This is a genomic window from Leifsonia sp. 2TAF2 (genome assembly GCF_052115085.1).
GTDB lineage: Bacteria > Actinomycetota > Actinomycetes > Actinomycetales > Microbacteriaceae > Leifsonia.
This window is the reverse complement of sequence record NZ_JBFRFY010000001.1, coordinates 2,023,796-2,079,668: the sequence shown is the minus strand read 5'-3', so window position 1 is coordinate 2,079,668 and position 55,873 is coordinate 2,023,796. Positions and strand designations below refer to the sequence as shown.

Annotated in this window: 55 protein-coding genes (2 of these 55 cut by a window edge); 43 read left to right on the top strand and 12 right to left on the bottom strand. The window is 69.1% G+C overall.

Annotated elements, in window-relative coordinates:
• The 6 genes in view from AB4Z18_RS10035 to mutM are tightly spaced (at most 22 nt apart) and all read left to right on the top strand, a layout consistent with a single transcriptional unit that may run on beyond the window.
• Positions 1-103, top strand: the 3' end of a protein-coding gene (locus AB4Z18_RS10035) for a DUF58 domain-containing protein (RefSeq protein WP_441782533.1). Its footprint begins 1,229 nt before the window's first position; only the last 103 of its 1,332 coding nucleotides appear in the window; its start codon lies beyond the left edge, outside the window; its stop codon occupies positions 101-103.
• A complete protein-coding gene (locus AB4Z18_RS10030) occupies positions 93-2,360 on the top strand; it encodes a transglutaminase family protein (RefSeq protein ID WP_441782532.1) in 2,268 nt (755 codons plus the stop codon). Before AB4Z18_RS10035 ends, AB4Z18_RS10030 begins: the two co-directional genes overlap by 11 nt.
• Before the next feature lie 11 nt (positions 2,361-2,371).
• A complete protein-coding gene (locus tag AB4Z18_RS10025; RefSeq protein WP_441782531.1) occupies positions 2,372-2,968 on the top strand; it encodes a YceD family protein in 597 nt (198 codons plus the stop codon).
• 2 nt (positions 2,969-2,970) lie between these two features.
• Positions 2,971-3,174, top strand: coding sequence for a 50S ribosomal protein L32 (gene rpmF / locus AB4Z18_RS10020; RefSeq protein WP_018190667.1), 204 nt, complete (start codon positions 2,971-2,973; stop codon positions 3,172-3,174).
• A gap of 22 nt (positions 3,175-3,196) precedes the next feature.
• Complete coding sequence (rnc, locus tag AB4Z18_RS10015; RefSeq protein WP_441783006.1) at positions 3,197-3,910, top strand: ribonuclease III; 714 nt, start codon at positions 3,197-3,199, stop codon at positions 3,908-3,910.
• Positions 3,888-4,799, top strand: a complete 912-nt coding sequence (gene mutM, locus AB4Z18_RS10010; protein ID WP_441782530.1) for a bifunctional DNA-formamidopyrimidine glycosylase/DNA-(apurinic or apyrimidinic site) lyase — start codon at positions 3,888-3,890, stop codon at positions 4,797-4,799. Before rnc ends, mutM begins: the two co-directional genes overlap by 23 nt.
• Positions 4,800-4,984: 185 nt before the next feature.
• On the opposite strand, the gene AB4Z18_RS10005 is transcribed toward mutM, so the two are convergent.
• The gene (locus AB4Z18_RS10005; RefSeq protein ID WP_441782529.1) at positions 4,985-6,046 is read right to left on the bottom strand and encodes a GNAT family N-acetyltransferase; all 1,062 of its coding nucleotides are present in this window, start codon (positions 6,044-6,046) and stop codon (positions 4,985-4,987) included.
• Between the two features lie 217 nt (positions 6,047-6,263).
• Here AB4Z18_RS10005 and AB4Z18_RS10000 point away from each other — a divergent pair, with 217 nt between their 5' ends.
• The 8 genes from AB4Z18_RS10000 (at position 6,264) to smc (ending at position 16,412) form a co-directional block, all read left to right on the top strand.
• A complete protein-coding gene (locus tag AB4Z18_RS10000; RefSeq protein ID WP_441782528.1) occupies positions 6,264-7,487 on the top strand; it encodes a branched-chain amino acid ABC transporter substrate-binding protein in 1,224 nt (407 codons plus the stop codon).
• Between the two features lie 118 nt (positions 7,488-7,605).
• A complete protein-coding gene (locus AB4Z18_RS09995) occupies positions 7,606-8,619 on the top strand; it encodes a branched-chain amino acid ABC transporter permease (protein ID WP_441782527.1) in 1,014 nt (337 codons plus the stop codon).
• Positions 8,616-9,848, top strand: a complete 1,233-nt coding sequence (locus AB4Z18_RS09990) for a branched-chain amino acid ABC transporter permease (RefSeq protein WP_441782526.1) — start codon at positions 8,616-8,618, stop codon at positions 9,846-9,848. Before AB4Z18_RS09995 ends, AB4Z18_RS09990 begins: the two co-directional genes overlap by 4 nt.
• Complete coding sequence (locus tag AB4Z18_RS09985) at positions 9,845-10,756, top strand: ABC transporter ATP-binding protein (RefSeq protein WP_441782525.1); 912 nt, start codon at positions 9,845-9,847, stop codon at positions 10,754-10,756. Before AB4Z18_RS09990 ends, AB4Z18_RS09985 begins: the two co-directional genes overlap by 4 nt.
• Positions 10,743-11,456: an ABC transporter ATP-binding protein gene (locus tag AB4Z18_RS09980; protein ID WP_441782524.1), complete on the top strand. Its 714-nt coding sequence runs from the start codon at positions 10,743-10,745 to the stop codon at positions 11,454-11,456. Before AB4Z18_RS09985 ends, AB4Z18_RS09980 begins: the two co-directional genes overlap by 14 nt.
• A 128-nt stretch (positions 11,457-11,584) precedes the next feature.
• The gene (locus AB4Z18_RS09975) at positions 11,585-12,157 is read left to right on the top strand and encodes a helix-turn-helix domain-containing protein (protein WP_441782523.1); all 573 of its coding nucleotides are present in this window, start codon (positions 11,585-11,587) and stop codon (positions 12,155-12,157) included.
• 35 nt (positions 12,158-12,192) lie between these two features.
• Positions 12,193-12,534, top strand: a complete 342-nt coding sequence (locus tag AB4Z18_RS09970; protein WP_441782522.1) for a hypothetical protein — start codon at positions 12,193-12,195, stop codon at positions 12,532-12,534.
• A gap of 293 nt (positions 12,535-12,827) precedes the next feature.
• Complete coding sequence (gene smc, locus AB4Z18_RS09965; RefSeq protein ID WP_441782521.1) at positions 12,828-16,412, top strand: chromosome segregation protein SMC; 3,585 nt, start codon at positions 12,828-12,830, stop codon at positions 16,410-16,412.
• 54 nt (positions 16,413-16,466) lie between these two features.
• Here smc and AB4Z18_RS09960 read toward each other — a convergent pair whose 3' ends face one another.
• Entirely contained in the window at positions 16,467-17,273 is an 807-nt protein-coding gene (locus tag AB4Z18_RS09960; RefSeq protein WP_441782520.1) for a CHAD domain-containing protein, read from the bottom strand.
• A gap of 35 nt (positions 17,274-17,308) precedes the next feature.
• Here AB4Z18_RS09960 and ftsY point away from each other — a divergent pair, with 35 nt between their 5' ends.
• Genes ftsY through ffh form a run of 3 tightly spaced genes read left to right on the top strand, consistent with a single transcriptional unit; the run spans position 17,309 to position 20,335 of the window.
• Positions 17,309-18,184, top strand: coding sequence for a signal recognition particle-docking protein FtsY (gene ftsY, locus AB4Z18_RS09955; protein ID WP_441782519.1), 876 nt, complete (start codon positions 17,309-17,311; stop codon positions 18,182-18,184).
• A 9-nt stretch (positions 18,185-18,193) separates the two neighbouring features.
• Positions 18,194-18,694 (top strand): DUF2004 domain-containing protein, encoded by a 501-nt coding sequence (locus AB4Z18_RS09950; protein WP_441782518.1) that lies wholly within the window; start codon positions 18,194-18,196, stop codon positions 18,692-18,694.
• Between the two features lie 60 nt (positions 18,695-18,754).
• Positions 18,755-20,335, top strand: coding sequence for a signal recognition particle protein (gene ffh / locus AB4Z18_RS09945; protein ID WP_441782517.1), 1,581 nt, complete (start codon positions 18,755-18,757; stop codon positions 20,333-20,335).
• Between the two features lie 24 nt (positions 20,336-20,359).
• On the opposite strand, the gene AB4Z18_RS09940 is transcribed toward ffh, so the two are convergent.
• The 3 genes from AB4Z18_RS09940 to AB4Z18_RS09930 form a co-directional block, all read right to left on the bottom strand.
• Positions 20,360-21,103, bottom strand: coding sequence for an SGNH/GDSL hydrolase family protein (locus tag AB4Z18_RS09940; protein ID WP_441782516.1), 744 nt, complete (start codon positions 21,101-21,103; stop codon positions 20,360-20,362).
• Between the two features lie 139 nt (positions 21,104-21,242).
• The gene (locus AB4Z18_RS09935) at positions 21,243-21,914 is read right to left on the bottom strand and encodes an SGNH/GDSL hydrolase family protein (protein ID WP_441782515.1); all 672 of its coding nucleotides are present in this window, start codon (positions 21,912-21,914) and stop codon (positions 21,243-21,245) included.
• 50 nt (positions 21,915-21,964) lie between these two features.
• Entirely contained in the window at positions 21,965-23,101 is a 1,137-nt protein-coding gene (locus tag AB4Z18_RS09930) for a glutamate--cysteine ligase (RefSeq protein ID WP_441782514.1), read from the bottom strand.
• 181 nt (positions 23,102-23,282) lie between these two features.
• Between AB4Z18_RS09930 and rpsP the strand changes: the two genes are divergently transcribed.
• The 3 genes from rpsP to rimM are packed head-to-tail and all read left to right on the top strand — an operon-like array spanning position 23,283 to position 24,676.
• Positions 23,283-23,753 carry a 30S ribosomal protein S16 gene (gene rpsP / locus AB4Z18_RS09925; RefSeq protein ID WP_441782513.1) on the top strand — a complete coding sequence of 157 codons (471 nt, stop codon included), beginning with the start codon at positions 23,283-23,285 and terminating at the stop codon, positions 23,751-23,753.
• Positions 23,754-23,757: 4 nt separating this feature from the next.
• Positions 23,758-23,988 (top strand): RNA-binding protein, encoded by a 231-nt coding sequence (locus AB4Z18_RS09920; RefSeq protein WP_441782512.1) that lies wholly within the window; start codon positions 23,758-23,760, stop codon positions 23,986-23,988.
• A gap of 1 nt (position 23,989) precedes the next feature.
• Positions 23,990-24,676, top strand: a complete 687-nt coding sequence (gene rimM / locus AB4Z18_RS09915) for a ribosome maturation factor RimM (protein WP_441782511.1) — start codon at positions 23,990-23,992, stop codon at positions 24,674-24,676.
• A gap of 7 nt (positions 24,677-24,683) precedes the next feature.
• On the opposite strand, the gene AB4Z18_RS09910 is transcribed toward rimM, so the two are convergent.
• Entirely contained in the window at positions 24,684-25,352 is a 669-nt protein-coding gene (locus tag AB4Z18_RS09910) for a GntR family transcriptional regulator (RefSeq protein ID WP_441782510.1), read from the bottom strand.
• Positions 25,353-25,398: 46 nt separating this feature from the next.
• Here AB4Z18_RS09910 and AB4Z18_RS09905 point away from each other — a divergent pair, with 46 nt between their 5' ends.
• Together AB4Z18_RS09905 and trmD are read left to right on the top strand one after the other, a co-directional pair.
• Complete coding sequence (locus AB4Z18_RS09905) at positions 25,399-26,610, top strand: MFS transporter (protein WP_441782509.1); 1,212 nt, start codon at positions 25,399-25,401, stop codon at positions 26,608-26,610.
• A gap of 49 nt (positions 26,611-26,659) precedes the next feature.
• Complete coding sequence (gene trmD / locus AB4Z18_RS09900) at positions 26,660-27,343, top strand: tRNA (guanosine(37)-N1)-methyltransferase TrmD (RefSeq protein WP_441782508.1); 684 nt, start codon at positions 26,660-26,662, stop codon at positions 27,341-27,343.
• A gap of 34 nt (positions 27,344-27,377) precedes the next feature.
• On the opposite strand, the gene map is transcribed toward trmD, so the two are convergent.
• Complete coding sequence (map, locus tag AB4Z18_RS09895; RefSeq protein WP_441782507.1) at positions 27,378-28,142, bottom strand: type I methionyl aminopeptidase; 765 nt, start codon at positions 28,140-28,142, stop codon at positions 27,378-27,380.
• A gap of 96 nt (positions 28,143-28,238) precedes the next feature.
• On the opposite strand from map, the gene AB4Z18_RS09890 reads away from it, so the two are divergent.
• From AB4Z18_RS09890 to AB4Z18_RS09855, 8 genes are all read left to right on the top strand, one after another.
• Positions 28,239-28,736, top strand: coding sequence for a hypothetical protein (locus AB4Z18_RS09890; RefSeq protein ID WP_441782506.1), 498 nt, complete (start codon positions 28,239-28,241; stop codon positions 28,734-28,736).
• A gap of 199 nt (positions 28,737-28,935) precedes the next feature.
• On the top strand, positions 28,936-29,283 hold the full coding sequence (gene rplS / locus AB4Z18_RS09885) for a 50S ribosomal protein L19 (protein ID WP_441782505.1): 348 nt from the start codon (positions 28,936-28,938) through the stop codon (positions 29,281-29,283).
• A gap of 166 nt (positions 29,284-29,449) precedes the next feature.
• A complete protein-coding gene (locus tag AB4Z18_RS09880; RefSeq protein WP_441782504.1) occupies positions 29,450-30,112 on the top strand; it encodes a ribonuclease HII in 663 nt (220 codons plus the stop codon).
• Between the two features lie 76 nt (positions 30,113-30,188).
• Positions 30,189-30,512, top strand: a complete 324-nt coding sequence (locus AB4Z18_RS09875) for a DUF2469 family protein (RefSeq protein WP_018190696.1) — start codon at positions 30,189-30,191, stop codon at positions 30,510-30,512.
• Positions 30,513-30,682: 170 nt separating this feature from the next.
• Positions 30,683-31,039: a YraN family protein gene (locus AB4Z18_RS09870; RefSeq protein ID WP_441782503.1), complete on the top strand. Its 357-nt coding sequence runs from the start codon at positions 30,683-30,685 to the stop codon at positions 31,037-31,039.
• On the top strand, positions 31,039-32,580 hold the full coding sequence (locus tag AB4Z18_RS09865; protein WP_441782502.1) for a YifB family Mg chelatase-like AAA ATPase: 1,542 nt from the start codon (positions 31,039-31,041) through the stop codon (positions 32,578-32,580). The genes AB4Z18_RS09870 and AB4Z18_RS09865 overlap by 1 nt, the downstream gene beginning before the upstream one ends.
• The gene (gene dprA / locus AB4Z18_RS09860; protein ID WP_441782501.1) at positions 32,577-34,028 is read left to right on the top strand and encodes a DNA-processing protein DprA; all 1,452 of its coding nucleotides are present in this window, start codon (positions 32,577-32,579) and stop codon (positions 34,026-34,028) included. The genes AB4Z18_RS09865 and dprA overlap by 4 nt, the downstream gene beginning before the upstream one ends.
• 48 nt (positions 34,029-34,076) lie before the next feature.
• Positions 34,077-35,015, top strand: a complete 939-nt coding sequence (locus AB4Z18_RS09855) for a tyrosine recombinase XerC (protein ID WP_441783005.1) — start codon at positions 34,077-34,079, stop codon at positions 35,013-35,015.
• Between the two features lie 49 nt (positions 35,016-35,064).
• Here AB4Z18_RS09855 and AB4Z18_RS09850 read toward each other — a convergent pair whose 3' ends face one another.
• On the bottom strand, positions 35,065-35,631 hold the full coding sequence (locus AB4Z18_RS09850; RefSeq protein ID WP_441782500.1) for a murein hydrolase activator EnvC family protein: 567 nt from the start codon (positions 35,629-35,631) through the stop codon (positions 35,065-35,067).
• Positions 35,632-35,852: 221 nt separating this feature from the next.
• Here AB4Z18_RS09850 and AB4Z18_RS09845 point away from each other — a divergent pair, with 221 nt between their 5' ends.
• The 10 genes from AB4Z18_RS09845 to AB4Z18_RS09800 all read left to right on the top strand — a co-directional run bounded on the left by AB4Z18_RS09845 (position 35,853) and on the right by AB4Z18_RS09800 (position 44,339).
• A complete protein-coding gene (locus AB4Z18_RS09845) occupies positions 35,853-37,355 on the top strand; it encodes a sugar porter family MFS transporter (protein ID WP_441782499.1) in 1,503 nt (500 codons plus the stop codon).
• 213 nt (positions 37,356-37,568) lie between these two features.
• Positions 37,569-38,546 carry a 30S ribosomal protein S2 gene (gene rpsB / locus AB4Z18_RS09840; protein WP_441782498.1) on the top strand — a complete coding sequence of 326 codons (978 nt, stop codon included), beginning with the start codon at positions 37,569-37,571 and terminating at the stop codon, positions 38,544-38,546.
• 48 nt (positions 38,547-38,594) lie between these two features.
• Entirely contained in the window at positions 38,595-39,425 is an 831-nt protein-coding gene (gene tsf, locus AB4Z18_RS09835; RefSeq protein WP_441782497.1) for a translation elongation factor Ts, read from the top strand.
• Positions 39,426-39,551: 126 nt separating this feature from the next.
• On the top strand, positions 39,552-40,280 hold the full coding sequence (pyrH, locus tag AB4Z18_RS09830; protein ID WP_441782496.1) for a UMP kinase: 729 nt from the start codon (positions 39,552-39,554) through the stop codon (positions 40,278-40,280).
• 49 nt (positions 40,281-40,329) lie between these two features.
• On the top strand, positions 40,330-40,884 hold the full coding sequence (gene frr, locus AB4Z18_RS09825; protein ID WP_441782495.1) for a ribosome recycling factor: 555 nt from the start codon (positions 40,330-40,332) through the stop codon (positions 40,882-40,884).
• Positions 40,885-40,887: 3 nt separating this feature from the next.
• The gene (locus AB4Z18_RS09820; protein WP_441782494.1) at positions 40,888-41,880 is read left to right on the top strand and encodes a phosphatidate cytidylyltransferase; all 993 of its coding nucleotides are present in this window, start codon (positions 40,888-40,890) and stop codon (positions 41,878-41,880) included.
• A gap of 12 nt (positions 41,881-41,892) precedes the next feature.
• The gene (locus tag AB4Z18_RS09815) at positions 41,893-42,438 is read left to right on the top strand and encodes a DivIVA domain-containing protein (protein WP_441782493.1); all 546 of its coding nucleotides are present in this window, start codon (positions 41,893-41,895) and stop codon (positions 42,436-42,438) included.
• Positions 42,439-42,492: 54 nt separating this feature from the next.
• Positions 42,493-43,200: a lytic transglycosylase domain-containing protein gene (locus AB4Z18_RS09810; RefSeq protein ID WP_441782492.1), complete on the top strand. Its 708-nt coding sequence runs from the start codon at positions 42,493-42,495 to the stop codon at positions 43,198-43,200.
• 39 nt (positions 43,201-43,239) lie between these two features.
• The gene (locus AB4Z18_RS09805; protein ID WP_441782491.1) at positions 43,240-43,539 is read left to right on the top strand and encodes a hypothetical protein; all 300 of its coding nucleotides are present in this window, start codon (positions 43,240-43,242) and stop codon (positions 43,537-43,539) included.
• A gap of 56 nt (positions 43,540-43,595) precedes the next feature.
• Positions 43,596-44,339, top strand: coding sequence for an alpha/beta hydrolase (locus AB4Z18_RS09800; RefSeq protein ID WP_441783004.1), 744 nt, complete (start codon positions 43,596-43,598; stop codon positions 44,337-44,339).
• Positions 44,340-44,367: 28 nt separating this feature from the next.
• Here the strand turns inward: AB4Z18_RS09800 and AB4Z18_RS09795 are convergent, their stop codons facing one another.
• Together AB4Z18_RS09795 and AB4Z18_RS09790 are read right to left on the bottom strand one after the other, a co-directional pair.
• Positions 44,368-45,405, bottom strand: a complete 1,038-nt coding sequence (locus AB4Z18_RS09795; protein WP_441782490.1) for an AI-2E family transporter — start codon at positions 45,403-45,405, stop codon at positions 44,368-44,370.
• Between the two features lie 14 nt (positions 45,406-45,419).
• Positions 45,420-48,260 carry a hypothetical protein gene (locus tag AB4Z18_RS09790; RefSeq protein ID WP_441782489.1) on the bottom strand — a complete coding sequence of 947 codons (2,841 nt, stop codon included), beginning with the start codon at positions 48,258-48,260 and terminating at the stop codon, positions 45,420-45,422.
• Positions 48,261-48,444: 184 nt separating this feature from the next.
• Here AB4Z18_RS09790 and AB4Z18_RS09785 point away from each other — a divergent pair, with 184 nt between their 5' ends.
• The 3 genes from AB4Z18_RS09785 (at position 48,445) to AB4Z18_RS09775 (ending at position 52,277) form a co-directional block, all read left to right on the top strand.
• The gene (locus AB4Z18_RS09785) at positions 48,445-50,334 is read left to right on the top strand and encodes a hypothetical protein (RefSeq protein WP_441782488.1); all 1,890 of its coding nucleotides are present in this window, start codon (positions 48,445-48,447) and stop codon (positions 50,332-50,334) included.
• Between the two features lie 92 nt (positions 50,335-50,426).
• Positions 50,427-51,395, top strand: coding sequence for a tetratricopeptide repeat protein (locus tag AB4Z18_RS09780; protein WP_441782487.1), 969 nt, complete (start codon positions 50,427-50,429; stop codon positions 51,393-51,395).
• A gap of 87 nt (positions 51,396-51,482) precedes the next feature.
• On the top strand, positions 51,483-52,277 hold the full coding sequence (locus AB4Z18_RS09775) for an SDR family oxidoreductase (protein ID WP_441782486.1): 795 nt from the start codon (positions 51,483-51,485) through the stop codon (positions 52,275-52,277).
• A 27-nt stretch (positions 52,278-52,304) separates the two neighbouring features.
• Here AB4Z18_RS09775 and glgB read toward each other — a convergent pair whose 3' ends face one another.
• Together glgB and AB4Z18_RS09765 are read right to left on the bottom strand one after the other, a co-directional pair.
• The gene (gene glgB, locus AB4Z18_RS09770; RefSeq protein WP_441782485.1) at positions 52,305-54,512 is read right to left on the bottom strand and encodes a 1,4-alpha-glucan branching protein GlgB; all 2,208 of its coding nucleotides are present in this window, start codon (positions 54,510-54,512) and stop codon (positions 52,305-52,307) included.
• A 31-nt stretch (positions 54,513-54,543) separates the two neighbouring features.
• Positions 54,544-55,873 carry the 3' portion of an alpha-1,4-glucan--maltose-1-phosphate maltosyltransferase gene (locus tag AB4Z18_RS09765; RefSeq protein ID WP_441783003.1) on the bottom strand. 653 nt of this gene lie beyond the right edge of the window, so 1,330 of the gene's 1,983 nt are visible here — the last part of the coding sequence; the start codon falls outside the window, past its right edge — the gene reads right to left on this strand; it ends in the stop codon at positions 54,544-54,546.

Below are 55,873 nucleotides of genomic sequence, written 5' to 3'. Positions count from 1 at the left end.
AGGCTGGCTCACCGTGACATTCGCGGCGGGCGAGAACCCGGCCGAGTGCTGGCAGCGCGCCCTGCGCCGGCAGCGGGCGGGGGTGGTGTCCGGTGGCGACTGAGTCGCTCGCCCTCGCGGTTCCCCGCCTCGCCTCGCGGCGACGGGTGGGCTACTGGCGTCTCACCGGGGCGATGCTCCTGCAGGTGCTGGCGGTGAGCTATGCGCTCTCCGGTCTCGTCCAGGGCGTCGGGTGGTGGTTCGCCCTGGTCTCGACGGCCGCGCTGGTGCTCGTCACAGGTGCGGGCCTCCGCAGCCTCGGAGTGCCGCGCGGCGTCGTGCCGGTGCTCCTGCTGGTCGAGTCCGCCGCGATCATGACGGCCGCCTTCGGCAGAGGCAGCGGTCTCCTCGGCCTCATCCCCACCCCGGCCACGGTGTCCGGCTGGGGGCAGTACCTCCAGCAGGCCATGCTGTCGATCTATCAGCAGGGGACGCCGGCAGAGCCGCTGCCCGAGTTTCTCTTCCTGGTGGTCGGCGGCGGCTGCCTGCTTGCTCTGATCCTCGACACGCTGGCCGTCGCCATCCGCACCCCTGCCTTCACCGCGCTCGGCATCGCGGCGGTGCTCATCGTGCCGGCGGCACTGCTCGGCGACGGCCTCGACCCGATCGCCCTGGCGGCGTCGGCCGCCGCGTACCTGTGGTTGCTGCGGAGCGACATCCGCACCCGCCGTCCGGGGACGCCGCGCCCGGCCGCAGCGCTCTCCGTCGGGGCTTCCGCGGTGACGGTCGCCGTCCTGCTCGCGGGCACAGCCCCCGGATTCGACCAGGGCGGTGCCACGTCGTTCACCGCAGGGGGGATCTCGATCGGCGGCACGGTGACCCCGCTCGTCGACCTCGGCAAGGACCTCCGGCGACCAGCCGCTGTGCGCGCCCTGACGTATACGACCACGGCTGCCAACGGTCAGTACCTCAAACTCGCGTCGCTCGACCAGTTCACGGGTTCGGTCTGGAAGCACCGCGAGCGCGACACGAAACGTTTGAGCGACGGCGGGAAGATCGGCCCGGTGGCCGGCCTCTCCGACACCGTCAAGACGACCAAGATCACCACGACGGTGGACATCGACAACATGACGAGTCGTTGGCTGCCGTCGCCGGCACCCGTGCAGTCGGTCAAAGGGCTGAACGGTACCTGGTCGTGGGATCCCGACGACCTCACGATCGGCGGCATCAACGCCACCACGCAGGGGCAGCGATACACCGCCACGAGCCTCCTCCTCCAGCCCACCGCCGATCAGCTGAAGGCGGCGGGCGGGTTCGTCCCCGTAGATGTGCAGCGCGACCTGTTCCTGCCGCCGAACCTGCCCTCGGTCATCGAGGAGACCGCGCTCACGGCCACCAAGGACGCCTTCACCGAGTACGACAAGGCGGTCGCCCTCCAGGACTACTTCCGGGACAACGGCTTCGTGTACTCCACGCAGACGCCGCTCAAGCAGGGCTACGACGGCGACGGCACCCGCGTCATCGCGCGGTTCCTGGAGGTGAAGAGCGGATACTGCGTCCACTACGCCTCCGCCATGGCGCTGATGGCGCGGACGCTCGGCATCCCGTCGCGTGTCGCCGAGGGGTACCTGCCGGGCGCCACCAGCGGCGGGACGGCTACCAACCCCGGCGAGTACACGGTCACGAGCGACGACCTGCATGCCTGGCCGGAGCTGTACTTCGCGGGCGTCGGCTGGGTTCAGTTCGAGCCGACGGTCGGCCGCGGAACGGTTCCGGACTACACCCGCCCGCAGACGGACGCTGCTGCTCCGCCGCCGACCTCGGCCTCCACGTCGGGCGCCGCGCCGCGTGCGTTGGTTCCGACCGATCCGGCGAACCCGGCGGGATCGGCGACTCCGACGCTCACCTCGGCTGCGCAACCGCTCGCGACCGGGATCGGCGTGGCGATCCTCGTGATCGCCGTGCTGCTCGTGCCGGCGGTGTGGCGCCGGATGCGCCGCAGACGGCGGCTGCGCGAGCTGACCGACGAGTGGGGAGGCGCATCCCTGGTCTGGGATGAACTCCGCGACACGGTGCGCGACTTCGGCTGGAGCGCGCCACCGACGGAGACGCCGCGCGTCTTCGCGGGACGCGTGGCGGCGGCCGTCGCCGGAACGCCCGCGGAGGAGGCCGTCATGCGGCTCCTCGGTGAGCTGGAACGTGTGGCGTACGGACCGCCGACACGCCGGTGGGCGGGCAGCCTGGCGGACGATCTGGGCGTCGTCCTCTCGGCTTTGGAGGCGCAGGCCGGGCCCGCGCTGCGCGTCAAGGCGATGCTCATTCCTGTGTCCTTGCTGCCAGCGGGCTGGCCTTCGGCTGTCCGTGCCCGTACGCCCGCGTAAAATGGTCGATCGTGACCACCAAGAACTCCCCGTACGCCGTGAACGTGTACGACCTCATCCGCCACCCCGGCACCATGCGCGAGCAGCGCATCAGCCTGCCCGTGACGGAGAAGCTGGGCGAGGGTCTGATCAGCGTCCCGGAGGGCGAGACCATCGATCTCGACCTCCGTCTGGAGTCGATGCACGAGGGAATCCTCGTCACCGCCGACGCCGAGACCACCGCCTCCGGCGTCTGCGGCCGCTGCCTGATCGACATCGAGCAGCCCCTCCAAGTCGATTTCCAAGAACTTTTCGCGTATCCTTCTGAGGAAGCTTTCGATCATGAGGTTCACGACGACCACGTGGATCTTGAACCTCTGATCAGGGATGCGGTGGTGCTGTCGCTGCCGTTCCAGCCGGTGTGCCGGCCGGACTGCCCAGGTCTCGACCCCGAGACCGGGGAGAGGCTGGCGGATGTACCGGACCGCGAGCCTGCGCAGATCGTTGATCCGCGCTGGTCTGCGCTTGCGGCGTTCCAGGCTTCCGACACCACCGAATCCGAGAACACTTCGACCGAGGCAGGGCCCACCGGCTCCGCAGAGCCTCGACCGAGCAGAGAAGAGAGATAGTCATGGCCGTTCCGAAGCGGAAGCAGTCGCGAGCCAACACCCACGCCCGTCGTTCGCAGTGGAAGGCCGAGGTCCCCACGCTCGTCAAGACGATCGAGAACGGCAAGGTCACCTACAGCCTGCCGCACCGCGCCAAGGTCGTCGAGGACTCTGCGGGCACCGCCCTCTTCCTCGAGTACAAGGGCCGCAAGGTCGCCGACGTCTGATCGTCACCCAGGTGTGAAGACTGTGGTCGGAGAGAATCCTGACCGCAGCGCACTTCTCGAGAAGCTCGGGGTCGTCATCGGCCCCGAGCTTCTCGAGCTTGCGCTGACGCACCGCTCGTACGCGTACGAGCACGGCGGCATCCCCAACAACGAGCGCCTCGAGTTCCTCGGCGACTCCATCCTGGGGCAGGCTGTCACGGTGAAACTGTTCCGGGAGAACCCGGACCTCGACGAGGGTGAGCTCGCCAAGCGGCGTGCCAGCCTGGTCAGTTCTGTCGCGCTTGCCGAGGTCGCCCGCGGCATCGGCCTGGGGGAGTACCTGCGGCTGGGCCGCGGCGAGAACCAGAGCGGCGGACGCGAGAAGGCGTCCATCCTGGCAGACACCGTGGAGGCGCTGATCGGCGCGACCTACCTCGACCAGGGCGGCGATGCGGCGACCGCACTCGTGCTGCGGTTGGTCGAGCCGCTTCTGGACGATCCGGGCCGCTTCGGCGCTGCGATGGACCCGAAGACGAGCCTTCAGGAGGCCGCCGCCCACCGCGGCGCAGGCCTTCCGGTGTACACCGTGACCAACACGGGCCCGGATCACTCCAAGACCTTCCACGCGACCGTCTCCGTGGGCGACCTGGTGACCGCCTCCGGTGAAGGCACGAGCAAGAAGCAGGCCGAGATGGCCGCGGCGCTCAGCGCCTGGACGGAACTGACGAGACGACGTGCCCGAGCTCCCCGAGGTTGAGGTCGTCCGCGCGGGTCTCGCGCCCGCGGTGACCGGTGCGACCATCCTCGGCGTCGAAGTGTTCGAACCGCGGTCGCTCAAACGGCACGACCCGGTCGCCGGCACCTTCGAGGCGCTCCTGACCGGGCGGACCATGCAGGGCCCGGTGCGGCGGGGCAAGTTCTTGTGGATCCCGCTGGAGGGGTCGCCTCGGCGAGCCATCGTCGCGCACCTCGGGATGAGCGGCCAGATCCTGCTGCGCGAGCCCGGCACCGCCGAGGCGGGTCTTCTGCGCATCCGGCTGCACATCGAACATCCTGAGCATGGCGAACTGTGGGTGCACTTCGTCGACCAGCGCATCTTCGGCTCGATGGCGGTAGATGCTCTGGTGCCGACCGCGGACGGCGCCCACGGCGGCTTCGGGACGGACGAGCCGGTCATCCCGACGCAGGTCGGCCACATCGCGCGCGACCCGCTCGATCCGTCCTTCGACGACGCCGCCTTCGCCGCAGCGCTCGCCCGCAAGAACACCGGCATCAAGCGCGCCCTGCTCGACCAGACCCTGATCAGCGGCATCGGCAACATCTACGCCGACGAGGCGCTGTGGGCGGCGCGCATCCACTACGCCCAGCCCGCGAACTCGCTGAGCCGGCCGAAGGTGCGGTTGCTGCTCGCGGAGGTCCGCCACGTACTGGAGAAGGCGCTGGCCGAGGGCGGAACCAGCTTCGACGCGCAGTACGTCAACGTCAACGGAGCATCGGGCTACTTCTCTCACAGCCTCAACGCCTACGGTCGCCAGGGCGAGCCGTGCCCGCGCTGTGGCACGCCGATCGTGCGCGAACAGTTCATGAACCGGGGCTCGCATTTCTGCCCGCACTGCCAAAAGCTGCGCGCCGTTCCTTCTCGCTGAGTCCTGTTCTCAGGACTTTGGCCCGTATCCGCGACCTGTATTCAGGACTCTTGGGCGCGCGGGTCCAGCCATGCCCTGTATTCAGGACATAGCTTCACCCTTGCTGCCCGAAGTCCTGAAAACAGGAGTCCTGAAAACAGGACCCGCAGAGCAGGCGAGCCCTGAAAACAGGGCCCACGCCGCCCCTACTCCAGCGTCTTCTGCCAGTGCCCGGTCAGCGCGTGCGGACGGAACCCGAACGCGCGGTTGATCGCCAGCATCGGGTCGTTCTCGTCGGCGTTCCAGGTGAGGATGCGGCGGATGTGCGGCGCGCGCCGCCCGAGCTCCTGGATGTTCCGCAGCTTTACCGCCGTCCCGAGCCGGTGACCCCGGTGAGCGCGAGCGACCAGCGTGTCGTACTGCTCCGATTTCGTCCCGTCGGCGGGAACCGCGAGCTCCGTGTAGGCCGCGATCTCGCCCGTCGCCTCGTGCACGGCCGCCGTGACCAGCAACGGTTCGCCGCGCGCCACCAGCGTCCTCTCCTGGGAGCGGACGCGTTCGCCGTCCCAGTCCTCCGGGTCGACGGCGATGCCGCTCTGCGGGATGTCGGTCGCCATCCGCGCCTTCATCGCGGCGAACTTCTCCAGTAGCTCGTCCGGGGCGGCCCCCCACCACGACACCAGCCGGAACCCGTTCAGCGTCATCGTCAGACCCGCCTCGACCTGCGGGGGAAGGGGGAGGTGCAGCTCGCTCGACCGTTCGATCTGCCCGAGCGTGTAGCCATGACGGAGCGCGAACCGCACCTCCCGCGAGGTGGCGGGGAGCCCCGCCTTGCCGGCGGAGGCGCGCACCAATCGGTCGGCGCCCTCCAGCGTGCGGATCGGGTGCTCGGTGTAGGTGGAGATCACTCGGCGACCGCCCTCCGCGGCGAGCTCCTCGCCCTTCGACAGGAGTGCGGAACCGATGCCACGACCGCGCAGCCCGGGCACGACATCCACCAGGAGCGACACCGTCTCGGAGTCCTCCTCGAGCGGGAAGATCGCCTCCACCCGGCCGACGATCGCGTCCTCCTCGATGGCGACGAACACGATGCGCTCGGTGTACTCCTGCTCGCGGTACGCGGCGAGCGCCTGCTCGGCCGTCTCGACGAAATCGTCGTCGCCCCACAGGTCGACCACGATGCCGTTCAGCACCCCGATGAGCTCCTCGAAGGCAGCGGACTCTCGGGTACCGAGCGAGTCGGGGATGGGCAGTCGCGTAACACGCATCGGAAGGCACCTCCTCGAGCCGGTCGCGCAGAGGATCAGCCTACCGATGCGCGTGCGACGGTGTGAACCCGAGGGCGCGTTTGGTTTCGATCGTGTAAATCTGCGATCCGATCGTGGTTGCAAAACGTTGCGAGCCATGTATTCTCAGCACACATATTCGTGGCACGAACCGGTGAAAATAGCGAGTTCGTGACGGATTCACGTCGAGAGGCAAAAGATGCTACGGAAGAAAGTCACCATCGGTGCGGCTGTTGCAGCGTCAGTCGCACTGCTCCTGGCTGGATGTGCGAACCAGCCGTCCACGGGAGGATCCACCAACGGGAACTCGTCGAAGGTCGACATCCCGGCGATCACTTCGGTCGATGTACCGAAGAACGCCGTGCTCCCCGCGGGTGACGGGAAGGCCACGTGTCCGGCCGGCCTGACCATCGGTTACGTCGGCGCCGAGACCGGCCCGAACGCACAGCTCGGTATCAACATCTACAACGGCATCCAGCTGGCCATCGACCAGCACAACGAGTCCAACAAGGGCTGCCAGGTCGCGTTCAAGAAGTTCGACACCGAGGGTGACCCGAACAAGGCGACGGGGCCCGTGACGCAGGCCGTCAACGAGGCCGACATCGTCGGCGTCGTCGGCCTCCCGTTCTCGGGTGAGTCGAAGGCCACTGGCAACATCTTCGAGCAGCAGGGCCTCGTCCACATCACGCCGTCGGCCACCAACCCCGGTCTGACGCAGAACGGCTGGAAGACCTTCTTCCGCGGCCTCGGCAACGACGCCGTCCAGGGTCCTGCCGCAGCCAAGTTCCTCACGGACAAGCTGAAGGCCAAGAAGGTCTACCTGGTCCAGGACGACTCCGACTACGGAATCGGCCTCGGCACCCAGACCTCGAAGGCGCTCGGCGACGCACTCGTCGGCACCGACAAGGTGACCACCGGCCAGAAGGACTTCTCCGCTGTGATCTCCAAGATCAACAACGCGAAGCCGGACGCGGTCTACTACGCGGGCTACTACGCCGAGGGCGCTCCGTTCGACCAGCAGCTGGTCAACAAGGGCTACAAGGGCACGTTCGTCGGCCCGGACGGTGTGAAGGACGACCAGTTCATCAAGCTGGCCGGTGACGCGTCCAACAACGCGTACTTCACCTGCCCCTGCATCCCGGGTGAGCTCATCACCGACTTCGAGTCCGCCTACAAGAAGCTCGCAAGCGCCGAGCCGGGCACCTACTCGATCGAGGGATACGACGCCGCTACGGTTCTGCTGGCCGGCATCGACAAGGGCAAGACCAGCCGCGCCGACCTGCTCTCGTGGGTCAAGGACTACGACGCGGACGGCCTGAGCAAGCACTACAAGTGGGACTCCACCGGTGAGCTGCAGGCGCCCGCCGTCTACGGCTACAAGGTCGAGGGCGGCAAGATCGTCCCGATCGGCACCATCGGCTGAGGCGACCCCCTGAGGGGTGCCGCGGGCCCCGGCGGCCCGCGGCACCCTCCTTTTTCGGATACGCTCGCTTTGCCTGTCGGATCGACGGAGATCCGGCACCGAGACCCTGGATGCTCGAATGCTCGAAACCCTCGTCCTCCATCCCGCCCTCGATAGTTCCTGGATCAACTTCGATGTCAACGCGCTGGTCCAGAATTTCTGGAGCGCCACCTTCGACGGCCTCACCTTCGGTGCGGTCTACGGTCTGATCGCCGTCGGTTACACGCTGGTCTACGGCGTGCTGAACCTGATCAACTTCGCCCACTCCGAGGTCTTCATCGTCGGCGCCTACGGCGTCGTGGTGACCCTCACCACGCTGGGCTTCGGCCCGAGCGCGCCGACCCTCGGCCCAGCCGCTTTGATAGGCGACCTCTTATTGGCGCTCATCGTCGGTATGCTCGCCTCGGCCGTCACCGCCTGGATCCTCGAGCGCGTCGCCTACCGCCCCTTGCGGAAACGGAACGCGCCACGGCTCGTGTTCCTCATCACGGCGATCGGCGCCTCGTTCACGATCCAGTACCTGATCTTCCTGATCCCGGGTGTCGGCGCGAACGCGATGCCGGCAGTGACGATGTTCATCCCGCAGCCGATCTTCGACGTCTTCGGAACCATCGTCACGAGCCAGCAGCTGATCATCGTGATCGCGTCGGTCCTGCTGATGGTCGCGACCGACTGGTTCATCCGGCGCACCCGCACCGGCCGCGGAATCCGCGCGGTCGCGCAGGACCCGGACACGGCCACCCTGATGGGCGTGAACAAGGAGAAGATCATCCAGATCACGTTCATCACCGGCGGTATCCTCGCCGGTGCGGCCGCCCTGTTCTACGTGATGCTGGTGCCCTCCGGCGTCATCTACAACGGCGGCTTCATCCTCGGCGTGAAGGCGTTCGCCGCAGCGGTGCTCGGCGGTATCGGCAACGTCCGCGGCGCCCTCCTCGGCGGCCTGCTGCTGGGCGTGATCGGCAACTACGGCCAGATCCTGCTCGGTGACTCGCAGTGGACCGACGTCGTCGCCTTCGTCGTCCTCGTCCTGGTGCTGCTCATCAAGCCGAGCGGCATTCTCGGCACCTCGCTCGGAAGGAGCCGCGCATGAGCATGACAGAAGGCCCCAGGGTCCTCCCCGACGGTCGCGAGGAGCAGGCGGTCGACGCCCTCGAAGCTGCCCGCGGCAAGCGGAGCAACGGTCCCTTCGCCCAGCTCCGCGACCGCTGGAACAACCTCCCGCGCGTCGTGCAGTGGGCGTGGCTGCTCATCGTGGTCGTCATCGCCTACGCGCTGCCGTACCTGAACTTCTTCCCGCTGAGCACGGCCCCCGGCAACGACTGGGCACTCGCCTGCTTCTCGATGGCCGTGTACGCCCTCATCGCGATCGGCCTGAACGTGGTGGTCGGCTACGCCGGCCTCCTCGACCTCGGCTACGTGGCGTTCTTCGCCGTCGGGTCGTACACCGCAGCCATGCTGACGAGCCCCGACTCGCCGTTCCTGAAGATCCCATACCTGTGGACGATCCCGGTCGCCATCGCGGTGACGATGACGTTCGGCATCATCCTGGGTGTGCCGACGCTGCGACTCCGTGGTGACTACCTGGCGATCGTGACGCTCGGCTTCGGTGAGATCGTCCGAATCCTCGCGACGATCATCCCGGCCATGAAGGGACAGGTCGGCTTCCAGAACGTCGGCCACCCGCCGGGGGAGAACGCCGACGGTATCCCGATCTTCTCCAACTCCAACGGTGTGCCCTGGTACTGGCTGACGTTGACCGTGATCATCGTCATCCTGCTGCTGGTCGGAAACCTGGAGCGCAGCCGCGTCGGCCGCGCGTGGGTCGCCATCCGTGAGGATGAGGACGCCGCCGAGATCATGGGCGTCCCCACCTTCAAGTACAAGGTGTGGGCGTTCGCGATCGGCGCCGGCGTCGGCGGCCTCTCCGGTGCGCTGTTCGCCGGTCAGGTCGGGTTCGTCAACAACCAGAAGTTCGACGTGCAGACCTCGATCCTGTTCCTCGCGGCTGTCGTCCTCGGCGGCGCGGGTAACAAGGTCGGCGCGATGCTCGGAGGCGCGATCGTGGCGTACATCCCGCTGCGGTTCACCGTGATCGCGGACTACAAGTACCTGATCTTCGGTATCGCGCTGGTGCTCATCATGATCTTCCGCTCGCAGGGCCTGTTCCCCGCGCGGCAGAAGCTGCTGGCCTACGGCCGGCACGCCTACAACCGCGTGGCGGAGGCGGCGAAGGGACGGCCGAGGACGACCACGGGGGCGACCCCTGTGGTCGACCCGGGTTCACTCGATGGTGACGGCGCGAAGGGAGGCGCACGATGACGGACGCACAGAACACGGCTCCGGAGGAGGAGCTCGCCCTCGGCGCGAACGAGGACGAACTGGAGGCGGCAGGGATCGACCTGAACGTCGCCGAGGCTGCGGCCCCTGACCGCGAGATCGCGGTCGAGGTCGGGGAGAACATCGTGGAGGTGCGCAACCTGACCGTGAAGTTCGGCGGTCTGACGGCGCTCGACAACGTGACCTTCGACATCCGCCGCGGCGAGATCCTCGGGCTCATCGGCCCGAACGGTGCAGGCAAGACGACCTGCTTCAACGCGATGACCGGCGTCTACAAGCCGACCAGCGGCGACGTGCTGCTGGAGGGCCAGACGATCAAGGGGCGCAAGCAGCACCAGATCACCCGCCTCGGGCTGTCCCGGACGTTCCAGAACATCCGGCTGTTCGGCGAGATGACGGCGCTCGAGAACGTGGTGGTCGGGCTGGACGCTCGGCACCGCACCTCTGTGCCCGGCGCGCTGCTGCGGCTGCCGCGGCACATCCGCGAGGAGAAGTCGGCGATCGAGCGCGGCATGGCCCTGCTCGAGTTCGTCGGCATCGCCGACCACGCCGGCTCGCTGTCGCGGTCGCTCCCGTACGGCTACCAGCGGCGCCTGGAGATCGCACGCGCGTTGGCGACGGACCCCAAGGTGCTCTGCCTGGACGAGCCGGCCGCCGGCTTCAACCCGGCGGAGAAAGAGGACCTGATGGACCTCATCCGCACCATCCGGGCCGACGGGTACACCGTGCTGCTGATCGAACACGACATGAAGCTGGTCATGGGTGTGACTGACCGGATCGTCGTGCTGGAGTTCGGGCGCAAACTCGCCGACGACACTCCTGAGGCCATCCGGAACGACCCGCGCGTGATCGCCGCCTACCTCGGGGAGCCCGAAGATGACGTTGCTTGAGCTGAAGAACATCAGCGTTTCGTACGGCCGCATCGAGGCCATCCACGACATGTCCTTCTCTGTGGAGGAGGGCGAGATCGTGAGCCTGATCGGCGCGAACGGCGCAGGCAAGTCCACGACCATGAAGACGATCTCGGGCATCCTGAACCCGTCGAGGGGGTCGATCCTCTTCGACGGCGAGGACATCACCAAGATGAAGGCGCACATCCGCGTCGTCCGGGGTATCTCCCAGGCGCCGGAAGGCCGCGGGATCTTCCCGGGCATGACGGTGATGGAGAACCTCGACATGGGCGCGTTCGGCCGGAAGGACCGTTCGAAGATGGGCGAGGACTTCGACCGCGTCTTCTCGCTGTTCCCGCGGCTCGCCGAGCGCAAGACGCAGGTCGGCGGCACGATGTCCGGCGGCGAGCAGCAGATGCTCGCCATCGGCCGGGCGCTGATGTCGAACCCGCGCCTGCTGCTGCTGGATGAGCCGTCGATGGGTCTCGCGCCGCAGTTCATCCGCCAGATCTTCAGCATCGTGACGGAGATCAACAAGCAGGGCACGACCGTCCTGCTGGTGGAGCAGAACGCCAACCAGGCGCTGGCCCGCGCACATCGCGGCTTCGTGCTGGAGACGGGCAACATCACCCACGCAGGCACCGGTCGCGAACTCCTGGCCGACCCGGCGATCAAAGAGGCGTACCTCGGCGTCGGCTGACGCTTGCAATGCCTTCATCAAGCGCGCCGGTCCATCATGGGCCGGCGCGCTTCGTCGTCTAAAAAGGTATGACGCTCGCATCTTCCTCGGCTACTATTAGCGAATTCACTAATCGCAAGGTGGCCCTCATGACGCTCAACGCTCAACTCAGAAAGGCCCGAGAGCAGGCGGGCTGGACCCAGAAGGAGATCGCGGCGCGCTCCGGGATCGCACACAGCGCCATCTCGCGCTTCGAGAGCGGTAAGGCCTCGGTCACCACATCGACCCTCGAGACGCTGGCCGAGAGCCTCGGGGTGTCGCTGATCGCGGTCCCAGGCCGCATCAACGCGGCGGCGGACGTGGCGCGGTTCGTCGCGTCGCGGCTGGCCGACGGAAACACGGCCTCCGCGTTCCGTGGCCTGATCCAGTTCTCTGACGATCTGCGGGGCGGTAACTCGTTCACGACCGCCCTCAGTCTCGCCGTCGAGCCGGACAGCACGGGCGATCCGCATTTCGACGCGGCCATCGCGGGGCTCGCCGAACTCCGGCTGAAGGACTTGGGGCTCGAGAGCCCGGCTTGGGTGACGGCAGAGAACCGGTACGTGCAGATCGCCGAGGACTCGCTGGGGTATCACTGGTCGGCCGAGGACTTCGACGACACAGATCCGATTCTGCGATCACATGGAGTCGTGCTGCCGCATGAGACTCTGGCGAGTGTCTGATGGCGACTCAGGGTGCTCTCAGCAGGGATGACCTGGTGTGGGCGATCGACCGGATACGCGACGAACTGAAAGCTCGCGGAGTGACCGGCACGATCAAGATCATCGGCGGCACGGCGATGATCCTGAGCGACCTGGCGGATCGCGAGTCGACGGTCGACATCGATGCTGTCGTCATGATTCCGCCGGACGCGATCGCGCGGATCTCCGCAGAGATCGCGCAGGAGCGCGCCTGGCCGGCGGATTGGCTCAATCTGCAGGCACAGGGGTTGTACCCGGCTTACGCCGGCCATCCGCTCTGGGTCGAATCCGTTCCGTTGTCGGACGAAACCTTGTCGATTCAGCTGGCGACGCGAGAAGCCTTGCTCGCGATGAACTGAACGCCTCGCGCAGGGGACGCGACGAAGACGACATCCGAGCACTGATGAGCGCGTGCGAGGTCACCACCGTCGCCGCGGCGGATGGGCACTTCTCCGAATACTTCCGCGGTGAGTCGATGCCTGATAAGGCCGTAGTCCTGTTGCGGAAGCTGGGGTATCCGGACGGCGACAGAGCCATGTACGCCCACATCCCGGCGGCAAGGCCCCTGTCGGCCCGCACCGCGACAGATTGAGGCAGTACCTCGCGGCGCTCCGGCACGGCTACGGCCTGATCGTCGGGTAAATTCGCCTGCGTGTACTTGAAGAGTCTGACGCTCAAGGGCTTCAAGTCGTTCGCGCAGCCGACGACGTTCGCCTTCGAGCCGGGCGTCACCTGCGTCGTCGGTCCCAACGGGTCCGGCAAGTCGAACGTGGTGGACGCGCTCGCCTGGGTGATGGGCGAGCAGGGCGCCAAGACGCTTCGCGGCGGCAAGATGGAGGACGTCATCTTCGCCGGCACTGCGACCCGCGGACCCCTGGGGCGTGCAGAGGTTCAGCTCACCATCGACAACTCGGACGGCGCGCTGCCGATCGAGTACTCGGAGGTGACGATCTCCCGCACGCTGTTCCGCAACGGCGGCAGCGAGTACGCCATCAACGGACAGTCGTGCCGTCTCCTGGATGTGCAGGAGCTCCTGAGCGATTCCGGCCTCGGCCGCGAGATGCACGTCATCGTCGGCCAGGGCCAGCTCGACGCAGTCCTGCACGCGAGCCCGGAGGACCGGCGCGGGTTCATCGAGGAGGCCGCCGGCATCCTGAAGCACCGCCGCCGCAAGGAGAAGACCCTCCGCAAGCTGGAGGCGATGCAGACCAACCTCACCCGCCTGAGCGACCTCGCCGGGGAGGTGCGGCGCCAGCTGAAACCGCTCGGGCACCAGGCGGAGATCGCACGCGAGGCCCAGACGATCGCGGCCGTCGTCCGCGACGCCCGGGCGCGGCTCCTCGCCGACGAGGTCGTCACCCTGCGCCGCACCCTCGACGACCACGGCCGCACGGAGTCGGAGCGGCACAGCGAGCAGATCGTGCTTCAGGAGCAGCTGGAGCAGAAGCAGCTGCGCCGCACGCGGCTGGAGCAGGCGCAGGTCGGGGATGCGGTGGATGCGGCCCGCAGCACCGCCTTCGCCCTCGAGTCGGTGCAGGAGCGGCTGCGAAGCCTGTTCACCCTCGCCAACCAGCGGGTCGCGCTTCTCGGCGGCCAGGCGGACGCGCCGGACACCGGCCCCAGCGTCACGCCGCAGAACGTGCAGGACGCCCGCGACGAGGTGGAGCGCCTGCGGGGCGTCGTGGTCGACGCCGAGGCGGCCTGGACCGCGGCACAGGCCGCGACGCGAAGCGCCCGCGCCCGGCTGGACGCCGTGGACGAGGAGATCGCCGCGCAGAGCGCGCTCGTCTCACGCCACGACCTGGAGATCTCCAAGCTCAACGGCCAGGCGGAGGCGGCGGCGCAGAGGCTGGCCGCTGTCCGCGGCGAGGTGCTGCGCCAGCAGAACGCGCTCGACGCGGCCACCGAGCGTCGTGAGCGCGCACGCGCCGAGTTCGCCGCCCGCGAGGCCGAGGCGGCGACGGCCGATATCGGCGAGGGCGACCTCGACGAGGCCTACGAGCTGGCCCAGGCGACGGTGTTCGAGGCGGAGGGCGAGATCGAGCGGCTCCGCGAGGAGTTGCACACCCTGGAGCGGGAACGGGACGCCCTCGCCGCCCGCACCAGCGCCCTCTCGCGGGCCCTCGACCAGAAGGACGGCTCCGCCGCCCTGGTCGCGGCGCGCCTGGACGGCGTGCGCGGGCTCGTGGCGGAGCACGTCCGCGTCCACCCCGGCTACGAGGCGGCGATCGCCGCAGCGCTCGGGACGCTGGCCGACGCCGTACTCGCCGACGGTCGCCGGTCGGCGGTGGCCGCCGTGACGCATGCCGCAGACGAAGACCTGGGCCGGGTGGAGGTGGTCATCGGCGGCGCACCGGCCGCATCCGTCGACCTCACCGGGGTCGGGGGAGTCGTAGCCGCGACAAGCGTCGTGGATGCGCCCGACGGCGTGCGCGGCATCCTCGCCTTCACCGCCGTCGCCGACGACCTGGAGGCCGCGCAGCGGGCGTTCGACGCCTTCGGCGCCCGCGGCATCGGCGGACCGGTCACGATCATCACCCGCACCGGGGAGGTCCTCACCGAGCACGTGCTCCGCGGCGGGTCGGGCGCGAAGCAGAGCCGTATCGAGCTGATCGCCGACCGGGATGCCGCCCAGGAACGCCTGACCGAGGTCACCTCGCTGATCGACCGGGCGAAGTTCGCCCTCGCCGAGCAGCGCGGCGTGCTCCAGGTCGCGAAGGAGCAGTCGCAGGCAGCCCTCGCCACCCTGCGGGAGTTCGACGCGAAGCTCGCCGCCCAGACCGAGCAGGTCAATCGTCTGAAGGTCCAGCTGGAGGCCTCCCAGGCGGAGTTCGACCGCCTCAGCCGTGCCCTCGAGCTGGCCGCCGAGCGCGTGGCCGAGGCGGAGCAGGCCGCCGATCGGGCGAAGGCGGAGCTCGAGACCGCGCGCTCGCGTCCGCGCCCCATCCTGGATGTGAGCGCCCGTGACGCGCTGTCGCGCGAACTGGACGCCGCACGCGAGGCCGAGGTGGAGGCGCGACTTGCCGTCGAGACGGCCAAGGAGCGCGTGCGGGCCGAGCAGGCTCGCGGCGAGGCGCTCGCCCGCAGGCTGGACGCCGAGCGCGCAGCGGCCGAGGAAGCTGCCCGCCGTGCCGTCATACGCCGCCGGCAGCTGGATGCGGCGCAGAGCGTCATCGACGCCCTCCCCGCCGTGCTCGACTCCGTCGATCGCTCCGTCGCCCAGGCGCGGCTGGAGCTCGCTACCGCCGAAGCTCAGCGCGCCAGCCAGAACGAGGAGCTGGCGACCTTGCGCCGCGATGAGAACGCGGTCCGCGAGCGGCTGCAGGCGATCACCGAGTCCGTGCACGGCCTTGAGCTGCAGATCTACGAGAAGAAGCTGCACCTCTCCAGCCTTCTGGAGCGGGCGGGCAGCGAGCTCGGACTGGTCGAGGACGTGCTGGTCGCCGAGTACGGGCCGGAGGTGCCCGTCCCGGTGGATGTCGCGCGCGACGACCTGCGGGAGCCGGAGGCCGACACGGAGACCGAGGCAGAACCGGAGGTCGAGACCGTCCCGTTCTCGCGGGAGCAGCAGCAGAAGCGCTTGGCCTCCGCCGAGCGGAAGCTGTCGCAGCTCGGCCGCGTGAATCCGCTCGCGTTGGAGGAGTTCGCCGCGCTGGAGCAGCGTCACAAGTTCCTCACCGAGCAGCTGACCGACCTGACGAACACCCGCAAGGACCTCCTGACGATCATCGAGGACATCGACGAGCGGATGCAGACCATCTTCGAGTCCGCGTTCGCGGATACCGAGGCGGCGTTCGCGCGCGTCTTCCCCATCCTGTTCCCGGGCGGCCAGGGGAGTATCAGCCTGACCAATCCCGACGACCTGCTGACCACCGGCATCGAGGTCTCCGTCAAGCCGGCCGGCAAGAAGATCGAGCGCCTGTCGCTGCTCTCCGGCGGCGAGCGGTCGCTGGCCGCCGTCGCCCTGCTGATCGCGATCTTCAAGGCGCGGCCCAGCCCGTTCTACATCATGGATGAGGTGGAGGCGGCGCTCGACGACGCCAACCTGGGGCGCCTGCTCACCATCTTCGAAGACCTCCGCGAGACCAGCCAGCTGATCGTGATCACGCACCAGAAACGCACGATGGAGATCGCGGACGCCCTCTACGGCGTCTCGATGCGCCAGGACGGCGTCTCCGCGGTGGTCGGGCAGCGCGTGGCGCAGGAGCGGGAGCAGGAGCAGGAGCGGGCGAGCTGAGCCCCGCCGAGTGGTGACATCCTGTCGCCACTCACGAGGGATACCCGCATCCACTCACGTTTCGATGGCGGCGAGCTTCTCTTCCAGGCCGGCGAGGAGTTCCTGAGCGCGCGACTCGCACTCCGTGGCGAGGAGCGCGATTCCGGTCGCGGCGGCGGGGGTGAGCGGGCGGCGCGCCGCGTTGTCGCGCAGGTGGCGCGCCAGCAGCACGAGATCGCGGTGGTCGCCGAGCGCATCCTGGACCGCCTCCGCCGCAGCAGCGACGCGCACCGCTTCGCGGCCGAGGTCGTCGACCACGGCCTCTGCCCCATAGCGGAGCCGCCGCGCCGCCTTCCGGGTCTCGTGGCGCTCGGCCAGCGACGAGCCTGCGGCCCGGTGGACGCGCGCGACGGCTTTCGTCAGCGCCTTGCGGGTCACTCGCCGAGGGTGGCCATGGCCGGCCTTCGTGAGCGGCGGGTCAGCCGCGAACCGCTGCAGGTCCGCCATCAGCTGCCGGTGCGCCCGCCCGCCCAGGTGCCGCAGCAGCGCCTCGTGGGCGCGGTCGTACTCGGCGCGAGCGTCGGCCGCCAATGCCTCGACCGCATCCACGACCTCCGGCGGGGAGTCCGCATGGAGCAGTCCTTCGAGGTCCCGCGCCCGCACCTCGGCGTCTCGCGCGGTCCCGAGCCGCGCGCCGAGGCGCTTCAGCCGGTCGCGCATGCCGCGGCGCGCATCCCGTTCGAACGCCTTGCTGTACACGCTCAGGATGCTGCGCAGCCGGCGCACACGCGTCCGCGCCTGATGCACCGCGTCATCCCCGCCCGTCTCGATTGCGACGAGCTGTTCGGCCAGCTCCGCAGAGACCCCCACCAGCGCGTACATGAGCACACCGTACAACCCCGGCTAGTCTGAATGTCATGGCTGACCGCACCCCCTGGTCTCTGTCGGGCGCCCTCCGCGGGCTGTTCGCGAAGAAGACCATCGACGACGACACCTGGGACGACCTCGAGACGGCGCTGATCACCGCCGACTTCGGCCCGGATGTCACCGAGGCGGTGATCGACGACCTCCGCGCGAAGGTCGACCGGTACCACACCACGGACCCCGCCGATCTGCAGCGGATGCTGCGGGAGACGATGGAGGAGCGGCTCTCGAAGCTCGACACGACCCTCAAGCTGAGCGACCGTCCGGCGATCGTGCTCGTGGTCGGCGTGAACGGCGTCGGCAAGACGACCACGATCGGGAAGTTCGCCAAGTTCCTGCGCACCTACGACCGTTCGGTCGTCGTCGGCGCGGCGGACACGTTCCGTGCCGCGGCAGTGGAGCAGCTCGCCACCTGGGCGGAGCGTGCCGGAGCCGAGATCGTGCGGCCGCAGCAGCAGGGCCAGGACCCGGCGTCCGTCGCGTTCCAGACGGTCGAGAAGGCGAAGCGAGACGGCACCGAGATCGTCATCATCGACACCGCGGGGCGCCTGCAGACCAAGGGCGGCCTGATGGACGAGCTGTCCAAGATCAAGCGCGTCGTCGAGAAGCAGGCTCCAATTGCAGAGGTACTGCTAGTGCTCGACGCGACCACCGGTCAGAACGGTCTCGCCCAGGCGGAGGCGTTCCTTGAGCACGCCGGCGTCACCGGACTCGTGCTCACGAAGCTCGACGGTTCCGCGAAGGGCGGATTCGTGCTCGCCGTGCAGGAGCGCACGGGCATCCCGATCAAGCTGGTCGGCCAGGGCGAGGGGATCAACGACCTCACCGGTTTCACCCCGCACGTCTTCGCCCAGCAGCTGGTGGGATAGGGTCACGCCATGGCGATCGAGCACGACTTCTTCGGCGTCGTCGACGAGACGGCGAGCGGCGGCCTGGCGTGGGACGACACGGTGGAGCTGGGCGACCAGGCCATCGACGTCGAGCTGCTGGCCGACGACGAGAGCGCGGTGCCGGAGTTCGCCCTCGACTCCGCAGCTGCGCTCATCCAGGCGCTGGAGGGGTTCGACGCGCGCGCCAGGGACGCGCTGATCGCGGAGCTCAGCTCGCGGCAGTCGGCGACCGTCACCTACATCGACGAGCACGTGGAGAAACTGGGCGATAGCCTCGTCGACCTGCTGGTCTACAACTCGGGTGACATCGCCATCGACGTGCTGCGGTCGCTGCAGCTGCTCAGCGTCGTCATCCAGGCCGATCACTCGGACGAGGACGAGGTCTTCGCGACCTTCGACTATTCGATCGCGCCGGACGAGACGGATGCCCTGCTGACGGTCGCCTTCGATGTCCGCGGCGACGTGGTCTCGGTCGAGACGCAGCCCTAGTGCGAGGCGCTCGCCGCGCACGGCGGGTGGCCAGTGAAGTCCCGATAGAATAAACAGATCATGGCTACTTTCGGCACGCTGTCCGACCGACTTGCGGACACCTTCAAGAACCTGCGCACCAAGGGCAAGCTGTCGCCGGCCGACGTCGACGGCACCGTGCGCGAGATCCGTCGCGCCCTGCTCGACGCCGATGTCGCCCTCGAGGTGGTCAAGGACTTCACCGGCAAGGTGCGCGAGCGCGCGCTGAGCGACGAGGTCAACAAGGCCCTCAACCCGGCACAGCAGGTCGTCCAGATCGTCAACGAGGAGCTCGTGGCGATCCTCGGCGGCCAGCAGCGCCGCCTGCAGTTCGCGAAGAAGCCCCCGACGGTCATCATGCTCGCTGGCCTCCAGGGCGCTGGTAAGACGACGCTGGCGGGCAAGCTCGGCAAGTGGCTCGTGAAGGACGGCCATACGCCGCTCCTCGTGGCCGCCGACCTCCAGCGGCCGAACGCCGTCCAGCAGCTGCAGATCGTCGGCGAGCAGGCCGGCGTCCCTGTGTTCGCCCCGGAGCCCGGCAACGGCGTCGGCAACCCCGTGCGGGTCGCCAAGGACGCGATGAAGTTCGCCGAGACCAAGCAGTACGACACGGTCGTCATCGACACCGCCGGTCGTCTGGGTGTGGATGCCGAGCTGATGAAGCAGGCCGCCGACATCCGCAAGGCCACCGACCCGGACGAGGTGCTGTTCGTCATCGACGCGATGATCGGTCAGGATGCCGTGGCAACAGCCAAGGCGTTCCAGGACGGCGTCGACTTCACCGGCGTGGTGCTCTCCAAGCTCGACGGCGACGCCCGCGGTGGAGCCGCGCTCTCTGTCGCGTCGGTGACCGGCCGCCCGATCATCTTCGCGTCGACGGGTGAGAACCTGGACGACTTCGAGCCGTTCCACCCGGACCGCATGGCGTCGCGCATCCTCGACCTCGGCGACATCCTCACCCTCATCGAGCAGGCCCAGGAGGCCTTCGACGAGGAGGAGGCGCGCCAGGTCGCCGAGAAGTTCGCGACCGACAGCTTCACGCTCGACGACTTCCTGAAGCAGATGCAGCAGCTGCGCAACATGGGCTCCATCAAGAAGATGATGGGGATGCTGCCCGGCGCCGGCCAGATGAAGCAGCAGCTCGACCAGTTCGACGAGCGTGAGATCGTGCGCACGGAGGCCATCATCCAGTCCATGACGAAGGCCGAGCGCACGAACCCGAAGCTGCTGAACGGCTCCCGCCGGCTCCGCATCGCGAAGGGCTCCGGCTCGACGGTCACCGAGGTGAACCAGCTCGTCAACCGGTTCGAGCAGGCCGCCAAGATGATGAAGACCGTCGCGAAGGGCGGCGTGCCGAACGTTCCCGGCATGGGTCCCATCCCGGGTGCGTCCTACGCCGGTCGCGGCAAGCAGCAGAAGAACAAGAAGAAGGGGTCGCGTTCGGGCAACCCGGCACGTCGCGCGGCGGAGAACGCTGCGCTGGCGGCGGGCGTGAGCCCGGCCGGCGCGTCGACGCCGAGCGGCAGTGGTTTCGGCTTGGGCGGCGGCGCCCCTCAGGCAACGCCGGCAGGCGGGCCGTCGGAGGAAGAGCTGAACGCGCTGCAGAAGTTCCTGGGCCGGTAGGCCGGACCGTCCCGGATCGCCCGGCTAGAGCGCCAGGTTCAGCGGACGCAGCTTCGACTCGATGGTCCGGGCGACGACCTTCTGCCCGGCCGCGTTCGGGTGGATGCCGTCCGGCTGCAGCAGGTCGGGGTGCCCCACGAGCGGGAAGCCGATGTCGAGCCAGGTTCCGTCGACGTCGCGGACCGCATCCCCGACGATCTCGTCCACGTGAGTCATCGTTGCGGGCGGCTGGTCGGAGCCCCAGATGCCGGTGATGCCGATGATCGAGGCGTCCGGGAACGCCTCCCGGAGTTCCCGCAGCATGCGGTCGGCGTTCGCGGTGACGGCGGCGGGATCCTGGTCGCGGTCGTTCCTGGTCGCGGCGAGCAGGATGACCTGCGGGTGCAGGTGGAGTGCAGCATCCACCTGCTGACGGTAGGTCGCGCCGTTCCAGCCGGGCTTGACGAAGCCGGAGCCGGAGACGGCCAGGTCGGTGAGCCGCCAGCCGTGGGAGGCGGAGAGGATGGCGGGCCACGCCTCGGCGGCCGTGACGCCCTTGCCGAACGCGATGGAGTCGCCGATCGCGACCGCGTCGACGGGGTCCGCGTTCTGGCGGGCGGTGCCCGCGACCGGGGCGGCGACCGAGGTCGACTGTGCGGCGACCGGGCGGGCACTCGGCGTAGCGGAGCAGCCCGCGAGGGCCAGGAGGGCGACCGTCAGTGCCGCAGGCGCGAGCAGCGGGAGGCGGGTGGCGTGGGCGCGCGGGCGGCGTCGGGTGAGGGTGCGCACGGGAGCGACGTTAGAGCGTCAAACCTGCGAGAAGCCTGTGTGGCGGTTCCGGGCGTGTCGGCCCGGTGGTAATCGAGCGCGTTCGTCGCCTCCGTCGAAGAACGGAGATCCGTACGGAATCGGGTCGGAGCGGGTCCGGTCAGAGCCCCAGCATGGCCTCCACGGCCGCCGCGATCGCCTGCTGGCCTGGCAGAGTGGGATGCTCGCCGTCGTCCTGGACGAGACCCGCACGGTCGCGATAGGGCTGGCCGAGGTCCAGCCAGGTGCCGCCGACGTCGGCCACCGTCCGGCGGAGTGCCGCGTCCGCGGGGGAGAGGTCGTCGTCGGTCGCCGAACCCGTGAGCGCGCTGAAGCCGACGATCCGGGCATCCGGGAGCGCCGTGCGGAGGCGATCGACGGCCTGGCTCATGGCGGAGGCGACCTGGTCCGGATCCGCGTCGAGGTCGTTGTCGGAGGCCCCGATCAGCACCAGCTCGGGCTTTGCGGCGAGGGCCCTATCCACCTGGGCCGAGAAGGTCTTCCCGTCCGGACCCTGGGCGACGAAACCGGCGCCCGGCTCGCTGAGGTTGTCGAGCCGCCACCCGTGTTCCGCCGCGAGGAGTGCGGGCCAGGCCTCCGACGGATCGAGACCCAGACCGGACTCGATCGAGTCGCCGATCACGGCGACCCGCAGGGCACCCGCAGGGAGGGATGCGGCCGACGGCTCAGACGTGCCGGCGTTCGCCGCGGCGCATCCCGAGAGGACGGCGAGCGCCACCAGCGCCACCGTCATCGTGGCTGCCGCGGTGGCAAGGGGCCGTCGTGCCAGCATGCATTCACCGTACGCGCGGACCCTATGGTTCGGCTTGGTGAAGGTCCGCCTCAGCGCCCGAGTCCGCTGCGCAGTTCGTGCGTCAGCGAGCTGACCACCGCCTGCAGGCTGCCGCCGTTCTGCTCCGCGACGGCGAGCTGCCGCTGGTAGCTCCCTCCCGTTTCCAGGATGGTGAGCACCGTCGCGAGCTCGTCCACGCATCCCAGTCGCTCGGCCTCCGGCTGCAGGTCCTCCACGAGCTCCCGCAGCGAGTCCGAGACCAGCAGCTCGCTGCCGTCCGGCGCCGTGATGATCTCCGCGTCCAAGCCGTAGCGCGCAGCGCGCCACTTGTTCTCGCGCACGAACCACGGCTGCAGCGTGACCGGCTCGACGCCCTCATCCAGTCGTGACGACATGCGGTCGGTCAGGCAGTGGATCAGCGCGGAGACGGCGCCCACCTCATCAGCTGTGGACAGCCCGTCGCACGCCCGCATCTCGACCGTGCCCCACTTGGGCGACGGCCGGATGTCCCAGCGGACCTCCGAGTGATCCTCCACGACGCCGGTGGTGACGAGGTCCTCCACGTAGGCCTCGTAGTTGGCCCACGTGCCGAACTGCCAGGGCAGGCCCGCGGTCGGCAGCTGCTGAAACATGAGCGCGCGGTTGGAGGCATAACCGGTGCGCGCGCCCGCCCAGAACGGGCTGGATGCGCTGAGCGCCTGGAGGTGCGGGTAGTACGTCAGGAGGCCGTTGACGATCGGCAGCGCCTTGTCGACCGAGTCGATGCCCACGTGCACGTGGACGCCCCAGATCATCATCTGGCGCCCCCACCACTGCGTCCGGTCGAGCAGGCGGTCGTAGCGCTCGTTGGGCGTCACCTTCTGGTCGAACCACTGGGCGAACGGATGCGTCCCCGCGCACATGAGCTCGACGCCCAGCGGATCGGTGACGCCGCGGACCAGGCCGATCAGCTCCTGCAGATCGGTGATGGCGGCCGGAACCGTCTTGTGCACTCGGCTGACGAGCTCCACGGTGTTCATCAGGAGCTCGTGCGTGATCTGCGGGTGTTCGCGTCCATCCGGCGTGCCCAGTTCGCGGAGCACATCGTCGGCGATCTGCACCAGGTCGCCGGTTGAGCCATCGACGAGCGCGATCTCCCATTCGATGCCCACCGTGGAGCGCTCGGATTCCGAGAATTCGATCTGCATGCGGTCGTCCCGTCCATCCGATTGTTCAAAGCAGGGCAGTATCTGACAGAATAACTAGTTGAGTTCGCTGTACCCGACCCTCTATCCGGTGCGGCGGACGAACATTAGACCTCCTGCCGAGTGTGCCCCCACGCCCACGGCAGTCAGTTCGACACATCTCATCCACTCACACAGGAGAATCGTGGCTGTCAAAATCCGTCTGAAGCGCCTGGGCAAGATCCGCGCTCCGTACTACCGCATCGTCGTCGCCGACTCGCGCACCAAGCGCGACGGTCGCGTCATCGAGGAGATCGGTCTGTACCACCCGACCGAGGAGCCCTCGCGCATCGAGGTCGACTCCGACCGCGCGCAGTACTGGCTGAGCGTCGGCGCCCAGCCGACCGAGCAGGTCACCGCGCTGCTGAAGCTCACGGGCGACTGGGGCCGCTTCAAGGGCGACAAGAACGCCGTCAGCACCGTCAAGGTCGCCGAGGGCAAGTCGGAGTTCGTCGCCGACGAGAAGAAGAAGCCGGTCCTGAAGCCCAAGGCCGACAAGACCGCCGCGGCTGAGGCTGTCGTCGAGGCCGAGGTCGAGCGCGAGGAGGCCGCCGAGGCCAACGTCGTCGCCGAGGCCGAGGCCATCGCGGACGACGCTTCCGACGAGAAGGCCTGACATCTTGCTCGCACCCGCGCTCACGCACCTGGTCAAGGGGATCGTCGATCACCCTGACGACGTCCACGTCGTGGCCAAGAGCTCCCCGCGTGGCGAGGTCCTCGAGATTCGCGTGAATCCCGAGGACCTCGGCCGGGTGATCGGTCGCTCCGGCCGCACGGCCAAGGCGCTCCGCACGCTGGTGGGCGCCCTGGCCGACGGCCGGCGCGTCCGTGTCGACGTCGTCGACGACTGAGGTGGCGGACCACAAACTGCCCCGCAAGGAGGTCGCCCCCCGGCCCGGTCAGACCGAGCTGCGGGTGGGGCGCCTCACGAAGGCGCACGGCCTCAAGGGCGCACTTAAGATCGAGCTGTACACGGACGAGCCGGAGAAGCGGTTCGTCCCGGGCGCCGTCTTCACGCTGCAGGTGCCCACCGCATCCAAGTGGCACGGCAAGACGCTCGAACTGCGCGAGCTGCGCTTCTACAACAGCCAGCCCGTTGGCTTCTTCGCCGGCGTCGACGACCGCACCGAGGCGGAGACGCTGGTGAAGGCCATCCTCTGGGTGAGCCAGGACGTCAAAGAGCTGCCGGACGAGGATGACGCCTGGTACGACCACCAGCTGGTCGGACTGGATGCGATCCGCGACGGCGTCTCGGTCGGCCGCGTCGCGCGCGTCGACCATCTGCCCGCTCAAGACCTGCTGGCCATCGCCACGGGGCATGGCGAGGTGCTCGTGCCGTTCGTGAAGGCGATCGTTCCCGAAGTGGATGTGACCGCCGGCACCGTGACGCTCACGCCGCCCGCCGGGCTGTTCGAGGAACTGCCGGATGACGACGAGGAGCCCGCGGGCGACGCCGAGCCTGCGGGCGATAGCGACGCTGCCGAATCGGACTCCACAGAATCGGACGCTGCCGAGCCGGACGCCGACGACGCTCGCTGAGCCGCGCTCAGACGACGATCGACAGGCCGCGCCCGCGCAGCATCCGCGCGTCCGCACCCAGGGCCGCCACGAGCCGGTCGTGCGTGCCCACGATGTGGTTGTGGATGAGCGCAGCAGCCTCCTCGGGCCGCCGAGCGGCGACCAGAGCGAGGATCTCACGGTGCTCCTCCCACGCCTCCTCGCTGCGGACCACGAGCCAGCGGGCTCGCGCCAGTCGCGTCATGGCGGAGTCGACCGCGTCGGCGAGGAAGTGGTTGCCGGAGAGCGCGGCGAGCCGCACGTGGAATTCCGTCCCCGCGCGGACCGCGTCGTCGTTGGACCGCCCCTCGTCGAAGCCGTCGAGGTGAGCGGTCAGCGCGGCGATCTCCGCGTCGGTGGCACGCGCGCAGCTGATCCGTGCCGCCGCGCTCTCCACCGCATCCCGGAGCTCGCTGAGCTGTGCGATCTCGCCGAGGTCGATGGGGGAGACCCGCCATCCGCGGCCGTCGCGGGAGACGAGCCCCTCCGCCTCGAGCCGCATCAGGGCGGCCCGGAGCGGGGTGCGCGATGCCCCGAGCTCGGTCTCGAGCTTGCGCTCGGTGAGTCCTGATCCCGGGACGCGGTCGAGGTCGAGGATCTGTGCGCGCAGCCGGTCGTAGACCGTCGGGGGACTGGCGGGAGCAGCGAGCTGGGGCATGGTCCTCCTTTGGTATACCGGCTTGGTATACCGCTAGGGTATACCCATGATGAGCGGAAACGGACGCCGACCACGCCCCTGGCTGATGCTCGCTTTCGGGGTGCTGGCGCAGGCCAGCTCCACCGTCTTCGTCTCGACGCCGGCGTTCCTCATCCCGCTGCTGCACACCGAACGCGGTCTGAGTCTGGCCCAGGCCGGGCTCCTCGCCTCAGCGCCGACGCTCGGGCTCGTGCTGACGCTCATCGCGTGGGGCGCCCTCAGCGACCGGATCGGCGAGCGCTGGGTCATCGCCTCGGGCCTCGCCTTGACGGCGGTCGCCGCTTTCGCTGCGATGTTCGTCGACTCCTACGTCGCGCTGGGCGCACTCTTCTTGGTGGGCGGGATGGCCTCGGCAAGTCCCAACGCGGCCAGCGGTCGCGTGGTGATCGGCTGGTTCCCGAAAGAGCGCCGAGGGCTCGCCATGGGCATCCGGCAGATGTGCCAGCCGCTCGGGGTCGCGATCGCGGCGCTCACCGTGCCCGTGCTCGCAGCGACGGGCGGGATCGCCGCCGCCCTCGTCGTCCCGGCTGTGCTGTGTGCCGTGTCGGCCGTGCTCTGCGCGATCGGCATCGTCGATCCGCCCCGGCCGCCCCGCCAAGCCGTGGCAGGCGAGCAGGCGCACCCCCAGGCGGTGTGGCGGCCGTACCGGGAGACCTCGCTGCTCTGGCGCATCCACTCGGTCTCGATGCTGCTCGTGGTCCCGCAGTTCACCATCTCGACCTTCGGGCTGGTCTGGCTCGTGTCCCAACTGCATTTCGCCTCCCTCGCCGCGGGCATCGTCATTGGCGTGAGCCAGTTCGCGGGCGCGATCGGGCGCATCGGCGTCGGCGTGCTCAGCGACCGGGTCGGCAGCCACCTGAGGCCGCTGCGCTGGGTCTCGCTCGGCGCGGTCGCGGTGATGCTGCTGATGGCGGTCGCATCCTCCCTCGGCTCGGTCGCCGCGGCGGTGATCCTCATCGTGGCCGCCATCGTGACGGTCGCGGACAACGGGCTCGCGTACACATCCGTCGCCGAGATCGCCGGCCCGTTCTGGTCCGGACGGGCGCTGGGCGCCCAGAACACCGGTCAGTTCCTGGCGGCGTCCGTCGTGGGCCCTGTCGTCGGGGCGCTGATCGGCTGGGTCGGGTACCCGATCGCCTTCGCACTCGTCGCGGTCTGCCCCGCGGTGGCCGCACCGCTGGTGCCGCGCGACCGGGAGCTCGTGGCTGTGCCCGCCTGACGGCGCTCTTCGCGCTCTTCTAGACGACTCCCTCTTCTAGACTTCTGGGATGCGCATCGACATCGTCACGATCTTCCCGACCTTCTTCGATGTGCTCGACATCTCGCTTCTCGGGAAGGCGCGGCAGTCCGGGCTGATCGAGCTCGGCGTGCACGACCTCCGCGACTTCGCGCACGACCGCCATCGCACGGTCGACGACACCCCGTACGGCGGGGGAGCCGGGATGGTCATGAAGCCGGAACCCTGGGGTGAGGCGCTCGACGGCATCCTCGATTCCGGCTCGGACCCCGTGGTCATCTTCCCGTCACCTGCCGGCGAGGTCTTCACGCAGGCGACGGCCCGCGAACTGGCCCAGGAGCAGCACCTGGTCTTCGGATGCGGGCGGTACGAGGGCATCGACCAGCGCGTCTTCGACGAGACGGCTTCGCGCGCGCGGGTGCGCCTGATGAGCATCGGCGACTATGTGCTCAACGGCGGCGAGGTCGCGACCATGGCGATGATCGAGGCGTTCGGCCGGCTCATCCCGGGCGTCGTCGGCAACCCGGAGAGCCTGGTGGAGGAGTCGCACGAGGACGGCCTGCTCGAATATCCGAGCTACACGAAGCCCGCGCTCTGGCGCGGTCGCGAGGTGCCGCCCGTGCTGCTGTCGGGCAACCACGGGGCCGTCGACGCCTGGCGTCACGAGCAGCAGCTCGCGCGCACGCGCGCCGTGCGCCCCGACCTCCTGCCCTGATCAATCGATCGCTGCCCAACGGGGGCGGGGAGCGTCAGGGGGCCGAGAGGATGAGGGGGCCGTCGTCCGTGATGGCGATGGTGTGCTCGGAATGGGCCCCGCGGGAGCCGTCGGCGCTGCGGAGCGTCCAGCCGTCGCGGTCGGTGTAGATCTCGTCGGTCGTCTCCAGGAACCACGGCTCGATGGCAATGACGAGGCCGGGACGCAGCGGGTACCCCCGGCCCGGCCGGCCGTCGTTCGAGATGTGCGGATCGCCGTGCATCGTCCGTCCGACGCCGTGGCCGCCGAACTGCGTATTGATCGAGTAGCCCTCGGCGTGCGCCACCGCGGCGATCGCGGCGGAGATGTCGCCGATCCTTCCGCCCGGCTGGGCGGCCTGGATGCCGGCCGCCAGAGCACGACGCGTGGTGTCGATGAGGCGCAGATCTTCGTCCCGCGGCGTTCCGACTACCAGGCTGACCGCCGAGTCGGCGACCCAGCCGTCGACGCTTGCCGCGAAGTCGAGGGTGAGCAGGTCGCCATCCTGGAGGCGGTAGTCGTGCGGGAGGCCGTGCAGCACGGCGTCGTTGACGGAGGTGCAGATGACCTTCCCGAAGGGGCTCGCGCCGAAGGAGGGGTGGTAGTCGAGGTAGCACGACGCGGCGCCACGCTGCCGGATCAGGTCATGCGCGAGCGCATCGAGCTCCAGCAGGTTCACACCGACGTGGGCGGCCGCAGCGGTCTGTTTCAGCACATCCGCAACGAAGCGCCCGGCCGGCCGCATCTGCTCGATCTCCGCGGGTGTCCTCAACTCGATCACGCCGGCTCCTTTCGATGTCGTACGGCTCCAGTGTCTCAGGTGCGCATCCGGGAAACCCGCAGCCGCAGCACAGCCGTCCGCCGCTACGCTTTAAGTGTGTTCATTCGCAAGGCGTTCTACTGGTGGCTCTTCCCGTCCGCCGTGGTGCTCCCGGCCTGGCTGCTGGTCGGTTGGGCCGCCTTCAACCAGGGGAGCGGGTGGTCGTTCCTCGGCCTCCTGCTGCTGTGCCCCATCCTCTTCGTCGCCATGCTCGTCGTTGGCGGCATCGTCATGGCCCGGCGGAGCGTGCGTGAGGCGCGTGCCGTCTCCTGGTACGACGTCGCGCTGTTCGCTCCGTGGCATCTCACCATCATCGGTTTCGGCTTCTTCACACCCGGTCTCAGCGGCTGGTTCGCCGTCCTCGGCATCCTGCTCTTCGTAGCGGTCTTCTGGGTCGCTGTCTGGGAGTTGCTCCGCGAGACGCGAGCGCGCGTGCAGCAGACGTTCGACGCCTACCAGCGGGCCGCCCAGCCGCGGCAGGTGCCGCAACCGGAGGGCGACGTCGTCGACGCCGGCGAGTACATCGTCATCGAGGAGCGCCGCGACCGCGACTGAGCGGCGCCGCACATCCCACCGCTTTGGCAAACCGGGGCCGAGCATGGCAGAATTGACCCTTGTGCCGCGGCCAGGCTCTGCCACAGGGGAGCCAGCACTCATCGCGGACACCACATCGAACCCAGACGGCCGTCCCTCCTGAACGGAGCCGGCCCCTAGTCCGTTCCCGACCTGCGGCGGGCACAGAGAGCGAACAGCCATGCACATCCTCGACCAGCTCGACTCGGCGTCCCTGAAGCAGGACATCCCGGACTTCCGCGCCGGCGACACCGTCAAGGTGCACGTGAACATCATCGAGGGCACCCGCTCTCGTGTCCAGGTCTTCCAGGGCGTCGTCATCGGCCGCTCCGGCGAGAGCGTCCGCGAGACCTTCACGGTCCGCAAGATCAGCTTCCAGGTGGGTGTCGAGCGCACCTTCCCGGTCCACTCCCCGGTCATCGACAAGATCGAGGTCGTCACCCGCGGTGACGTCCGTCGCGCGAAGCTGTACTACCTGCGCGAGCTTCGCGGCAAGAAGGCGAAGATCAAGGAGAAGCGCGAGAGCTGAGCTCCGCGCCCACCAGCATCCCGAGCTCCCGGTCCGTTCGTTCGGACCGGGAGTTCGGTCGTTTAACGGCCGTCGTGTCGTTCGCGGCGCCGCCGGGCATGAGTGAGAATGGACGCGCAAGGCTCGCGCACGCGGACGAAAAGGGCGGAGGGACGAGGAACGCATGATGACCCCGATATCGCCGTCGCTCCGGTTCGAGAAGGCGCTCTATCGTCAGGGCGTGACCTCGATCGTCGCTGTGGACGAGGTCGGTCGCGGGGCCCTTGCCGGCCCCGTCGCCGTCGGCATGGTCGTCATCGACACCACCGTGAAGCGCATCCCTCCGGGTCTGCGCGACTCCAAGCTCCTGCCCGAGCCGGTTCGCGAGTCGCTCGATCCGCTGTGCCGCAAGTGGGCCATGCATCATGCGGTCGGGCTCGCGACCGCAGCGGAGGTCGATTCGCTCGGCATCATGCGCTGCCTGGGGCTTGCGGGTGCCCGGGCGCTCGCGCAATTGGAGCTGCAGGGCGCGCTGGTCCACGAGAGCACGCTGATCCTGGACGGCAACTACGACTACCTGAATCCGGCACTCATGCGCCCGGCGAAAGTGGTGACGAGGATCAAAGCCGATCGCGACTGCGCATCCGTGGCCGCCGCATCCGTCATCGCCAAGGTCCACCGCGACCGGATGATGATCGCGCACGACCAGGAGTACCCCGGGTACGGCTGGGCGAGCAACAAGGGGTACTCGACGCCGGAGCATTTCGCTGCCATCTCCGAGCTCGGCCCGAGCGCGCTGCACCGGCTCACGTGGCTCAAGGAGCCGGCTCTCATCGACATCCCGGAGTGATTCCGCGAGGGTCGTCGTCCACAGGTTCGGCGCCGTCGGAGCGGGCGCGCTCCATCCGGCATAGACTTGGCGGACGATGGATGAAGACGAGTTCGATGACTACGACCGCGAGGTCGAGTTGGCACTGTATCGCGAGTACCGGGACGTCGTCTCGCAGTTCAAGTATGTGATCGAGACGGAACGTCGTTTCTATCTGGCGAACGAGGTGGAGTTCGTGCGCCGCGATACCGAGCACGACTTCTACTTCGAGCTGACGATGAACGACGTCTGGGTGTGGGACGTGTACCGCGCCGACCGCTTCGTGAAGTCCGTGCGCGTCCTCACGTTCAAGGACGTCAACATCGAGGAGCTCTCCTCCAAGGAGTTCGAGCTGCCCAAGGAGCTCGCGCTCGACGAGTGAGCGGGTCCGCTAGCGGGCTGAGTTCGAGCGGTTTCGGGATGCTCGCGCGGTAGGCGCCGTCCTCCGGCGGCGTTCTGTCCACAGTTCGCTGCCCTGGCGCCTTCTCCACAGATCCTCCGTCCCGACGTTCTGCCGCCTCCTGCCAGGCGACGCTGGTCGCGGAGGCAAACATGGCTGAGAAAGACGCACTGGGTAGGCGGGGCGAGCACGTCGCCGCCGACTGGTTGCAGGAACGCGGTTACACATTGGTGGATCGCAACTGGCGGTGTCCCGTCGGCGAGCTCGATCTGATACTGCGGCAGGGCACCACGATGGTGTTCGTGGAGGTGAAGACGCGTTCGTCGCTCGCCTTCGGGCATCCGTTCGAGGCGATCACCCCAGAGAAGGCGGCGCGGCTGCGTCGCCTGGCGGCCGCGTGGTGCCGGGAACGCGAACCAGGATCCGTCGGTGTGCGCATCGACGCTGTCGCGGTGACCGACGCCTGGACGCAGCGGCCCGTGGTCGAGCACCTGACCGGGATCGTCTGATGGCGCTCGCTCGTACCTTCGCCATCGCCCTCGACGGCGTGCGCGGGCATGTCGTCGAGGTGGAGGCCGACATCTCGGCAGGGTTGCCGGCGTTCGTCCTGATCGGGCTGCCGGACACCGCCCTCGGCGAGTCGCGCAAGCGCGTCGGCGCGGCCGCCGTGAATGCCGGGTGCCCGCTCACCCAGAAGAAGCTGACCGTCAATCTGTCGCCGGCCGCCCTGCCGAAGCAGGGGTCGGGGTTCGACCTGGCCATCGCGATCGCGGCGCTCTCGGCGGCGGGTGCTGTGCCTGCCGCTTCCGCGGCACGTTCGGTGCATCTGGGTGAACTCGGACTTGACGGCCGTCTGCGCCCGGTGAGGGGTGTCCTCCCAGCCGTGCTCGCCGCGCGTGAGGCGGGGTTCGATCGTGTGCTCGTCCCCTCCGGCAACGCAGACGAAGCCGGGCTCGTCGACGGCATCGAAGTGGTTGGGGTGACCGGACTGCGCGCGGCAGCCATCGTGCATGGCGCAGAGTTCGACCCGCTGGAGCAGGAGCCGGTCGTGGCGAACGCGACGGAGCATCGTCCGGCGGAAGAACCCGACATGGTCGACGTGACCGGCAACGAGGAGGCGGTGGAGGCGCTGGTCGCGGCTGCGGCGGGTGGGCATCACCTGGCCATGATGGGGCCGCCGGGAGCGGGCAAGACGATGCTGGCACGTCGCTTGCCGACTCTCCTCCCTGACCTCGCCGGTGCCGACGCGCTCGAGGCGACGTGCATCCGCTCACTCACCGGCCTCGGCGTCGGTTCGGAGCTGGTCCGCCGGCCGCCCTTCGAGGCGCCGCACCACACAGCATCAGCGGTGTCGCTGGTGGGAGGTGGAAGTGGGCGGATCACACCGGGCGCCATCGTGCGCGCAACTCACGGCGTGCTGTTCCTGGATGAGGCCGCGGAGTTCCCGCCGTCGGTGCTCGACGCTCTGCGTCAGCCGCTGGAGAACGGGAGCATCACCATCCACCGAGCGAGCGGTGCAGCGACCTTCCCTGCACGGTTCCAGCTCGTCCTCGCCTCGAACCCGTGCCCGTGCGGGCACTACGGATCGAGTGATGCGGAGTGCACCTGCTCGCCGATGGCCCGGAGGCGGTATCTCGCCCGCATGTCCGGCCCGCTGCTCGACCGTGTCGATATCCGGCTGACGGTTCGAAGGCTCGGGCTGGCCGCGCTCCGCTCCGCTGCCGAGTCACATCCCTCTAGGCGTACCAGCCGGCACCTCCGTGCTCGGGTGGAGTCGGCGCGCGCGCGAGCCGTCGAACGATTGCAGGGAACCGGGTGGGTCCGCAACGCCGATGTGGCGGGGAGCTGGCTGCGGGCGGGGGAGCGACGGCTGGGCGCTTCCGCGATCGCACCGCTCGATCGCGCTCTGGAACGTGGAGCCATCACCATGCGCGGTTACGACCGCACCCTTCGGCTGTCGTGGACTCTCGCAGACCTCGATGATGCGTCGTCGCCCGACGTCGACCACGTCGGGCGTGCGCTGTTCCTCCGTCGCGGGATCAGCGCATGACGGGCAGATCAGGGGAGGCGGACCGTCGATCGATCGGGCTGGGATCGTCGGCCTTACCGGGTACCGCGAGCGGCGAACTCCAACGGTTGCTGGATCCGGTGACGCTTCACGCGCCGTCGGCCGAACCGGGCGTCGCCGCAGAACGCTTTGCCCGGGCGGCTCTGACCACCGCCGTCGAGCCGGGGGACCTCGATGCAGGTCGCCTGCTGGGCGGTCTGGGGCCGGTCGGACTGTTGCGCGCTCTCACCGACGGCAGCGACGCTCAGCGGGTGCTGCAGCTCGTACGGGTTGCCAGCGAGGAGCGCTCGCAAGCGGACGAAGGCGAGGAGGTCGAAGCGGTCTCGGAGGGGCCGGTGTCATATCGGCCACCAGAAGCGACCGACGGTCGGAGGAGTACCGGGGCCGCGTCGGACGCTGGCGCTGAGCGCCGTATCGCGGAATGCCTGGCGCGCTGGCGTCCCCGACTGTCGCTGCGCGAGTCGGCGCAGGCGTTGGAGCGCGCTGCACGGATCGGGGCCCTGCTCGTCACCCCACGGGACGACTGCTGGCCCGAAGGCCTGTCCTCGCTCCAAGCAGGCGCTCCGATCGCGCTCTGGGTCCGGGGCGACGCGCAACGGCTGCGGCGCCTGGGGCGATCCGTCGCTCTGGTGGGTGCGCGCGCCTCGACCGACTACGGCGAGCACGTCGCAATGGAGAGTGCAGCAGGTCTCTCGGATCGAGGCTTCGCGATCGTCTCGGGTGGCGCCTACGGGATCGACGCGGCGGCGCATCGCGCGACACTCGTGAGCGGAGGACTCACAGTGGCGTTCCTGGCGGGCGGCGTCGATCGTCTCTACCCGGCGGGGAACAGCGACCTGCTGAGGCGCATCGCAGCGGAGGGCGTACTGGCGGCGGAGCTTCCACCCGGCAACGCGCCGACGCGGTGGCGGTTCCTGATGCGGAACCGGCTCATCGCGGCCGCGGCGGCCGCCACGGTCGTCGTCGAAGCGGGTCACCGCTCCGGCTCGCTCAACACGGCGGGGCATGCGGCCCAGCTGGGCCGTCCGCTGGGAGCTGTGCCTGGCAGCGTCCTCTCGCCGGCGTCAGCAGGATGTCATCGGCTCATCCGCGAGTACGACGCGACGTGCGTGACGACCACCGACGAGATGGCAGAGCTGGCGGATCCGTTCGGGATCGAACCGGAACCGGAACCGGGGCCTGCGACGGCGACGGCGTCGGCGCCAGAGTCGGGAGTTCGAGCCGTGTCAGCCACGGGCGGGGGATCTGAGACCGAACGCACCGTGCTCGCGGCGCTGGTTCCGGGAAAGGGAGCAAGCGCCGACGAGATCGCGGCCCGGGCGGCGCTTCCGTTCACGACGGTGGCGGCCGTGCTCGGGCGTCTGGACCTCGCAGGGCGCGCCCGGGAGAGCGGCGGAGGCTGGACGCTCATCGAAGGAAGGCGCGGGTGAAGCGCGTCGCTGCCGCGAGCGGTCGCGGATCGGGGCGAAGCTGGGATGGTGAACCTGACCGCCGCCATCGAGCAGTACGAGCGCCACCTCCGGGTCGAGCGCGGGTACTCGCCGCAGACGGTTCGGGCCTACCGCGCCGACCTCACGGCGCTCGCCGCATTCGCGGGGGAGCGCGGGGTGGCTTCGCCCGCGGGGCTCACGCTCGACCTCTACCGGGACTGGCTCTGGGAGGGGTCGCAGCGCGGGCTCGCCAAGGCGACCCTCGCGCGGCGGTCCGCCTCCGCTCGCGGGTTCAGCTCGTGGCTGGCACGCAGCGGGGAGGCCGTCGGGAAGGAGGAGGCGGCTCCCGAGGGCGAGCCGGTGGATGCGGCCGCGCGGCTCCGCGCTCCGAAAGCCGACAAGACGCTGCCGCGGGTGATCACCCGCGAGCAGATCGATGGCATCCTGGCGGCGCTGGCGAAACGCGCCGAGGAAGGCGATCCGGGGTCATTGCGGGATGTGGCGGTGATCGAACTGCTGTATGCCGCGGGCATCCGGGTGTCCGAGCTCACGGGGCTCGATGTGGACGACGTCGACGTGGAGCGGCTCACGGTTCGGGTGGTCGGCAAGGGGTCCAAGGAACGGGTCGTCCCCTTCGGTGTGCCCGCGCTGCGCGCCCTGAAGGCGTGGCTCGCGTCGGGGCGACCGCGGTTCGCCGTCCCGGGCTCGGGCGCGGCGCTCTTCCTCGGGTCGCGGGGAGCCCGGCTCGGAAGCCGCGCGGTCTACCAACTCGTGGCCGGACTCCTCGCCGACGTGCCGGGTCGCGGCCCCTCCGGTCCGCACGCACTCCGCCACACAGCGGCGACCCACCTGCTGGACGGCGGAGCAGACCTCCGTGCTGTGCAGGAGCTGCTCGGTCACGCCAGCCTCGGTACCACGCAGATATACACGCACGTCTCCACCGAACGGCTCAGAGAGGCGTACCGCATCGCCCACCCCCGAGCCTGAGATCCGAACGCGAGCCTGAGACCCCACCCGATCGCGGTCCGCCCTGCGCTCACCCACCATCGAGCGGCAGCAGCACCGCTGGCGGCACCCGGCCGAAGAACAGCATCGGCGACACGTAGTCACCGTCGACCCGCACGCCGACGTGCAGGCAACCGGTACCGCAATGTCCTCCCGACCCGACAGCACCGAGAACGGCGCCCCGCGCGACGATCGAACCGACGGGCAACTCGGAAACCAGCGGCTCGAAGCTCGACAGCACGCCGTCCCCGTGGTCGAGGGTCAGCAGCGGTCGATCCACCACCACGCCCGAGAAGCGCACCGTGGCGTCGTCCGGCGCGCGCACCACAGCGCCGGCCGCGGCCGGGAAGTCCACGCCGCGGTGGCCGGCCGCGTACCGCGTCGCCGGCGCCGCATACGGCGCCGCCAGCGTGTGCTCCGGCAACGGCCACTCCCACACGCCGGCGCTTCCAGACGCCGGCCGACCCGCCCATCCCGACGACGCCGGCTCGGTCGCACCCTCCACCGCGGCTACCACACCGCCCGCCGGAGCCGGCGCGCCCGCCACTACGAGCCACCCTGCAGCGAACACCGCCCCGATCACCCCACGAAACCGCATCCGAACTCCTCCTTCTCGCTCCATCCCTCAACCCTGCGTGGGCCCGACCAGGTCGGGCGGCCCAGCCGACGGACCCGTGCACAACCAGTCGCTCGCCTGGCCTGTGGACAGGTCAGGCGGTCAGCGGTTCTCCCGACAACGTTCCGGGCGTAGCGTGTGATTCGCCTCGCGACCCTTCCGGGGTCCCCGACGAGCGGGGCGCACAATCGAAAAGGGATGACATGTCTGAAGAGAGCAGGAAAGCAGCCGCCGCGAGCGACGAAAACGTGCCGCAGCCGACGGCGAAGATGCGCCGGAGGGTCACTGGACTCGCGATAGCGGCTGCGGTCGGTGGCTTTCTGTTCGGTTTCGACTCGTCGGTGATCAACGGCGCCGTCGACTCCGTGCAGAAGAACTTCGGCCTGAACGCCTTCATCACGGGCTTCATCGTCGCCATCGCGCTGCTCGGCTGCGCCGTCGGCGCATTCATCGCCGGCCGTCTCGCCGACCGCTGGGGCCGCCTGAAGGTGATGCTGCTGGGCGCCATCCTCTTCCTGGCGAGCTCGATCGGGGCCGGCCTCGCCTTCTCCGCCTGGGACCTCGGCTTCTGGCGCATCATCGGCGGTCTCGGAATCGGCATCGCCTCCGTCGTCGCGCCGGCCTACATCGCGGAGATCTCGCCGCGGCAATCCCGCGGACGGCTGGCGTCGCTGCAGCAGCTCGCGATCACGATCGGTATCTTCGTGGCCCTGCTCTCGGACGCGCTGCTCGCCGGCGTCGCCGGCTCCGCGTCCGACCAGCTGTGGCTGGGCCTGGAGGCCTGGCGGTGGATGTTCCTGGTCGGCGCCATCCCGTCCATCGTCTACGGTGTGCTCGCGCTCACCATGCCGGAGTCCCCGCGCTTCCTGCTCGCGAACGGCCGGCACGACGAGGCCCGCCAGATCTTCCAGACGCTCGTCCCCGAAGGCGACATCGACCGTCAGATCGGCGACATCGAGCGCGCGATCGAGGAGGACAAGGAGGGCGCCAAGGCGACCCTCGCCGGCAACCGGTTCGGCCTGAAACCGATCGTCTGGATCGGCATCATCCTGTCCGTGTTCCAGCAGTTCGTCGGCATCAACGTGATCTTCTACTACTCGACGACGCTCTGGAAGGCGGTCGGGTTCACCGAGAGCAACTCGCTGCTGATCACGGTCATCACCTCCATCACCAACGTCGTCGTCACGATCGTCGCCATCGTGCTGGTCGACCGCGTCGGTCGCCGACCGATCCTGCTCACAGGCTCCGTCGGCATGGCGCTGTCCCTGGGAGTGATGGCTCTGGCGTTCACCTTCGCGGTCAAGGAGGGCGGCGCCGTCTCGCTCCCCAACCCGTGGGGACCGATCGCGCTGATCGCCGCCAACCTGTTCGTCGTGTGCTTCGGCGCCTCGTGGGGCCCGCTGGTATGGGTGCTCCTCGGCGAGATCTTCCCGACCCGCATCCGCGGAAAGGCGCTGGGCGTTGCGGCGGCCGCGCAGTGGATCGCGAACTTCCTCGTGACCGTCTCCTTCCCGCCCATGGCGGACTTCTCCCTCCCGTTCACGTACGGCATGTACGCGGTGTTCGCCGCGCTCTCGTTCTTCTTCGTGTTCTTCAAGATCCCCGAGACGAACGGCATGGCGCTCGAGCACGCGGAGACGCTGTTCCGGGAGGCGGGTGGCCGCCGTCGTGGCGTCCAGGTGCGCTCCAGCGGCGACTCCGCGTAGGCCTGCATCCCTGCTAAGCTGTCTGAAGCACTCCGCTCGTCGGGGTGACTACGCGTGCCCGGACGCCCTCCATTTGGGCGGGGCGCGCATCCACCGGTCTCCTTCCTCCTCTCACGGTCTTCCGTGCGGCTGGAAGGGTGCGGATGCGCGCGGGGCACCAGGAGTGGCGGCCGCCGGCCGCCGCAGACAACCGCAACCAAAAGGAGAACGGCAATGGCCGTCGTCACCATGCGCCAGCTGCTCGACAGCGGCGTCCACTTCGGACACCAGACCCGCCGCTGGAACCCGAAGATGAAGCGCTTCATCCTCACCGAGCGCTCGGGCAGCTACATCATCGACCTTCAGCAGTCGCTCGCGTACATCGACAAGACGTACGACTTCGTCCGCGAGACCGTCGCCCACGGCGGCACCATCCTCTTCGTCGGCACCAAGAAGCAGGCCCAGCAGGCGATCGCCGAGCAGGCGACCCGCGTCGGCCAGCCGTACGTCAACCAGCGCTGGCTGGGTGGTCTGCTGACCAACTTCACGACCGTGTCCAAGCGCCTTGCGCGCATGAAGGAGCTCGAGGAGCTCGACTTCGAGGGCACCACGAGCGGCTTCACCAAGAAGGAGCTGCTCATCAAGAAGCGCGAGCTGGACAAGCTCCACAAGTCGCTCGGCGGCATCCGCAACCTGGGCAAGACGCCGAGCGCCCTCTGGGTGGTCGACACCAAGAAGGAGCACCTCGCGATCGACGAGGCCAAGAAGCTGGGCATCCCGGTCATCGGCATCCTCGACACGAACTGCGACCCCGACGAGGTGCAGTACCCGATCCCGGGCAACGACGACGCGATCCGCTCCGTCACGCTGCTGACCCGCATCGTCGCCGACGCGGCGGCCGAGGGCCTCATCCAGCGTCACCAGAAGCCGGAAGAGGGCGCCGAGCCCACCGAGCCGCTCGCCGAGTGGGAGCAGGAGCTCCTGCAGACCTCCTCCGAGGAGATCCAGTCGGGCGCCGAGAACACCAAGGCTGCTGACGCCGACCTGGCTTCGGCCAAGGCCGACTCCGCCGAGGTCGTCGCCGAGGGCGAGGCCGACGCCGAGGCTGCTGACGTCGTCGCCGAGGTCGAGGCGGACGCCGTGGCTGCAGAGGCCACCGACGCCGAGGCCACCGACGCCACCGACGCGGCCACGGACGCCGAGTCCAAGTAACCCGCGTCCTTTTAGAAGTCTTCGAGTAAAGAAGGTTCCAGTCAGAACATGGCAAACATCAGCATCGCCGACATCAAGGCTCTCCGTGAGCAGCTCGGCACCGGCATGGTCGACACCAAGAAGGCGCTCGAGGAGGCCGATGGAAACATCGAGAAGGCCACCGAGATCCTGCGCCTGAAGGGTGCCAAGGGCAACGCGAAGCGCGCCGACCGCTCCACGAGCGAAGGCCTCGTCGCCGCCAAGGAGAACGGCAACGGCACCGCCACGATGATCGAGCTCGCGTGCGAGACCGACTTCGTGGCCAAGGGCGACAAGTTCGTCGCGCTGGCCGAGAAGGTCCTCGACGCCGCGGCCGCCGCGGGCGCCACTACGGTCGAGGAGGCCCTCGCGGCCCCCGCCGGCAGCCAGACCGTCGCCGAGCTCATCGGTGACGAGGCCGCCATCCTCGGCGAGAAGGTGGAGCTCCGCCGTATCGCCGTCGTGAACGGCGAGCACTTCGCGATCTACCTGCACAAGACCTCCAAGGACCTGCCGCCGCAGGTCGGTGTCGTCCTCGGCTACGCCGGCGACGACGCGGAGACCGCCCGCAGCATCGCGCAGCACATCTCGTTCGCGAACCCGACCTACCTCACCCGTGAGGACGTCCCGGCCGACGAGGTCGAGAACGAGCGCCGCATCGTCGAGGAGATCTCGCGCAACGAGGGCAAGCCGGAGGCCGCGCTCCCGAAGATCATCGAGGGCCGCCTCGGCGCCTACTTCAAGCAGGTCGCCCTGCTCGAGCAGGAGTACGCCCGCGACAACAAGCAGACCATCAGCCAGGTGGTGAAGGAGGCGGGTCTCACCGTCTCCGGTTTCGCCCGGTTCAAGGTCGGCGCGTAACAGTCGATGAAGGAGTCCGGATCGTCACGACGATCCGGACTCCTTTTCTGTGTGCGGGATGCAGTCCCCCACGGAAGCACCCACTAGCTTTAACCAGAACCACGCACGGAAGGACGCTAAACACGCATGTCGGCAGTCACCCAGAGACATCCTGAACAGCGGCGCAGAGTCCTCCTGAAGCTCTCGGGCGAGGCATTCGGCGGCGGCCAGCTGGGCGTCAACCCGGACATCGTCAGCAGCATCGCCCGCGAGATCGCGCAGGCGGCTCAGGATGTGGAGATCGCGATCGTGGTCGGCGGCGGCAACTTCTTCCGCGGCGCGGAGCTGTCTCAGCGCGGCATGGACCGCGGCCGTGCCGACTACATGGGCATGCTCGGGACCGTGATGAACTCGCTGGCCCTCCAGGACTTCCTGGAGCAGGCCGGAGCCGAGACGCGCGTCCAGTCCGCTATCGCGATGACCCAGGTCGCCGAGCCGTACATCCCTCGCCGTGCCGAGCGGCACCTGGAGAAGGGCCGCGTCGTGATCTTCGGCGCCGGCGCAGGACTGCCGTACTTCTCCACCGACACCGTGGCCGCGCAGCGCGCGCTCGAAATCAACGCGGATGTCGTGCTGGTCGCCAAGAACGGCGTGGACGGCATGTACGACGACGACCCCCGCACCAACCCGGACGCGCGCAAGATCGACCAGATCTCGCATCAGGAGGCGCTGCAGCAGAACCTGAAGGCGGTGGACTCGACCGCGCTCAGCCTGTGCATGGACAACGGGATGCCGATGCGCATCTTCGGGATCGAGCCGGCGGGCAACGTCACGGCCGCGCTGCTCGGGGCCGAGATCGGCACGCTGCTCGGCTGAGCCGCCGGGCAATAGACTAGAGCCGACCCACCGATCTGAAGGAGAAACCGTGATCGCGGATGTGATTTCCGACGCCCGCCAGCGTATGAGCAAGACCGTGGACGCGGCGAGGGACGACTTCGGCACCGTGAGCGCGGGCCGGGCGAACCCGGCACTGTTCCAGAAGGTGCTGGTCGACTACTACGGTTCTCCGACGCCGCTCGCGCAGCTCGCCGGCCTCCAGAACCCCGAGGCCCGTGTCCTGATCGTCACGCCGTACGACAAGTCGGCGCTGAAGGACATCGAGCGCGCGCTCGTGAACATGCCCAACATGTCGGCGAACGTCGGCAATGACGGCGAGATCATCCGTGTCACTCTTCCCGAGCTGACCGAGGATCGCCGCAAGGAGTTCGTGAAGATCGTCCGCAGCAAGGGCGAGGACGCCAAGGTCGCGCTCCGCAACATCCGTCGTCGCTCCAAGGACGATCTGGATGCGCTGAAGGGCGAGGTCGGCGACGACGAGGTCTCGCGCGCCGAGAAGGAGCTCGAGGCGATCACGCGCACGCACGTCGACGCGGTGGACGACGCACTCAAGCGCAAGGAAGCCGAACTTCTCGAGGTCTAGTCGATGAGCGAGGACAGCAGTCCCGGGGGGCCGTCGCCAACGACGCGACGCGGCAAGGCGCGCTCGCGCGAGGAGATCCGCGCGCAAGTGCAGTCGACCCGGGCCGATTTCGAGCGCCAGGTGCAGGCCAGGAAGGCCCAGCTCGACGCCACGAACGAGCGGATCGCCGAGCGCACCGGCCGCAACCTGATCCTGGCCATCGTGATCGGCGTCGCCGTCGGCGCGGTGGTGGTGTTCTCGCTCATCTTCATCAAGGAGCTGTTCCTGCTGTTCGGGATGGCGATGGCGGGCTTCGCGAGCTTCGAGCTGGCTCAGGCGTTCCGCGGCACCGGGCGGCGGGTGCCGCGCGTGCCGACGGTCATCGCGGCTGTCGCCATGGTGCCTGCGACGTTCTTCTTCCACGCGGGCGGCCAGCTCGTGTCGCTCTCGGCCGGCATCGTGCTCGTGATCGTGTGGCGACTCATCGCGGAGGGCGCTGTCCCTGCCGCGAACCGCAGTGCCGGAGCGCTCGGCCGAGACCTGTTGTGGTCGGTCTTCGCCCAGCTGTACGTCACCCTGCTGGCGAGCTTCGTGATCCTGCTTCTCGCCGAACAGGGAGGCGAGTGGTGGGTGCTCGCGTTCCTGATCCTGGTGGTCTCCGTCGACACGGGCGCCTACGTGAGCGGCCTCTCCTGGGGCAAGCACCCGATGGCTCCGACGATCAGCCCGAAGAAGACCTGGGAGGGCTTCGCCGGGGCGGCGGCCGCCGCCATCGTCGCGGGCGTCCTGCTGTCCGTCTTCATGATCGGCGAGCCGTGGTGGTTCGGGGTCGTGTTCGGCGTCGTGATCCTGCTGACGGCGACCGCGGGCGACCTCGCCGAGTCCCTGATCAAACGCGATCTCGGCATCAAGGACATGAGTTCGTGGCTGCCCGGGCACGGGGGCTTCCTCGACCGGCTGGACTCGATCCTCCCGTCTGCAGCGGCCACCTACGTCCTGTTCCTCATCTTCCGATGACAGAATGGGGGAGTGAGCACCTTCCCCCGCAGTTCGAAGTCCGCGCCGGGGTACGACGCCGACGAGGTGGATGCGTTCCTCCAGGCCGCGCGTCGTGCGTACGACGGCGACGATAATGGGCCGCAGCTGACGGCCGCCGACATCCGCCATGTGGCCTTCGCGATGACCAAGGGCGGCTATTCCACCACGCATGTCGATGCGGCGCTGGAGCGCCTCGAAGACGCCTTCGCGGCGCGCGAACGCGAAGCGGTTCGCGTGCACAAGGGCGATGCGACGTGGTTCGAGGAGGCGCGCACGACGGCGCAGGTGGTGCTCAACCGCCTCGACCGCCCGATGGGGCACCGATTCGACCGCGTCAGCTTCCTGACGCTCGGGTACAACCGCAACGATGTGGACCGCTTCGCGAACCGCCTGGTGAAGTATTTCCAGGACGGCCGACCGATGAGCGTCGACGAGGTGCGGACCGTGACGTTCCGCGAGCAGCGCGGTGGTTACCGCGAGGTTCAGGTCGATCTGCTGCTGGACAGCGTGACCGATGTCATGCTGGCGGTTCGCTGAGTGCGGGCGCCGATTCTTGGGTTTCCGTCCAAAGTCCGTTATCGTTCTGTGATCGTGGGTAGACGAGAAACAGCAGCAGAGCTTGTGCCGCTGACTCCGGCCAACCCGGTCGGCGTCGCGTTCAAGCGATCCCGGCGACCGCACATCCGGTCGCGAGCAGCCGTCTGGGGCTTCGCGTTCAGCGCGGCGGTCGGTTTCGCCCTGGTCAATGTCGTAGACCCGTTCTCGGGTACGACGACCACGCCGGCGTACGCCGAGGCGTTGCAGCAGATCCCCACCACAGAGCGCTACGAGGGCGCACCGTCGCAGCAGCTCACCGCTCCGGATGCGGCGGCAGTGACGATCACGCGCGACCCGGTCACGGTCAAGGCGAAGCCGAAGCCCACGCCGACTCCCACTCCCACGCCGGTCGCCAAGAAGGCGGCGTCGAGTGGTGGCGGCAGCAGTGCTCCGTCGGCGCCGATCCCCAGCCCCGGCACAGCCAAGGACATCGCCTACCAGATGCTGCAGCAGCGCGGGTGGGGCGACGACCAGTGGGGCTGCCTCGACCAGCTGTGGAGCCGCGAGTCCGGGTGGCGCGTGAACGCGTCCAACCCGAGTGGTGCGTACGGCATCCCGCAGGCGCTTCCGGGCAGCAAGATGGGCCCGGGCTGGGAGACCGACGCGTCGGTCCAGATCAGTTGGGGCCTCGGCTACATCGCCGGCCGCTACAGCACGCCCTGCGGCGCCTGGGCACATTCCGAGTCCGACGGCTGGTACTGACCGGGCGGTCGCTCGCCGGCTCCGTTCTAGACTTGACGCATGCCGCGCAGCAACCGACCCCGGGGCCGCCAGGGTGGCCGGAGGGACGAGGATCCGGACGGCCTGGAGCGCCTGTTGTCAGGCTGGCGGCGCGTCGAAGTGCGCCGGGGCGTCGAATGGAACGTGCAGCCTGTCTCCACCGTTCAGGCGCAGAAGAGCTACGTCTGCCCCGGCTGCGGCCGTGACATCACGCCCGGCGTCGCACACCTGGTCGCGTGGCGCGCCGACGGCGTGCTGGGCGACACGGCCGACCTCGCGGCACGTCGACATTGGCACGAATCCTGCTGGAGGATCGCATGAGCACCGAGGGAATCAGCACCGAGGGCATGAGCACCGGGGGCATGAACACCGAGGGCATGAACACCGAGGGAACGACCGTCGAGATCCGCGGGGGAGTCGAGCTGCCCGCACGCCGGGAGGACATCGAGCTGCAGACGCGGGATGGGCTCACTCTCGTCGGTGAGCTCGCGCTCCCGCTCGACCGCGAACCGGTGGCGACGCTGGTCACCCTGCACCCGCTTCCCACTGCCGGCGGGTTCATGGACTCGCACATCCTGCGCAAGGCCGCGGGACGTCTGCCTGCGCTGGCCGACATCGCCGTGCTGCGGTTCAACACCCGCGGCACGTCGTCGCCGAGAGGGCGCAGCGCTGGCTCCTTCGACGAGGGCGTCCGCGAGCGCTATGACGTCGAAGCCGCGATGGCGTTCGTCGCCGAACGCGGCCTGCCGCATCCCTGGCTGCTGGGCTGGTCGTTCGGCACGGAGCTCGCCCTGATGTACGGGTGTGATCTGCCGGTTGAGGGCGTCATCCTGCTTTCGCCTCCGCTGCACCGGGCGAAACCCGAGCACCTCGCCGCCTGGGCGGGGGACACACGCCCGATCGTGGCCCTCATTCCGGAGCACGACGATTTCCTCCGCCCGGCCGAGGCGGCGCAGCGGTTCGCTCCGCTGCCGCAGATCGAGCTCGTGGACGTCGAGGGCGGGAAGCACCTGTGGGTGGGGGAGAACCAGACCCGTCGTGTGCTCGCCGAGATTGTTCAGCGCGTGAACCCGTCCGCCCTGCCACTCGCCACGGAGTGGCCGGCGGCTCGAACCGCCTAGCCGGCCCGCTGCGGTGCTTTCACCCGGGTCAGAGCTCGTTCTGGCGCGGGATGACGACCTGCTTGACGATGAGCAGGATGGCCGCGGCGAACGGGATGGCGACCAGGGCGCCCAGGATGCCGAGCAGGGTGCCGCCGGCGAGGGCCGCGACCACGACGAGCGCGCCGGGTACGGAGACCGCGCGGTTCATGATGCGCGGGCTCAGGATGTACGCCTCCACCTGCATGTAGGCCAGGTAGTAGATGGCGGCGGTGATCGCGGTCGGGGTCCCGGACAGGAAGCAGACGGCGACGATGATCACGGAGCCGGTGATCGTACCGACGAGCGGAATCAGGGAGAAGAAGAACGCGATCGAGGCGAGCAGGATCGGGAACTTGGCCCCGATGAAGGTCAAGAAGATCGCGCTGAGCACGCCGTTCACGAGAGCCAGCAGCACCTGGCCCATGACGTACTTGCCGACGGAGTCGGTGATCTGGTCGCCCAGGTCGGCGAAGCGTGCCCGCCGGGATGCCGGTACCAGCTGGTAGGCGGAGCGCTTGATGCTCGGCAGCGACGCCGTGAAGTAGATGGTCAGGATGACGACGATGATCACACCGAAGACGCCCTGGACGATGCCGACTCCGGTCTGCAGCACCTTGGAGGTGATGTCGGGGAGGTTCTTCTGCAGCCATTCGGTGACCGCGTCGATGTTCTGCTGGTTGACGATCCCGGGGAACTGATGTTGCAGGCTGAGGAACCACTTCTCGGCGTCGCCGTTGTTCACCCAGTTGACCGTATTCTGCACCAGCTGCGTTGCCTGGCTGATCGCGATGGGGACGATCGCCCAGATCAGGCCGACGAACGCGCCGATGATGACCACGAGCGCGACGACCAGCGCCAGCCAGCGCGGGAACTTCCGGCGCTCCAGGAACGAGATCAGCGGTTCGATGCCGAGGGCGAGGAACAGCGCGGCCCCGATGTACGTGATGATCGTCGCGAGACTGGTGATCGCGCTGAGGATGAGGATCCCGAGCCCGACGCCGAGTGCACCGATGAGGCCAAGGCGGAACGGGTTCTGGATCTTCATTGTTCCCCCTGGGATCAGTCGCGGTCGGCGGTCGCCTTCTCAGCCTGCTGAAGCACTCCGCGGAGGTTCTCGAAGTATCCGGCCACCGCTTCGCGTTCAATCCTAATCTGGGCGAGCCGGTCTTCCGCGTCGGCCACCAGGCGTTGCGTGCGCTCTTCCGTCTCCGACAGCAGGGCCGCGGCGCGCTCTTCGGCGTCTCGGATGACCTTGGCGGCGGTGTCCTCGGCCTTCTTTCGGGCCTCGGTCACCGTTCGGCGCGCCTCCGTCTCGAACGCTTCCGCCTCGGAGCGCGCCTGCGCGGTCCGCTTGACCGCGTCGGCGAGCTGCTGGTTCGCCTCGTCGAGGTACTTCTGCGTCTGCGCGACGGCCTCCTGGTGCCGGGCCAGGTACTCCTTCTCGGCTTCGTCGCGACGCGCGCGGAGTTCGACGTCGAGATCGATGCGTGCCTGCTCGATCTCGCGGGTGCGGGCGTCGACTTCTTCCAGAGTCGTCGTGCGCAGCTGCGTCAGCTCGGTGTCGAGCGCAGCGCGTGCGTTCGCCGCCTCCTGCTCGAAGCCCGCCGCGCGTTCTGCGAGCTCGGCGTCGAGCGCGGTACGTGCCTCCGCGACCTCTCGTGCGAGCTCGGCGCGAGCCTCGGCGCCCTCCTTCTCCAGGGCGACGCGGGTCTGCTGCGCCTCGTCGGCCAGCGCCACCCGTGTCCGCTCGGCGTCGCGCTCGAGTTCGAGGCGCTGCTGCTCCCGCTGATCGGCGAGCTCGTTGGCGGTCGCCTCCCGGCGGTCGGCGAGTTCGACCGTCGTCCGGCGCACATCCTCAGCCAGTCGGCTCCGGGTCTGCTCCGACTCGGCGGCCAGAGCCGACTTCGTCTGCTCGACCTCGGCGGCGAGGGCCTTCTGGGTCTGCTCCACCTCGGCGGCCAGAGCCGACTTCGTCGTGGTCACCTCGGTCTGGAGGGCGGATGTGGTCTGCTCGACCTCGGCCGACAGTCTGTTTTTGGTCTGCTCCACCTGTGCGGCGAGTTCCGTGCGGGTGCGCTCCACCTCGTCGGCGAGAGCGGCCTTGGTCGTTGTGACCTCGGTGTCCAGGGCGGACTTCGTCTGCTCGACCTCGGCGGCGAGAGCAGCCTTTGTCGTCGCTACCTCGGTCTCGAGGGCGGACTTCGTCTGCTCCACCTCCGTGGCCAGGGCGGAGGTGGTGGACTCCACCTCGGCGGCGAGCCGTGCTCGCTCGGAGGCGAGCTCCGCCTCGACGGCGCTCCGCTGACGGCTGATCTCGTCGGTCAGGGCGGAGCGGGCGGTGTCGACTTCCTCCGCGAGCTGTGCACGGAGTTCGGCCGCCTCGGCGTCGAGTTCGCGGCGCTGGCGGTCGGCCTCCGCCGCCAGGCGTGTGCGGCTCTGCTCCACCTCGGTCGCAAGGTCGCTCGCCGTCTGCTCGCGATCGGCTGTGAGTTGCGCGGCGGTCGCGGCTCGGTCTGCCTCCAGACGGGCGCGGGTCTCGGTCGACTCCTTCTCCAGGGTGGTTCGCGTCTGCAGCGTCTCGTCGGCCAGCCGCTTGGTGGTGCGCTCGACCTCGTCGGCGAGGGCGGACTTCGTGGTGGTGACCTCGTTCTCGAGCGCAGCCCGGGTGGAGGTCACCTCGTTCTCGAGCGCGGAGCGGGTGGTGGTGACCTCGGTCTCAAGCTCCGAGCGGGTGCGCGTGACCTCCTCGGCCAGAGCGGAGCGGGTGCGGGTGACCTCGTCGGCGAGTTCGGCGGTCGTGCGCTCCACCTCGTCGGCGAGCGCGCTGCGGGCGGCCGTCACGTCGGCGTCCAGCGCCGAGCGCGTCTGCTCGACCTCGGCGGCGAGAGCGCTCTTGGTCTGTTGCACCTCGGCTACGAGCGCCTTGGTGGTCTGCTCCACCTCGGTGCGGAGCGCCTGCCGCGCGGTGGTGTCGTCGTTGGCGAGGTCCGCCCGGGTCTGGGCGACCTCGGCCGCCAGTGCCGAGCGCTGCTCCTCGACCTCCGCGGCCAGGTCCGCTCGGGCCTGGGCGGCTTCGGCAGCAAGAGTGTTGCGAGACTCCGCCTCGTCGGCGGCGAGCCGGTCGGCGGTCTCGGCCACGCGCCGGTCCAGCTCCAGCCGGATCTGCGCGGACTCACGCTCGAAGGCGGCCCGGTCGTCGGCGAGGGCGTTCTCGAGTTCCGCCCGCCGGGCGGCGATGGTGCGATCGAGTTCTGCGGCCTCGGCGCGCGCTGCCTCCGCCTCACGGGAGGCGACCGCCTTCAGCTCTGCGGCCTCGCGGTCCGCCTCGGCGCGGACCGCCGCGGCCTCCCGCTTGCTCGTCGATCGCAGCTCTGCAGCCTCGGTCGCGACGGCGCCGCGGATCGCTGCGGCTTCGCGCATGGCGTCGTTGAGCAGGGTCTCCTTGTCGGAGCGGGTCTTGGCGAGCAGTTCGCCCGACTCGATCTGCGCATCCTCAAGAAGGGTCGTCGCACGTGCCTGCGCGTCGGCGAGCACACGCTCTGCCTGCGCGGCAGCAGCCTTCTTCACCTTGTCGATCTCGGCGGACACGCCCGCCCGCAGCTTCTCGGCGTCGATGTCGGCCTGAGCGATGAGCCGCGTGGACTGCTCTTCGGCGACGCGGAGGGTGTTCTCGAGCTTCGTGCCGAGTCCGGAGTAGGTGGGGCTGCCGACTTCCTCGATCTCGGCGTTGAGGTCGTCGATGCGCGCCTGCAGCCGCTTCAGCTCCTTCGCGGACTCTGAAGCCTGCGTGTTGGACTTGATCAGTTCGCGACGGAGCTCCTGCAGCGCCTTCTCGACCTCATCCTTGTCGTAACCGCGGAAGACCTGCGTGAAGTTGGATTCGTCGGTGGCCACTGTCATGCTCCTGGGGGATTTTCGGGTCGACTCGCAGCACGCGCGCCGGATCGATCCTACAATTTGCCGCCTGTGCCCGCACTGGGGGGCTGTGCTGGCGTCCAGACAAGGGTTAGCTGCCTCTCAGGCATGTCCGGTATCGTCGTGTGACTGTGCCCGCCCCCGAACTTCGGCACATGAGGAGTCCTGTTTGCGTTTCGTACTCGCTATCGTCGCGTTCGTCGTCGCCGCGGTAATGATCGTGGCCGGAATCGCGCAGCGCACCGTCTTCGCTCCGCCCAGCCACATCGAGGCGGCGACCTCTGTCTCCGGCGACCCCCGTTACCTCGTGATCGACGGGTCTGTGCTCAACGCGCATCCCGGGCAGCAGACACTGAACGTGACGGGTGCGCCCGACCAGGCCAAGCAGGTCGTGGCTTACGGCCGTACAGCGGACATGAAGGCGTGGCTGGAAGATCAGAAGTACGTCGCGGTCGGTTACAAGAAGACCACCGGCGCGCTCACGACGAAGACCGTCACGCCGAAGCCCGCGAAGGGTTCGGACGATAAGGGCGGCGATGCGGGCAGCAGCACCGCGACACCCGCTCCCACGCCGGCTCCGACCGCCACGCCGTCTGCCGGGGCGTCGTCCTCCGGAACCGGTACGGCCGCCCAGGCCGCCGGCCCGAACCCCGCCGGATCCGACCTGTGGCTCGAGGAGTTCGACGGCGAGGCCGCACAGGTCACGCGCATGAACATCCCCGATGACGTCAGCGTGATCGTTGCCTCCGACGGCCAGAAGGCCGCTCCCTCCCAGGTCACCGTCACCTGGCCCGTCGACTCCAGCACGCCCTGGGCCTTCCCGCTGATCATCGGCGGCCTCATCCTGCTCGTCATCGGCATCGCCCTCTACCTGTGGGGCCTCTACACCCACCGCCGGTCGCGCGGACCCCGCCGCAAGAGCGGACCGAAGATGCCCAAGCTGCCCAAGGCCCCCAAGTACAAGCCCACCGCCATGATCGAGACCACCCCTCGCGGCCGCCGCTCCACCCGTGCCCGCGTCATGCTGCCCGCCGCGCTCATCGGCGCTCTCGCGCTCACCGGCTGCACCGCCGGGACGGATGCGGCGACGACGCCCACCAAGACGGCGACGCCCCTGACGACGGAGGCGCCGGACGCGAAGGACCAGCTGCCACCGGCGGTCACCGTGCCCCAGCTGGAGCGCATCGTCAAGCGCATCTCCGAGTCGGCGGCGCAGGCGGACGCCAAGGCGAGCGCCGACCTGGCGAAGGCCCGCTTCACCGGGCCCGCCCTGCAGCTCCGCCAGGCGAACTACGCCATCCGCGCCAAGAAGGCCGACGAGCCGGCGCTCCCGGCCATCCCCGCCAGTCCGATCGTGCTGTCGCTGCCGCAGGCGACCGACGCGTGGCCGCGTACCGTCGCCGCCGTCATCCAGACCCCGAAGGACGCGAAGGGCACCGCTCAGGCGCCGCTCGCCCTCACCCTGGTGCAGGCGACGCCGCGCGATAACTACCAGGTCGAGTACGCCGTGTCGCTCGAGCCGAAGGCCAAGGTGCCCAACCTGGCGCCGGCGAGCATCGGCTCCGCTGTGGTTCCGCCCGACTCCAAGCTGCTCGCGCTGCCGCCGGCGAAGGTCGCGGCCGCGTACGGCGACATCCTCATGAACGGCGACAAGAGCCAGTACGCGAGCCTGTTCAACGCCGAGGGCGACACTCTGCGCACGCAGGTCGGCGCCGAATGGAAGGCGAAGCAGAAGGCAGCGGTGCCGGCGACGGCGTCGCTGACCTTCACCGGTGCGCCCGGCGTCGGGACCGACGTCGCCATGGCGACGAACGACTCCGGTGCCATCGTCTGGACGGACCTGACGGAGACGCAGACGCTCAAGGTCGTCGAGGCGGGCGCGGAAGTGAGCGCCGGTGCGACCGCTGCGGCCCTCACCGGTGTTCCCTCGTCCAAGACCGGCATCGAGTCGACCTTCGGGTACCAGCTCGCCTTCTACGTGCCCCCGGCAGGGTCGGACGCCAAGATCACGCTGCTCGGGTTCGCCCAGGGCATGATCGGCGCCAAGCAGATCCCGTAGCAGGGGGGTCGCCGGAGCGCATCGGTGGCGGCGACCCGAGTATCCTTGTCTCTCGTGCTGGAACGCCCACGAAGCGCGCATCTGGAGGAACAATGAGCAACGTCCCGCCGTCCCCGACGAGCCTGCGCGGAGCCGTCGATCTGAGCTCCCTCGTCAACCGCTCCGCGCCCGCGGAGGGTGCGCCCGGTCAGCCCGCGCCGGCCGCAGGCTCGCTCACGCTGCCGAGCCTGTTCTTCGAGGGCACGGATGCGAACTTCAACGACTTCCTCGACCTGTCGATGCGGGTGCCCGTCGTCGTCGACCTCGGGAGCGAGCGGTCAGAGCAATGGAAGCAGTTCTCGCCGGTGCTCGACCGCGTCGTCGGCGGCTTCGGCGGTCGGCTGGTCCTCGTCAAGGTGGATGTCGACGCCAACCCGCAGCTGGCGCAGGCCTTCCAGGCGCAGTCCGTTCCTGCGGTCGCCGGTCTGCTGGCCGGTCGGCCCGTCCAGCTGTTCGTCGGAGCTCTTCCGGAGCCGCAGATCCAGGACGTGTTCGAGCAGCTGCTGCAGCTCGCGGCGCAGAACGGCGTGACGGATTCGGTGACCGTGGAGGGCGGGGATGCGCCCGAGGGCGCCGACGAGACCGCGGCGGAGCCCGTCCCCGAGCCGCTGCCGCCGCTCCACGCCGAGGCCTACGACGCGATCGAGCGCGGCGACTACGAGGGTGCCATCCGCGCCTACCGCACCGCTATCGCGCAGGACCCGCGCGACGCTATGGCCGCCGCGGGTCTGGCGCAGGTGAGCCTGCTCGCACGCCTCGCCGGCCGCAACGTGGACGAGCTCCGCACCGCCGCGGCCGAGGCCCCGAAGGACCACTCCGCCCAGCTCGCGGTCGCCGACCTCGACCTCTCCGGCGGCCACATCGACGACGCGTTCGACCGTCTCCTCACCCTGTTCCCGACGCTCGACGCGAGCGGCAAGGAGGAGGTCAGGACGCGCATCCTCGAGTATTTCGAGATCGTGGGTGTCGACGACCCGCGTGTGGTCAAGGCCCGGGCTAGGCTGGCGTCGCTGCTGTACTGAGCCCGTCCCCACCGGGCGACGGCATGCGCGGCGCTTCTGCCGCCCGCCTCATCGTCGAGCAGCCTCATGCTGAGGGAGTGATCGCACATGTCCCGTGTGCTCGTCGTCGGAGGCACCGGCCTGGCCGGACGCGCCGTGACAGCGGAGGCGGTCGAGCGCGGGCACGACGTCGTCGTGGCCGCCCGCCGCGTCCCGGATGACGATTCCGACCAGTACGTCACCGGTGCCACGTACGTCACCGCGGACATTGTGACCGGCGACGGTCTGGAGGAGGCCCTCGACGGTGTCGACGTGCTCGTCGACACGAGCAACGGCGTCGGCAAGCAGGCCGCGAACGTCTTCGCCACCGGAGCGCAGAATCTCGTGCACACGGCCGCGCGCTTCGGCGTCCGCCGTGCGGTGCTACTGTCCATCGTCGGCGCCGACCAGTCCGCCTACGCCTACTACCGCGCAAAAGCCGCGCAGGAGCGGGCCTATCTGGAGCCCGCCCTCGACACGCGCATCGTCCGCGCCACGCAGTTCCACGACTTCGTCACCGCCATCTTCGATCGCGGACGGCCGCTCGGCGCGCTGCTGTCGCCCACCGGGACGCGGTTCCAGCCCATCGCGGTGTCCGACGTCGCCCGCGTGCTCGTCGACGTGGTCGAGGACGAATCCGGGGAGCCCGACCGCGTCATCCACGTCGGGGGTCCTCGCGTGGAGTCGGCCCGATCGCTGGCCGAGCAGCACAAGCGGGCCAGCGGGAGCCGCCGGTTCATCCTGCCGATCCGCCTGGGAGGCGCTCTCGGCTCGACGTGGCGCGCCGGACGCAACCTGGTGCCGGAGCACGCCGTGGACGGCGTCGGCTATGGCACCTGGCTGGAGTCCGGCGCGCGCGCCTAGCTCAGCGCGCGGCTCAGCGACCGCGGCTCAGCGCCGCGGCTTGAGCCAGAGCGCACCGAGCGGCGGCAGGGTCAGCACGGCGGAGGCCGGGCGTCCCATCCACGGCTCGTCAACAGCCGTGACAGCGCCCAGGTTGCCGACGCCAGAGCCGCCGTACGCTTCGGCGTCCGTGTTCAGCAGCTCCTCCCACTCGCCGGCGAACGGCAGGCCGACGCGGTAGTCGCTGTGCGGCGTCCCCGAGAAGTTGAGCAGCACCGCGATCGGGTCGCCCTGCCGGTCCTTGCGGAGGAAGGCGAGGACGTTGCCCTGCGCGTCGGACCCGTCGAGCCACTCGAATCCGGCCGGCTCGTTGTCCAGCGCCCACAGCTGCGGGTTGGCGCGGTAGACGGCGTTCAACTGGGCCACCAGGTTCCAGAGGCCCTGATGCGCCGGCTGGTCGAGGATCCACCAGTCGAGCCCGCGCTCCTCGCTCCACTCGGACGGCTGCCCGAACTCCTGCCCCATGAACAGCAGCTGCTTGCCGGGATGCGACCACATGAAGGCGAGGAAGGCGCGGACGTTCGCCAGCTGCTGCCAGTGGTCGCCCGGCATCTTGGTGAGCAGGGAGCCCTTGCCGTGCACGACCTCGTCGTGGCTGATCGGCAGCAGGAAGTTCTCGCTCCAGGCGTACACGAACGAGAACGTGATCTCGCTGTGGTGGTAGCTGCGGTACATCGGGTCCTCGTGGATGTACTGCAGGGCGTCGTGCATCCACCCCATGTTCCACTTCAGGCCGAAGCCGAGACCGCCGGACGACGTGGGCGCGGTGACGCCGGTGTAGCTCGTCGACTCCTCGGCGATCATCACGGTGCCGGGGTTGCGCTTGTACGCGGTCGCGGTGACCTCCTGGAGGAAGCCGATCGCCTCCAGGTTCTCGCGGCCGCCGTGGATGTTGGGCTCCCACTCGCCGTCCTTGCGCGAGTAGTCGAGGTACAGCATGGACGCGACGGCGTCGACGCGGAGACCGTCGATGTGGAACTCCTCCAGCCAGAACAGCGCGTTCGCGACGAGGAAGTTGCGCACCTGCGAATTGCCGTAGTCGAAGATGTAGGTGCCCCAGTCCTTGTGCTCGCCGCGGCGCGGGTCGGCGTGCTCGTAAAGGGGCTGCCCGTCGAACCGGGCGAGGGCCCAGTCGTCCTTCGGGAAGTGTCCGGGCACCCAGTCGAGGATGACGCCGATGCCCGCCTGGTGCAGCCGGTCGATGAGGTACTTGAGGTCGTCGGGGGAGCCGAAGCGGCTGGTCGCGGCGTAGTAGCCGGTCACCTGGTAGCCCCAGGAGCCGCCGAAGGGATGCTCGGCGAGCGGCAGGAACTCGACGTGCGTATAGCCGAGCGCACCGACGTAGTCGATCAGCTCGTCGGCCGCCTCCCGGTAGCCGAGCCCGGGGCGCCAGGAGGCGAAGTGGAGCTCGTAGACGCTCATCGGGCCCGCGTGCGGGTCGTGCTCGGCTCGGCTGCGCATCCATTCGCCGTCGTTCCACTCATGACGGCTCACTGTGACGCGTGAGGCCGTCGCGGGCGGGATCTCGGCCGCCTGGGCGAGCGGGTCGATCTTGCGGACCCAGCGGCCGTCCTGCGCGAGCAGGTCGTACTTGTAGATCTCGCCCTCGGTCAGGCCCGGGACGAACAGCTCCCAGACACCGGATGCGCCCATGTTGCGCATCGAGTGCAAGGTGCCGTCCCACCCGTTGAAGTCGCCGACGACCCGGACGGCGCGCGCGTGCGGCGCCCAGACGGTGAAGGCGGTTCCGACGACGCCGCCGAGGTCGCGGACGTGCGCACCGAGCGCGGTCCACAGCGTCTCGTGGCGGCCTTCCGCGATCAGGTGCAGGTCGAGCTGGCCGATCGTCGGGAGGAAGCGGTACGGGTCGTCGCTGGTCCAGGTGCTGCCGTCCTGGTAGCGCGCCTCGATCAGGTAGGCGCCGGGACCGACGATGTCGACGCCCTGCCAGACGCCGTGCCCGATGTGGCCCAGCTCGATGTGCGCGCCGTTGGAGAGGACCGCGAACACGGCCTCGGCGAGCGGGCGCAGCGCACGGATGACGGTCACCGGGTCGGCGACGCCGGGGGCCGAGATCTGGTGCTGGCCGAGGATGGAGTGGGGGTCGTGGTAGCTACCGGTGGCGATGGTGGCGAGCACCGTGTCATCCACGGCGGGCAGATCGACGGCGGCGGCACCTTCGGGGATGGGGGACATGGTTCTACTCCTCAGGTTTGTCGGTCGGCGGTCAGAGCGGGCGGACGGACAGGATGTGCACGGGCTCCGTGAACGCGTCGAGGCGCACGTAGTCGTCCGAGCCCCACGTCCAGCGCTGCCCGGTCACACGGTCCTTCACCTCGAACTGCGAGCCGTACGGGATGCCGAGCGCGGCCACATCCAGGTGGACGGTGGTCTCACGCACCGAGTGCGGGTCGACGTTCGCCACCACGATGACCGCGTCCGACTTGCCCGTGCGGGTGAAACGCCCGTCGAGGTACTTCGAGTACACGAGGATGCTGTCGTCGTCGCTGCTGTGGAGCGTCAGGTTCCGCAGCTGGCGCAGCGCCGGGTGCTCGCTGCGCGCCCGGTTGAGCATCGTCAGGTAGCCGGCGAGCGAGTGCCCCTGCGACTGCGCTTTGGCGTAGTCCCGCGGCCGGAACTCGTACTTCTCGTTGTCGATGTACTCCTCGGCGCCCGCGCGGGCGACGTTCTCGAACAGCTCGTACCCGGAGTACACGCCCCAGGTCGGAGCCGCCGTCGCTGCGATGGCGGCGCGGATCTTGAACGCCGCCGGCCCGCCGAACTGGAGGTACTCGGTGAGGATGTCGGGCGTGTTCACGAACAGATTGGGCCGCAGGTAGTCGGCGGTCTCGTGCGCGAGGGAGTCGAGGAACTCTTCCAGCTCCTCCTTCGTGTTGCGCCAGGTGAAGTACGTGTACGACTGCTGGAAGCCCGCCTTCGCGAGCGTTCGCAGGAGCGCAGGGCGGGTGAACGCCTCTGCGAGGAACACCACATCCGGGTCGGTCTCGTTGACCGTGTGGATGAGCCACTCCCAGAAGTGCAACGGCTTCGTGTGCGGATTGTCGACGCGGAAGATGCGGACGCCCAGCGACATCCAGTGCCGGACGATCCGCAGCACCTCCTGCCGCAGCCCCTCGTAGTCGTTGTCGAAGTTGATGGGGTAGATGTCCTGGTACTTCTTCGGCGGGTTCTCCGCGTACGCGATGGTGCCGTCGGGAAGGGTCGTGAACCACTCCGGGTGCTCCGTTACCCAGGGGTGATCCGGGGATGCCTGCAGTGCCAGGTCGAGGGCGACCTCGAGGCCCGCCTGCTTGGCCTTGCCGAGGAAGAAGGTGAAGTCCTTCTCGGTGCCGAGGTCCGGGTGGATGGCGTCGTGCCCGCCCTCCGGACCGCCGATCGCCCATGGCGACCCCGGGTCGTTCTCGCCGGCGTCCAGGGTGTTGTTCGGCCCCTTGCGGAAGGTACGGCCGATCGGGTGGATCGGCGGCAGGTAGACGACGTCGAAGCCCATCGCGGCGACCTCCGGCAGCCGCTTGGCGGCCGTGCGGAAGGTGCCG

Excerpts from the sequence above, each read along its gene's own strand:
- rpmF (WP_018190667.1), top strand. The coding sequence starts at position 2,971 with ATGGCCGTTCCGAAGCGGAAGCAGTCGCGAGCCAACACCCACGCCCGT.
- AB4Z18_RS10005 (WP_441782529.1), bottom strand. The coding sequence starts at position 6,046 with ATGCGTGTTACGCGACTGCCCATCCCCGACTCGCTCGGTACCCGAGAG.
- AB4Z18_RS10000 (WP_441782528.1), top strand. The coding sequence starts at position 6,264 with ATGCTACGGAAGAAAGTCACCATCGGTGCGGCTGTTGCAGCGTCAGTC.
- AB4Z18_RS09995 (WP_441782527.1), top strand. The coding sequence starts at position 7,606 with ATGCTCGAAACCCTCGTCCTCCATCCCGCCCTCGATAGTTCCTGGATC.
- AB4Z18_RS09990 (WP_441782526.1), top strand. The coding sequence starts at position 8,616 with ATGAGCATGACAGAAGGCCCCAGGGTCCTCCCCGACGGTCGCGAGGAG.
- AB4Z18_RS09985 (WP_441782525.1), top strand. The coding sequence starts at position 9,845 with ATGACGGACGCACAGAACACGGCTCCGGAGGAGGAGCTCGCCCTCGGC.
- AB4Z18_RS09980 (WP_441782524.1), top strand. The coding sequence starts at position 10,743 with ATGACGTTGCTTGAGCTGAAGAACATCAGCGTTTCGTACGGCCGCATC.
- AB4Z18_RS09975 (WP_441782523.1), top strand. The coding sequence starts at position 11,585 with ATGACGCTCAACGCTCAACTCAGAAAGGCCCGAGAGCAGGCGGGCTGG.
- AB4Z18_RS09960 (WP_441782520.1), bottom strand. The coding sequence starts at position 17,273 with ATGTACGCGCTGGTGGGGGTCTCTGCGGAGCTGGCCGAACAGCTCGTC.
- ftsY (WP_441782519.1), top strand. The coding sequence starts at position 17,309 with ATGGCTGACCGCACCCCCTGGTCTCTGTCGGGCGCCCTCCGCGGGCTG.
- AB4Z18_RS09950 (WP_441782518.1), top strand. The coding sequence starts at position 18,194 with ATGGCGATCGAGCACGACTTCTTCGGCGTCGTCGACGAGACGGCGAGC.
- ffh (WP_441782517.1), top strand. The coding sequence starts at position 18,755 with ATGGCTACTTTCGGCACGCTGTCCGACCGACTTGCGGACACCTTCAAG.
- AB4Z18_RS09935 (WP_441782515.1), bottom strand. The coding sequence starts at position 21,914 with ATGCTGGCACGACGGCCCCTTGCCACCGCGGCAGCCACGATGACGGTG.
- AB4Z18_RS09930 (WP_441782514.1), bottom strand. The coding sequence starts at position 23,101 with ATGCAGATCGAATTCTCGGAATCCGAGCGCTCCACGGTGGGCATCGAA.
- AB4Z18_RS09910 (WP_441782510.1), bottom strand. The coding sequence starts at position 25,352 with ATGCCCCAGCTCGCTGCTCCCGCCAGTCCCCCGACGGTCTACGACCGG.
- AB4Z18_RS09905 (WP_441782509.1), top strand. The coding sequence starts at position 25,399 with ATGATGAGCGGAAACGGACGCCGACCACGCCCCTGGCTGATGCTCGCT.
- trmD (WP_441782508.1), top strand. The coding sequence starts at position 26,660 with ATGCGCATCGACATCGTCACGATCTTCCCGACCTTCTTCGATGTGCTC.
- rplS (WP_441782505.1), top strand. The coding sequence starts at position 28,936 with ATGCACATCCTCGACCAGCTCGACTCGGCGTCCCTGAAGCAGGACATC.
- AB4Z18_RS09880 (WP_441782504.1), top strand. The coding sequence starts at position 29,450 with ATGACCCCGATATCGCCGTCGCTCCGGTTCGAGAAGGCGCTCTATCGT.
- AB4Z18_RS09875 (WP_018190696.1), top strand. The coding sequence starts at position 30,189 with ATGGATGAAGACGAGTTCGATGACTACGACCGCGAGGTCGAGTTGGCA.
- AB4Z18_RS09870 (WP_441782503.1), top strand. The coding sequence starts at position 30,683 with ATGGCTGAGAAAGACGCACTGGGTAGGCGGGGCGAGCACGTCGCCGCC.
- AB4Z18_RS09865 (WP_441782502.1), top strand. The coding sequence starts at position 31,039 with ATGGCGCTCGCTCGTACCTTCGCCATCGCCCTCGACGGCGTGCGCGGG.
- dprA (WP_441782501.1), top strand. The coding sequence starts at position 32,577 with ATGACGGGCAGATCAGGGGAGGCGGACCGTCGATCGATCGGGCTGGGA.
- AB4Z18_RS09850 (WP_441782500.1), bottom strand. The coding sequence starts at position 35,631 with ATGCGGTTTCGTGGGGTGATCGGGGCGGTGTTCGCTGCAGGGTGGCTC.
- AB4Z18_RS09845 (WP_441782499.1), top strand. The coding sequence starts at position 35,853 with ATGTCTGAAGAGAGCAGGAAAGCAGCCGCCGCGAGCGACGAAAACGTG.
- rpsB (WP_441782498.1), top strand. The coding sequence starts at position 37,569 with ATGGCCGTCGTCACCATGCGCCAGCTGCTCGACAGCGGCGTCCACTTC.
- tsf (WP_441782497.1), top strand. The coding sequence starts at position 38,595 with ATGGCAAACATCAGCATCGCCGACATCAAGGCTCTCCGTGAGCAGCTC.
- pyrH (WP_441782496.1), top strand. The coding sequence starts at position 39,552 with ATGTCGGCAGTCACCCAGAGACATCCTGAACAGCGGCGCAGAGTCCTC.
- AB4Z18_RS09820 (WP_441782494.1), top strand. The coding sequence starts at position 40,888 with ATGAGCGAGGACAGCAGTCCCGGGGGGCCGTCGCCAACGACGCGACGC.
- AB4Z18_RS09805 (WP_441782491.1), top strand. The coding sequence starts at position 43,240 with ATGCCGCGCAGCAACCGACCCCGGGGCCGCCAGGGTGGCCGGAGGGAC.
- AB4Z18_RS09800 (WP_441783004.1), top strand. The coding sequence starts at position 43,596 with ATGAACACCGAGGGAACGACCGTCGAGATCCGCGGGGGAGTCGAGCTG.
- AB4Z18_RS09795 (WP_441782490.1), bottom strand. The coding sequence starts at position 45,405 with ATGAAGATCCAGAACCCGTTCCGCCTTGGCCTCATCGGTGCACTCGGC.
- AB4Z18_RS09790 (WP_441782489.1), bottom strand. The coding sequence starts at position 48,260 with ATGACAGTGGCCACCGACGAATCCAACTTCACGCAGGTCTTCCGCGGT.
- AB4Z18_RS09780 (WP_441782487.1), top strand. The coding sequence starts at position 50,427 with ATGAGCAACGTCCCGCCGTCCCCGACGAGCCTGCGCGGAGCCGTCGAT.
- AB4Z18_RS09775 (WP_441782486.1), top strand. The coding sequence starts at position 51,483 with ATGTCCCGTGTGCTCGTCGTCGGAGGCACCGGCCTGGCCGGACGCGCC.
- glgB (WP_441782485.1), bottom strand. The coding sequence starts at position 54,512 with ATGTCCCCCATCCCCGAAGGTGCCGCCGCCGTCGATCTGCCCGCCGTG.